The sequence below is a fragment of the Cohnella herbarum genome (assembly GCF_012849095.1).
Classification (GTDB): domain Bacteria; phylum Bacillota; class Bacilli; order Paenibacillales; family Paenibacillaceae; genus Cohnella; species Cohnella herbarum.
Genome location: NZ_CP051681.1, coordinates 57,672 through 114,879, shown reverse-complemented (window position 1 = coordinate 114,879; position 57,208 = coordinate 57,672). Strand labels below are relative to the sequence as shown.

General features: G+C 45.7%; 63 protein-coding genes, 6 pseudogenes and 2 riboswitches (2 of these 71 only partly in view). Of the genes and pseudogenes, 55 read left to right on the top strand and 14 right to left on the bottom strand.

The window, feature by feature from the left end; all coding sequences use genetic code 11:
* Positions 1-598, top strand: the 3' portion of a protein-coding gene (locus HH215_RS35660; protein ID WP_094869230.1) for a VirB6/TrbL-like conjugal transfer protein, CD1112 family. The gene continues 242 nt to the left of window position 1, outside the view; 598 of the gene's 840 nt are visible here — the last part of the coding sequence; its start codon lies off the left edge, out of view; it ends in the stop codon at positions 596-598.
* A gap of 21 nt (positions 599-619) precedes the next feature.
* Here the strand turns inward: HH215_RS35660 and HH215_RS35655 are convergent, their stop codons facing one another.
* Positions 620-955 (bottom strand): helix-turn-helix domain-containing protein, encoded by a 336-nt coding sequence (locus tag HH215_RS35655; protein WP_094869229.1) that lies wholly within the window; start codon positions 953-955, stop codon positions 620-622.
* A gap of 164 nt (positions 956-1,119) precedes the next feature.
* Between HH215_RS35655 and HH215_RS35650 the strand changes: the two genes are divergently transcribed.
* The 8 genes from HH215_RS35650 to HH215_RS35615 all read left to right on the top strand — a co-directional run bounded on the left by HH215_RS35650 (position 1,120) and on the right by HH215_RS35615 (position 8,487).
* A complete protein-coding gene (locus HH215_RS35650) occupies positions 1,120-1,305 on the top strand; it encodes a hypothetical protein (protein WP_094869228.1) in 186 nt (61 codons plus the stop codon).
* 25 nt (positions 1,306-1,330) lie between these two features.
* Positions 1,331-1,660: a hypothetical protein gene (locus HH215_RS35645; RefSeq protein ID WP_094869227.1), complete on the top strand. Its 330-nt coding sequence runs from the start codon at positions 1,331-1,333 to the stop codon at positions 1,658-1,660.
* Positions 1,661-1,684: 24 nt separating this feature from the next.
* Complete coding sequence (locus HH215_RS35640; RefSeq protein WP_101808189.1) at positions 1,685-2,050, top strand: PrgI family protein; 366 nt, start codon at positions 1,685-1,687, stop codon at positions 2,048-2,050.
* Positions 2,043-4,376, top strand: coding sequence for a VirB4-like conjugal transfer ATPase, CD1110 family (locus HH215_RS35635; RefSeq protein ID WP_169284774.1), 2,334 nt, complete (start codon positions 2,043-2,045; stop codon positions 4,374-4,376). Before HH215_RS35640 ends, HH215_RS35635 begins: the two co-directional genes overlap by 8 nt.
* A 144-nt stretch (positions 4,377-4,520) precedes the next feature.
* Positions 4,521-5,270, top strand: a complete 750-nt coding sequence (locus HH215_RS37150) for a C40 family peptidase (protein WP_169284773.1) — start codon at positions 4,521-4,523, stop codon at positions 5,268-5,270.
* A 276-nt stretch (positions 5,271-5,546) separates the two neighbouring features.
* Positions 5,547-6,494 (top strand): prolipoprotein diacylglyceryl transferase, encoded by a 948-nt coding sequence (gene lgt / locus HH215_RS35625; RefSeq protein ID WP_169284772.1) that lies wholly within the window; start codon positions 5,547-5,549, stop codon positions 6,492-6,494.
* 219 nt (positions 6,495-6,713) lie between these two features.
* Positions 6,714-7,400: a response regulator transcription factor gene (locus HH215_RS35620; RefSeq protein ID WP_049868189.1), complete on the top strand. Its 687-nt coding sequence runs from the start codon at positions 6,714-6,716 to the stop codon at positions 7,398-7,400.
* On the top strand, positions 7,387-8,487 hold the full coding sequence (locus tag HH215_RS35615) for a sensor histidine kinase (RefSeq protein ID WP_169284771.1): 1,101 nt from the start codon (positions 7,387-7,389) through the stop codon (positions 8,485-8,487). The genes HH215_RS35620 and HH215_RS35615 overlap by 14 nt, the downstream gene beginning before the upstream one ends.
* Before the next feature lie 37 nt (positions 8,488-8,524).
* Here the strand turns inward: HH215_RS35615 and HH215_RS35610 are convergent, their stop codons facing one another.
* On the bottom strand, positions 8,525-9,958 hold the full coding sequence (locus HH215_RS35610) for a bifunctional metallophosphatase/5'-nucleotidase (protein ID WP_169284770.1): 1,434 nt from the start codon (positions 9,956-9,958) through the stop codon (positions 8,525-8,527).
* A 136-nt stretch (positions 9,959-10,094) separates the two neighbouring features.
* On the opposite strand from HH215_RS35610, the gene HH215_RS35605 reads away from it, so the two are divergent.
* Entirely contained in the window at positions 10,095-10,331 is a 237-nt protein-coding gene (locus HH215_RS35605) for a hypothetical protein (protein ID WP_169284769.1), read from the top strand.
* 18 nt (positions 10,332-10,349) lie between these two features.
* Here HH215_RS35605 and HH215_RS35600 read toward each other — a convergent pair whose 3' ends face one another.
* Entirely contained in the window at positions 10,350-11,111 is a 762-nt protein-coding gene (locus HH215_RS35600) for a C40 family peptidase (RefSeq protein WP_248551621.1), read from the bottom strand.
* A gap of 256 nt (positions 11,112-11,367) precedes the next feature.
* Between HH215_RS35600 and HH215_RS35595 the strand changes: the two genes are divergently transcribed.
* From HH215_RS35595 to HH215_RS35520, 16 genes are all read left to right on the top strand, one after another.
* Positions 11,368-11,967, top strand: a complete 600-nt coding sequence (locus HH215_RS35595; RefSeq protein ID WP_169284768.1) for a hypothetical protein — start codon at positions 11,368-11,370, stop codon at positions 11,965-11,967.
* Complete coding sequence (locus HH215_RS35590) at positions 11,960-12,682, top strand: cytochrome c biogenesis CcdA family protein (protein WP_049868184.1); 723 nt, start codon at positions 11,960-11,962, stop codon at positions 12,680-12,682. Before HH215_RS35595 ends, HH215_RS35590 begins: the two co-directional genes overlap by 8 nt.
* A gap of 18 nt (positions 12,683-12,700) precedes the next feature.
* Positions 12,701-13,258 carry a TlpA family protein disulfide reductase gene (locus tag HH215_RS35585; protein WP_169284767.1) on the top strand — a complete coding sequence of 186 codons (558 nt, stop codon included), beginning with the start codon at positions 12,701-12,703 and terminating at the stop codon, positions 13,256-13,258.
* A 19-nt stretch (positions 13,259-13,277) separates the two neighbouring features.
* The gene (locus HH215_RS35580; protein WP_049868182.1) at positions 13,278-13,937 is read left to right on the top strand and encodes a thioredoxin domain-containing protein; all 660 of its coding nucleotides are present in this window, start codon (positions 13,278-13,280) and stop codon (positions 13,935-13,937) included.
* Positions 13,938-14,092: 155 nt separating this feature from the next.
* Entirely contained in the window at positions 14,093-14,674 is a 582-nt protein-coding gene (locus tag HH215_RS35575; RefSeq protein ID WP_084781446.1) for a sulfurtransferase TusA family protein, read from the top strand.
* A gap of 25 nt (positions 14,675-14,699) precedes the next feature.
* Complete coding sequence (locus HH215_RS35570; protein WP_049868181.1) at positions 14,700-15,095, top strand: DsrE/DsrF/DrsH-like family protein; 396 nt, start codon at positions 14,700-14,702, stop codon at positions 15,093-15,095.
* A 49-nt stretch (positions 15,096-15,144) separates the two neighbouring features.
* On the top strand, positions 15,145-16,266 hold the full coding sequence (locus tag HH215_RS35565; RefSeq protein WP_049869724.1) for an MBL fold metallo-hydrolase: 1,122 nt from the start codon (positions 15,145-15,147) through the stop codon (positions 16,264-16,266).
* A gap of 14 nt (positions 16,267-16,280) precedes the next feature.
* Complete coding sequence (locus HH215_RS35560; protein ID WP_084781444.1) at positions 16,281-16,508, top strand: sulfurtransferase TusA family protein; 228 nt, start codon at positions 16,281-16,283, stop codon at positions 16,506-16,508.
* 307 nt (positions 16,509-16,815) lie between these two features.
* Entirely contained in the window at positions 16,816-17,607 is a 792-nt protein-coding gene (locus tag HH215_RS35555; protein WP_169284766.1) for a sulfite exporter TauE/SafE family protein, read from the top strand.
* A gap of 124 nt (positions 17,608-17,731) precedes the next feature.
* Complete coding sequence (locus tag HH215_RS35550; protein ID WP_372490924.1) at positions 17,732-18,208, top strand: DsrE/DsrF/DrsH-like family protein; 477 nt, start codon at positions 17,732-17,734, stop codon at positions 18,206-18,208.
* A gap of 69 nt (positions 18,209-18,277) precedes the next feature.
* Positions 18,278-18,544, top strand: a complete 267-nt coding sequence (locus tag HH215_RS35545; protein ID WP_049868178.1) for a metal-sensitive transcriptional regulator — start codon at positions 18,278-18,280, stop codon at positions 18,542-18,544.
* Positions 18,545-18,577: 33 nt separating this feature from the next.
* Complete coding sequence (locus HH215_RS35540; RefSeq protein WP_049868177.1) at positions 18,578-18,889, top strand: rhodanese-like domain-containing protein; 312 nt, start codon at positions 18,578-18,580, stop codon at positions 18,887-18,889.
* A gap of 80 nt (positions 18,890-18,969) precedes the next feature.
* Positions 18,970-19,386, top strand: a complete 417-nt coding sequence (locus HH215_RS35535) for a rhodanese-like domain-containing protein (RefSeq protein ID WP_084781442.1) — start codon at positions 18,970-18,972, stop codon at positions 19,384-19,386.
* Positions 19,355-19,753: a rhodanese-like domain-containing protein gene (locus HH215_RS35530; protein WP_310735628.1), complete on the top strand. Its 399-nt coding sequence runs from the start codon at positions 19,355-19,357 to the stop codon at positions 19,751-19,753. The genes HH215_RS35535 and HH215_RS35530 overlap by 32 nt, the downstream gene beginning before the upstream one ends.
* Before the next feature lie 75 nt (positions 19,754-19,828).
* The gene (locus tag HH215_RS35525) at positions 19,829-20,404 is read left to right on the top strand and encodes a class I SAM-dependent methyltransferase (RefSeq protein ID WP_169284765.1); all 576 of its coding nucleotides are present in this window, start codon (positions 19,829-19,831) and stop codon (positions 20,402-20,404) included.
* Positions 20,405-20,424: 20 nt separating this feature from the next.
* On the top strand, positions 20,425-20,808 hold the full coding sequence (locus tag HH215_RS35520; protein ID WP_049868174.1) for a DUF302 domain-containing protein: 384 nt from the start codon (positions 20,425-20,427) through the stop codon (positions 20,806-20,808).
* Positions 20,809-21,675: 867 nt separating this feature from the next.
* On the opposite strand, the gene HH215_RS35515 is transcribed toward HH215_RS35520, so the two are convergent.
* The 4 genes from HH215_RS35515 to HH215_RS35500 all read right to left on the bottom strand — a co-directional run bounded on the left by HH215_RS35515 (position 21,676) and on the right by HH215_RS35500 (position 25,118).
* On the bottom strand, positions 21,676-22,692 hold the full coding sequence (locus tag HH215_RS35515; RefSeq protein ID WP_049868173.1) for a cytochrome d ubiquinol oxidase subunit II: 1,017 nt from the start codon (positions 22,690-22,692) through the stop codon (positions 21,676-21,678).
* A gap of 12 nt (positions 22,693-22,704) precedes the next feature.
* A complete protein-coding gene (locus HH215_RS35510; RefSeq protein WP_248551623.1) occupies positions 22,705-23,382 on the bottom strand; it encodes a cytochrome ubiquinol oxidase subunit I in 678 nt (225 codons plus the stop codon).
* Positions 23,303-23,977, bottom strand: coding sequence for a carbonic anhydrase (locus HH215_RS35505; protein WP_169284763.1), 675 nt, complete (start codon positions 23,975-23,977; stop codon positions 23,303-23,305). Before HH215_RS35505 ends, HH215_RS35510 begins: the two co-directional genes overlap by 80 nt.
* 130 nt (positions 23,978-24,107) lie before the next feature.
* Entirely contained in the window at positions 24,108-25,118 is a 1,011-nt protein-coding gene (locus tag HH215_RS35500; RefSeq protein ID WP_169284805.1) for a ketoacyl-ACP synthase III, read from the bottom strand.
* A gap of 853 nt (positions 25,119-25,971) precedes the next feature.
* On the opposite strand from HH215_RS35500, the gene HH215_RS35495 reads away from it, so the two are divergent.
* The 4 genes from HH215_RS35495 to HH215_RS35480 all read left to right on the top strand — a co-directional run bounded on the left by HH215_RS35495 (position 25,972) and on the right by HH215_RS35480 (position 28,855).
* The gene (locus HH215_RS35495; RefSeq protein WP_036684721.1) at positions 25,972-26,301 is read left to right on the top strand and encodes an ArsR/SmtB family transcription factor; all 330 of its coding nucleotides are present in this window, start codon (positions 25,972-25,974) and stop codon (positions 26,299-26,301) included.
* 175 nt (positions 26,302-26,476) lie between these two features.
* Positions 26,477-28,237, top strand: coding sequence for a SulP family inorganic anion transporter (locus HH215_RS35490; protein WP_169284762.1), 1,761 nt, complete (start codon positions 26,477-26,479; stop codon positions 28,235-28,237).
* 48 nt (positions 28,238-28,285) lie between these two features.
* A complete protein-coding gene (locus HH215_RS35485; protein WP_169284761.1) occupies positions 28,286-28,609 on the top strand; it encodes an ArsR/SmtB family transcription factor in 324 nt (107 codons plus the stop codon).
* A gap of 30 nt (positions 28,610-28,639) precedes the next feature.
* A complete protein-coding gene (locus HH215_RS35480; protein WP_049868164.1) occupies positions 28,640-28,855 on the top strand; it encodes a hypothetical protein in 216 nt (71 codons plus the stop codon).
* A gap of 1,302 nt (positions 28,856-30,157) precedes the next feature.
* Here HH215_RS35480 and HH215_RS35475 read toward each other — a convergent pair.
* From HH215_RS35475 to HH215_RS35465, 3 genes are read right to left on the bottom strand one after another with little or no spacing between them, the layout of a single operon-like run.
* On the bottom strand, positions 30,158-31,495 hold the full coding sequence (locus HH215_RS35475; RefSeq protein ID WP_169284760.1) for an MFS transporter: 1,338 nt from the start codon (positions 31,493-31,495) through the stop codon (positions 30,158-30,160).
* Between the two features lie 30 nt (positions 31,496-31,525).
* The gene (locus HH215_RS35470) at positions 31,526-31,945 is read right to left on the bottom strand and encodes a universal stress protein (RefSeq protein ID WP_169284759.1); all 420 of its coding nucleotides are present in this window, start codon (positions 31,943-31,945) and stop codon (positions 31,526-31,528) included.
* Positions 31,946-31,963: 18 nt separating this feature from the next.
* On the bottom strand, positions 31,964-33,430 hold the full coding sequence (locus HH215_RS35465; RefSeq protein WP_169284758.1) for a SulP family inorganic anion transporter: 1,467 nt from the start codon (positions 33,428-33,430) through the stop codon (positions 31,964-31,966).
* 169 nt (positions 33,431-33,599) lie between these two features.
* On the opposite strand from HH215_RS35465, the gene HH215_RS35460 reads away from it, so the two are divergent.
* The gene (locus HH215_RS35460) at positions 33,600-34,142 is read left to right on the top strand and encodes a recombinase family protein (RefSeq protein ID WP_049868160.1); all 543 of its coding nucleotides are present in this window, start codon (positions 33,600-33,602) and stop codon (positions 34,140-34,142) included.
* Positions 34,143-34,343: 201 nt separating this feature from the next.
* On the opposite strand, the gene HH215_RS35455 is transcribed toward HH215_RS35460, so the two are convergent.
* A complete protein-coding gene (locus HH215_RS35455; RefSeq protein WP_084781435.1) occupies positions 34,344-34,883 on the bottom strand; it encodes a cupin domain-containing protein in 540 nt (179 codons plus the stop codon).
* A 494-nt stretch (positions 34,884-35,377) separates the two neighbouring features.
* Here HH215_RS35455 and merR1 point away from each other — a divergent pair, with 494 nt between their 5' ends.
* The 19 genes and pseudogenes from merR1 to HH215_RS37140 all read left to right on the top strand — a co-directional run.
* Entirely contained in the window at positions 35,378-35,773 is a 396-nt protein-coding gene (gene merR1, locus HH215_RS35445; protein ID WP_169284804.1) for a mercury resistance transcriptional regulator MerR1, read from the top strand.
* 24 nt (positions 35,774-35,797) lie between these two features.
* Positions 35,798-36,250: a putative iron-sulfur cluster-binding metallochaperone gene (locus tag HH215_RS35440; protein WP_169284757.1), complete on the top strand. Its 453-nt coding sequence runs from the start codon at positions 35,798-35,800 to the stop codon at positions 36,248-36,250.
* Positions 36,251-36,444: 194 nt separating this feature from the next.
* Positions 36,445-36,876, top strand: a complete 432-nt coding sequence (locus HH215_RS35435; RefSeq protein WP_049868159.1) for an arsenate reductase ArsC — start codon at positions 36,445-36,447, stop codon at positions 36,874-36,876.
* A gap of 14 nt (positions 36,877-36,890) precedes the next feature.
* Positions 36,891-37,214: an ArsR/SmtB family transcription factor gene (locus tag HH215_RS35430; RefSeq protein WP_049868158.1), complete on the top strand. Its 324-nt coding sequence runs from the start codon at positions 36,891-36,893 to the stop codon at positions 37,212-37,214.
* A gap of 17 nt (positions 37,215-37,231) precedes the next feature.
* Positions 37,232-38,644 (top strand): arsenic transporter, encoded by a 1,413-nt coding sequence (locus HH215_RS35425; protein WP_169284756.1) that lies wholly within the window; start codon positions 37,232-37,234, stop codon positions 38,642-38,644.
* A gap of 29 nt (positions 38,645-38,673) precedes the next feature.
* Positions 38,674-39,099: an arsenate reductase (thioredoxin) gene (gene arsC, locus HH215_RS35420; protein WP_169284755.1), complete on the top strand. Its 426-nt coding sequence runs from the start codon at positions 38,674-38,676 to the stop codon at positions 39,097-39,099.
* Between the two features lie 10 nt (positions 39,100-39,109).
* Positions 39,110-39,580, top strand: a complete 471-nt coding sequence (locus HH215_RS35415) for an ArsI/CadI family heavy metal resistance metalloenzyme (RefSeq protein WP_049869721.1) — start codon at positions 39,110-39,112, stop codon at positions 39,578-39,580.
* Positions 39,581-39,583: 3 nt separating this feature from the next.
* A complete protein-coding gene (locus tag HH215_RS35410; RefSeq protein ID WP_049868156.1) occupies positions 39,584-40,027 on the top strand; it encodes a protein-tyrosine phosphatase family protein in 444 nt (147 codons plus the stop codon).
* Between the two features lie 100 nt (positions 40,028-40,127).
* A complete protein-coding gene (locus HH215_RS35405) occupies positions 40,128-40,577 on the top strand; it encodes a MarR family winged helix-turn-helix transcriptional regulator (RefSeq protein ID WP_169284754.1) in 450 nt (149 codons plus the stop codon).
* A 42-nt stretch (positions 40,578-40,619) separates the two neighbouring features.
* Positions 40,620-40,709: pseudogene (locus tag HH215_RS37145) on the top strand (hypothetical protein); the annotation flags it as partial.
* Positions 40,710-40,714: 5 nt separating this feature from the next.
* Positions 40,715-41,788 carry a flavin-containing monooxygenase gene (locus HH215_RS35400; RefSeq protein ID WP_375140541.1) on the top strand — a complete coding sequence of 358 codons (1,074 nt, stop codon included), beginning with the start codon at positions 40,715-40,717 and terminating at the stop codon, positions 41,786-41,788.
* 141 nt (positions 41,789-41,929) lie between these two features.
* Entirely contained in the window at positions 41,930-42,730 is an 801-nt protein-coding gene (locus HH215_RS35395) for an arsenite methyltransferase (protein WP_169284753.1), read from the top strand.
* 502 nt (positions 42,731-43,232) lie between these two features.
* Positions 43,233-44,624: a group II intron reverse transcriptase/maturase gene (ltrA, locus tag HH215_RS35390; protein ID WP_169284752.1), complete on the top strand. Its 1,392-nt coding sequence runs from the start codon at positions 43,233-43,235 to the stop codon at positions 44,622-44,624.
* A gap of 226 nt (positions 44,625-44,850) precedes the next feature.
* A riboswitch (cyclic di-GMP riboswitch) is annotated at positions 44,851-44,936 on the top strand.
* 85 nt (positions 44,937-45,021) lie between these two features.
* A complete protein-coding gene (locus HH215_RS35385) occupies positions 45,022-45,726 on the top strand; it encodes a response regulator transcription factor (RefSeq protein ID WP_169284751.1) in 705 nt (234 codons plus the stop codon).
* 444 nt (positions 45,727-46,170) lie between these two features.
* Positions 46,171-46,632, top strand: a complete 462-nt coding sequence (locus HH215_RS35380) for a hypothetical protein (RefSeq protein ID WP_021877427.1) — start codon at positions 46,171-46,173, stop codon at positions 46,630-46,632.
* 1,004 nt (positions 46,633-47,636) lie between these two features.
* The gene (locus tag HH215_RS35375) at positions 47,637-48,056 is read left to right on the top strand and encodes a sigma factor-like helix-turn-helix DNA-binding protein (protein ID WP_169284750.1); all 420 of its coding nucleotides are present in this window, start codon (positions 47,637-47,639) and stop codon (positions 48,054-48,056) included.
* A gap of 119 nt (positions 48,057-48,175) precedes the next feature.
* The gene (locus tag HH215_RS35370; protein WP_021877429.1) at positions 48,176-48,583 is read left to right on the top strand and encodes a DUF6075 family protein; all 408 of its coding nucleotides are present in this window, start codon (positions 48,176-48,178) and stop codon (positions 48,581-48,583) included.
* Between the two features lie 28 nt (positions 48,584-48,611).
* Positions 48,612-49,793 carry a hypothetical protein gene (locus HH215_RS35365; protein ID WP_169284749.1) on the top strand — a complete coding sequence of 394 codons (1,182 nt, stop codon included), beginning with the start codon at positions 48,612-48,614 and terminating at the stop codon, positions 49,791-49,793.
* A 413-nt stretch (positions 49,794-50,206) separates the two neighbouring features.
* Positions 50,207-50,620: pseudogene (locus HH215_RS37140) on the top strand (C40 family peptidase); the annotation flags it as partial.
* A gap of 104 nt (positions 50,621-50,724) precedes the next feature.
* Here HH215_RS37140 and HH215_RS35355 read toward each other — a convergent pair.
* Positions 50,725-51,195, bottom strand: a pseudogene (locus HH215_RS35355) (IS66 family transposase); the annotation flags it as partial.
* A gap of 346 nt (positions 51,196-51,541) precedes the next feature.
* On the opposite strand from HH215_RS35355, the pseudogene HH215_RS36650 reads away from it, so the two are divergent.
* A pseudogene (locus HH215_RS36650) lies at positions 51,542-51,764 on the top strand (NlpC/P60 family protein); the annotation flags it as partial.
* 66 nt (positions 51,765-51,830) lie between these two features.
* On the opposite strand, the pseudogene HH215_RS37215 reads toward HH215_RS36650, so the two are convergent.
* Positions 51,831-51,973, bottom strand: a pseudogene (locus tag HH215_RS37215) (IS256 family transposase); the annotation flags it as partial.
* Between the two features lie 228 nt (positions 51,974-52,201).
* On the opposite strand from HH215_RS37215, the gene HH215_RS35350 reads away from it, so the two are divergent.
* Positions 52,202-53,044: an aldo/keto reductase gene (locus HH215_RS35350; RefSeq protein ID WP_248551626.1), complete on the top strand. Its 843-nt coding sequence runs from the start codon at positions 52,202-52,204 to the stop codon at positions 53,042-53,044.
* 519 nt (positions 53,045-53,563) lie between these two features.
* Positions 53,564-53,839: a hypothetical protein gene (locus HH215_RS37135; protein ID WP_260067529.1), complete on the top strand. Its 276-nt coding sequence runs from the start codon at positions 53,564-53,566 to the stop codon at positions 53,837-53,839.
* 104 nt (positions 53,840-53,943) lie between these two features.
* Here HH215_RS37135 and HH215_RS35345 read toward each other — a convergent pair whose 3' ends face one another.
* Complete coding sequence (locus HH215_RS35345; protein WP_169284747.1) at positions 53,944-55,083, bottom strand: zinc-dependent alcohol dehydrogenase; 1,140 nt, start codon at positions 55,081-55,083, stop codon at positions 53,944-53,946.
* 687 nt (positions 55,084-55,770) lie between these two features.
* Here HH215_RS35345 and HH215_RS35340 point away from each other — a divergent pair.
* Positions 55,771-56,148, top strand: a pseudogene (locus HH215_RS35340) (IS4 family transposase); the annotation flags it as partial.
* 183 nt (positions 56,149-56,331) lie between these two features.
* Positions 56,332-56,418, top strand: a riboswitch (cyclic di-GMP riboswitch).
* A gap of 147 nt (positions 56,419-56,565) precedes the next feature.
* Positions 56,566-57,208 carry the start of an EAL domain-containing protein gene (locus HH215_RS35335; protein WP_169284746.1) on the top strand. Its footprint extends 788 nt past the window's final position, so only the first 643 of its 1,431 coding nucleotides appear in the window; its start codon is at positions 56,566-56,568; its stop codon lies off the right edge, out of view.

Genomic DNA, 57,208 nt, shown 5'->3' with positions numbered 1-57,208 from the left:
GGAGATGGCCGTCAAGCTGTTTATCCGCTTTGTGCTCGCCAAGGCGGTCGTAACCTATGGGCTGGAGTTGATGATGGCTCTCTTTACTATTGTACAGGGGATCATCTCAACGATGATGGGACGCTCCGGGTTCGGAACGTCAGAGGCTATGGCCTTGCCGGATACGGTAGCGCAAGCGATTGAAGACGTTGGCTTCTGGCAAAGCATTCCACTGTGGATCGTCACCATTCTCGGCAGTTTGTTCATTACGGTACTATCCTTTGTGATGATCCTTTCGGTGTACGGGCGCTTTTTCCGTATCTATTTGTATACGGCAATAGCCCCCGTTCCGCTGTCCGCATTTGCGGGGGAGCCAAGCCAAAATATCGGCAAGTCGTTCCTGAAAGGGTACGCGGCAGCGTGTCTGGAAGGCGCGATTATTGTACTGGCTTGTATCATCTATTCCGCTTTTGCCACCGCTCCCCCAGCCGTCGATGCTAGTGCGGGCGCGGTTACGATGGTGTGGACGTATATTGGGGAACTCATTTTCAACATGCTCGTTCTTGTCGGTACGGTAAAAATGGCAGATCGCATCGTGCGCGAAATGATGGGACTGTAACCACCTTGTGAATGATGGGAGTTATCGGATTGCTGTCAGAAAAAGCTTCAATAGCGCCAAAGCATCCTTACGCTGCTTTTCTGTGCATTGATTGAGCGCAGCCATAATCAATGCTGTTTCATCGTAAGGTGTGGAGCTCTCCTCTTGACCCAGAAGCAATTCATTAGGAGAAAGCTTGAGCAAATTGCAAATGCTGAACATCGTTTCAATGGACATCCCGGCTTTACCTCGTTCAATATCGGCGCAAAATCTTGGGACCCGTCCAATTCGTTCAGCCAGCTGTTCACGAGAAATTTCCAAAGCCTCTCGTTGCTTCCGAATGCGTTGCCCCACCTTCTTTTTATCGTAACCAATCATCAAGCGTCACCTCTTTAAAGGGGATGAGTTTATAACTCCCATTATGGAGAAGCACACAATTGACATAAATGAGATTAAAACTTACCATCGAAGTAGTCTTCTAACATACACCGTATTTCATTCAAAAATGTCGGCTCTCACAATAAAAACGGGAGGATGGATAAATGAACGAATTGTTAAGAAAGCTGGAAGAGGAGCGGCGAAAGCTGAATACGCTTGGTGAACAGTTAATAAAGCAATCCATTTCTTTATCCGGCCATCAAGCATTTCAAGAGCAAAGTCAGAAGGTCGATCAGCTAGTAGCCTGCTATCATCACATGAAAGCCAAGCAGAAGCAGCAGGTAAGGTAAAAGAGTTGTGGGGGGGAAGCAGGTAATGGAAATTCCACCGTGGTTTCGAACAGCTATTCAAGGTCGATTGGACTACGTTTCTGCACGATTCGAGCATCATCCTGATCTCAAGCGTGTTCGTGCTGAAGAAAAGAAGGCTTTTCAAGTCTTGTTTGTTGGTATGGATATTGGTCGTATGCCTGAATTTGAAGCTTGGGAGGACAGACATCATTTTAAACAATCGATTATCAATGAGTGGTTATATTTGCAAGGGATGAAGGATGGCTTTCAGCTTGCTGTGGAACTATTGAGCAATCCTGTGCCATTTGATGACGACACACTGTTCAAACCTGAATGCAACGAGCCTGAGGCGTAGACTGCTCATCCGGGAGGGATAAAAGTGGAAGTGAAAATCAACCGGGAAATCCGGGATTATACGGAAAGCTTGTTCTTCGGACTGTCCTTGCGGCAGTTCTTTTTTTCTGTTCTGGCGGTCGCTGCGGCGATTGGACTGTATTTCGGGCTGCGCAGTCATTTTGGACTGGAAACGCTCAGTTGGATGTGCATATTGGGGGCAGCTCCCTGCGCCGCGCTCGGGTTTATCCGCTATCACGGTATGACGGCGGAGCAACTATTGTGGGCGTATGTGAAGTCGGAGTTTCTGATGCCAAGACGGCTTGTCTTCCGCTCGACCAACATATACTACGAAGCGCTGAAAGGAAGCCTGCACAAGCGTGAGCAAGAAAGGATGAAGCGCAATGATTAAGACGCTCAGGCGGACCATGAAGCAGGACAAGGAGCGGTCTGTCATTCCCAAAAGCGTACAACAAGCGATCCCGATCCGCGCCATCTGGCCGGACGGGATTTTTGCTGTCGGCAACAAGTTCTCGAAGTCGTTCCGTTTCGCGGACATAAATTACGCTGTCGCATCGAGAGAGGACAAGGAGACGATGTTCCTTTCCTACTCCGAATTGCTTAATTCGTTTGACAGCGGCGCAACGACGAAGATTACGATTCACAATCGGCGGCTGAATCAGGCAGATGTAGAACGTTCCATTCTTATTCCGCTCCAGCACGACGGGCTGGATGTGTATCGGCAGGAGTACAACGACATGTTGCTTGGTAAAGCGACTGATGGCAACACAAATGGGACGATTCAAGAGAAATACATCACCATCTCCGTGGTTAAAAAGAATGTGGATGAAGCTCGCCATTACTTCGCGCGGGTCGGCACGGAGTTGACGGCGCATTTCTCTCGTCTCGGCTCGAAATGTACCGAGCTTGATGCGACTGACCGCCTGCGCATTCTGCATGACTTCTTCCGGATTGGCGAGGAAGCCGATTTTCGCTTCGACATGCAGGAGATGATGCGAAAGGGTCACGATTTCAAGGATTACATTTGCCCGGACACCTTCGAGTTTGCCAAAGATCATTTTCGGATGGGCGAATACTACGGTCGGGTCATCTTTCTGCGTGATTACGCCAGCTACATCAAGGACAGCATGGTAGCTGAACTGTGCGACTTGAACCGCAACTTGCTTCTATCGCTCGATGTGATCCCGATTCCGACCGACGAAGCTGTCCGCGAAGTGGAGAATCGACTGCTCGGTGTGGAAACGAACATTACGAATTGGCAACGGCGGCAAAATCGCAACAACAACTTTTCTGCTGTCATCCCTTACGACATGGAGCAGCAGCGCAAAGAAAGCAAGGAATTTCTTAGCGACCTGACCACACGCGACCAGCGGATGATGTTCGGACTACTTACGATGGTGCATGTCGCGGACAGCAAAGAACAACTCGATAGCGATACGGAGACATTGCTCACTACGGCCCGCAAGCATTTGTGCCAGTTTTCTACGCTCTCCTATCAGCAAATGGACGGTTTGAATACGGTGCTACCGTATGGGCTGCGAAAGGTTCATGCTTTGCGGACGCTCACGACTGAAAGTACGGCTGTCTTTATCCCGTTTCGAGCGCAGGAGATCGTGCATCCGGACGGCATTTATTACGGGCAAAACATCATCAGCAAAAATATGGTCGTCGCCAATCGAAAGCAACTGCTGAATGGAAACAGCTTTATCCTTGGCGTATCCGGTTCCGGTAAAAGCTTTGCCGCAAAACGGGAAATCGTCAACCAGATATTGGCGAGCGATGACGACATTATCCTGATTGACCCGGAGCGGGAGTATTCCGCTCTGGTAAATGCGCTGGGTGGCGAGACGATTCACATTTCTGCTACTTCGTCGAACCATATCAATGCGATGGATATGAACCGGGATTATGGCGACGGAGCCAATCCGATCATTCTTAAATCGGAATTCGTCCTGTCGTTGTGCGAGCAGTTGATCGGAGGACATCAGCTTGGAGCCAAGGAGAAGTCGCTCATCGATCGCTGTACCGCCGCTGTGTACCGCAAGTATTTGCGGAGCAACTATAAGGGACAGCCGCCGACATTGCAGGATTTTCGCGCGGAGCTGCTCAAGCAAGCAGAACCGGAGGCTCAGGACATCGCGCTGGCTATTGAATTATTTACTTCCGGCAGTCTGAATACGTTCGCCCAATCGACCAACGTCAACGTCCACAATCGGCTGATTTGCTACGATATTCTCGACTTGGGCAAGCAGCTTCTTCCCATCGGCATGCTGGTCGTACTCGACAACATCTTGAATCGGATTACGCAAAATCGCGCCAGAGGCAAGAATACGTTTATCTTTATTGATGAAATCTACCTTTTGTTTCAGCACGAATACAGCGCCAACTTCCTGTTCACGCTCTGGAAGCGTGTCCGAAAGTATGGCGCTTTTTGCACAGGGATTACGCAAAATGTGGACGATCTACTGCAAAGCCATACAGCCCGCACCATGCTCGCAAACAGTGAATTCATCGTCATGCTGAATCAGGCCAGCACCGACCGGATGGAGCTTGCCGAGTTGCTCAACATTTCGGATCTGCAACTGTCTTACATTACGAATGTTGACGCCGGGAATGGACTGATGAAGGTCGGCAGTTCCCTTGTACCGTTTAACGATAAGTTCCCGCGGCACACGAAACTGTATAACTTGATGACGACGAAGCCCGGCGAGCGGTAATAATCATTATGATCGTCGCGGCGCTGCTTTCCTCACCGTTCGGCATTTTTGTGGCTGACGAAAATACAGGACCCGACACAAAAAAATGATTCAAATCTTAGAGGAAATGGACGCCCAGTTTGCCGCTCGCATAGAGTGTTTACAATGGATCAACAGAGAGAGGAGTTGCTGCAGGCTGTTTTTTGGGATATGAATCAGATCGACTCGCAGCTCGAAACACTAGAGCATACAAGAACCGTTGCCGTTGAACAGAGTGATGGAAGTGTGGAGGAACAGTCGGTAACAGAATACGAGCACGTCCTGCAACTGTCGATTTCTACCCGAACAGCAGAGCAGCAAGCGACGCTCTATGGTTTTTCCACGGAACAGGTCGATTTGACGAATGAACTTCTATCGGTTGAATTTCGTCCCATGATGATGGCCATTCTTGGGAAGAACGGTGATACCGGATTAACGTCCGAACAGTCTGCGGCGGTTATATCCGATTTGCCCGCTGGTGTGCTTGGAAGCCAGGCTGTCGAACTGGCATTGACTCGGTTGGGCGATCCATACAGCCAGCTAAAAGCAGGAAAAGATAACTATACCGATTGTAGTTATCTAGTACAGTGGGTATATCGGCAATTAGGCGTTGAGGTGCCCCGAACGGCGGCAGAACAGGCGCGCTTTATCGCGGAAAACGAACTTTCCCTTACCTCCAATGAGCTAATAGCGGGTGATTTGATTTTCTGGAGCTATGAGGCGAACGGGAGATTTATGAATATTACACATGTTGGCATTTATGCCGGCGAAGGCAAGGTTATCGATGCCTCCTCCAGCCGGTTACAAGTTGTTTATCGCAATGTATTTGACGCCGAATTTCAAGTGATGTATGGGAGACCATATTATCAATCCTAATACGGGGATCGATACAAGAAAGCCGCTGTGCGTGCTGCAAAGATGCACACGGCTTTTTTATGTACAGTAAGAGACTTCCTTGTCACAGATTCGGCAAGTGTCTATATCATGTGTTATAATTCTTAAGAGGTAAGGCTTAAAAAACTTCCTTCCACTGTAAAATATTCACGAAAGAAATTAGGCTTGAGCCAAGAAGAACAAAATCCTATAAAGAAGCACGAGACTCGCACAACACATTTCAGTATAGGAGAAATAAAGATAGGAGAATGATCTCTCATGTTAGACCCGATAGCATTTTCGATAGGCCAGTTTTCTGTTCACTGGTATGGAATCATTATTGGATTGGGTGCTTTACTTGGTTTGATACTGATTTCTCATGAGGGAAAGCGATTTGGCATAAAGTCCGACTTTTTTATGGATCTGGTCTTGTATGGTCTTCCCTCTGCATTAATCGGAGCACGAATCTACTATGTAGCCTTTGAATGGGAAAATTATAAGAACAATCCCTTGGAAATGATTAACATATGGCATGGGGGTATTGCCATATATGGAGCTTTGATCGCTGCCATTGCGGCTGCTGTCATTTACACACGTAAAAAAGGCTATAATTTCTGGCGTATCGCAGATATATGCGCCCCAGGTTTAATCGTCGGTCAAATGATTGGACGTTGGGGAAACTTCATGAATCAAGAGGCTCACGGCGGTTCAGTATCAGAAAGTTTTCTGAGAAACACACTTCATCTTCCGAACTTTATAGTCAACCAGATGTATATCAACGGTCAATATTACCATCCGACATTTTTGTATGAGTCTGTCTGGAGCTTTGCAGGGCTCTTATTCCTTCTTTGGCTGCGCAGACGGCCGTTTTTGCGAGCTGGCGAGTTGTTTATGAGTTACTTCATTTGGTATTCGCTTGGACGTTTTTACATTGAAGGGGTTCGCACGGATAGCTTGGTTTTTGCCGGACCGGAATGGCTTGCCTCATTCCTTAAGACGACTTGGTCGCCAATGAGCTCGTTTGGTTGGGGGATGATGGAAGCAGGAAAGAACATTCGCATATCTCAGCTAATAGCAGTGCTGATAATTATAGCAGCAGTTGTATTCATCATAATTCGTCGAAATTGGTTCAAAGATAAGGTTAGATATTCCGATCCCATTGTTCCACAAAAGTCCATGAAGCATGCACCATTGACGATTGAAGGGAAACCAACGCCAGAAGGTTGACGTCAAGCATATAAACAAACCGGAACCATGGCAACTTTAGTTGCAAGGTTCCGGTTTGTTTTCTTTTAATTTCCGTGAACAAGGATCTATAGACTCACCGTAGAGCTATGATTACGACCCTGTCAGAAACCGATATCCAAATTGTAGTTCTGGAATGAACTTTAACGTTTCTTTAAACTATCCTTATAAAATGAAAACCTACTCTAGGGAGGGGAACGCATGCTGGGAAAAAACATATTGATCATCGAAGATGATCCGAAAATAAGAAAGCTGCTTAAACTATATCTGGAAAGAGAAGGGTACGAAGTATTAGAGGCTGAAAATGGAGAAGAAGGAAAGGAGGCTTTTCAAAAGCATGATCCTTGTTTCGTCATTACAGACCTGATGATGCCGAAGCTAAGCGGTGAAGAATTATGCACGTGGATTCGCTGCGAACTCAAAAGTGATATTCCCATTATTATGTTGACGGCCAAAATTACGGAATCAGAGCGGATTGAAGGACTTCAAATGGGTGCTGATGATTATGTAACAAAGCCTTTCAGCCCTCAAGAAGTGGTCACACGGGTGAATACTGTACTTCGACGAACATCAAATCGATGCAGCAAAATTAGTTTTAAAGGATTGACAATAAAACCTTTGCGTGGAGAAGTCAAATATAACGGGAACATTGTCCCTCTTACTCAGCATGAGTTTAAACTGTTGTACTTTTTTATGAGACATCCCAATCAAATCTTATCGCGTGAGCAAATTTTATGCGAGCTTTATCCGAACGAAGAGAAAAATGTGATCGACCGCACGGTAGATGTTCATGTGGGAAAGCTAAGGGAAAAGATCGAGACATCGAGCGATGTCCCGTGTTTTTTTGAAACGATCCGTGGAATGGGGTATCGCTTTGTCGCAAATTAAGCAGTTTAGTACATGGAAGCAGCATATAACTTGGAAATTAATTGCGGTTAACGTTCTGGTCATGCTCATTGTCATCTGGCTAGTAGGTGTTTCAGTCAAGGATTTTGCTTGTGTTCTTGTAGAAAAGTATCGACTTGTCGGTGAAGATAAGAACATTTTCTTTAACAGAACCATGCATTTTTATCTGATTCGGGCAAGTTTGCTAGCAATCGTTGTTGCCGCGCTCATCCATTTTGTGTTTATCAAGAAAATACTTTCTCCTTTAAAACGTTTGACCCAATTGACACGGCAGCTAATGGACGGATCATACCCAGAGCCCATTAAAGTATCGTCAGTGGATGAAATTGGCCAATTGACTCAGTATTTTAACGATTTGACTCAGACTTTAAAGCAGACTGAAGAAAATCGCAAAAGGATGCTAAGCAACATATCTCACGATTTACGAACACCTCTTAGCAATCTAAACGGCTACCTGGAGGCATTAAGCAGCGGTGTGATTGTCGGGGATAAAGACTTGTATCTGTCACTGCTGGAAGAGTCTCAGCATATTACCCGGCTTGTGGAGCAGTTGCATCAGCTTTCTGTATGGGAGGATCGACAAGCTGCAAGCATGACTTACAGCAATATACAAATCGATGACCTGATTACTCGGTGCACGCAGTCTTTTCAATGGGAACTTCAAAGCAACAATATGGAGTTGGAAGTATCTGTTTCACAAGACGTTGTCATCGGTGACGAAGGCGGATTAAGACAGGTGTTAAACAATCTGATACAGAATGCGATAAGCTATAATACGGGACGGATGATTTGGGTGATCGGGGTTATCGAACCTCTTCAGTATCGAATCACCGTCAGTAATGTTGGCGAGCCAATACCTGAAGAGGTGCGCGGATTTGTATTTGAACGTTTTTTTCAAGCGGATCCATCGAGACATCGCGGAGAGAAAGCAAAAGGAAGCGGGCTTGGTTTGGCTATTGTAAAAGAAATTGTGAAGAAGCATGGAGGCAGAGTGGGACTGGAGTCGGAGAATAATAAACATTCGTTTTGGGTAACACTGCCTCGCAACTCGAAAAAAAATTTGAAATAACAAAACAGACCGGCATGGATTGCACCGGTTTGTTTTGCTATATGCAAAAAATTTTGGGTGTATCACTGATTTCAATTTTCTTGTAAGACTTAAAATACTGTGTAATCACATCGTGAGCATGGATCCCTAGCTTCTTCTTAAGTGGATCATAGTGGTATAGAATTTGTTCACCTGCGCTCACAATTCGATAGGTGGTTCCTAGCTTCAATGGTTTTCCTTGGATAAGAAAATGTTCAATTCGATGGCCAGGCGGATTATAAGGTTTGTAAGCCATTGTGATGCCGCTTGCCCGCATGACATATCCCCCTTTTTGGTGGAAAGGATCAGGGGAGAAGACCTGTTCCAGATTAGATTCAAAAGCCTCCAGAATCTGTTTGCCATCCAGTTCTACGGTGAAAAGCTCTGGATTTGTCGGAATGATTTGATATAAGTCCCGCAAGGTTACGAGACCTGGCAGAATAGGGGCTCCGTATCTCCAACCATGTGATAAAGCAATATCGGCTTCGACAGAATGGAGATAAGCATCGGTAATTAGTCGATCCATTGGCGTTTCATTGAGGAACATGCGATGCAGCGGTGTCTGTAGTTCCCCAATGATCTCACTTAAATGCGTTTCATGCCTTTCGTTAATTTCAACAATTAATTTGGAGATTTCCGGATCTTCTTCGAATTCATGTGCAAATAGCGGAATAAGACGATGTTGAACCTTCGTTATCATGCCGGATTCAAAATTCAGTTCAAACTGCCCAAGAAACGAAGAACTGGCTCCGGATTGAATAATCCATGTTCCATTTTGTCTAATGGGATGGGTAAGTCGATCATGACTGTGACCGCTTAAAATAATATCGATTCCTTCGATATTGGAAGCGGCTTTCACGTCCAGGGGCAGTCCCATATGGCTCAATACGATTACGAGATCACACTTATCTTCCACCCGTAATTTTCGTATGTTCCGGCTCATCTCAGCTAGATCAAGTGAGAAAGACAATCCCTCGGAAAAAGCAGGTGGCATCGTTTGATCTACAAATGAGTAGGTCCATCCCGTCATACCTATACGAATTCCGCCCATTTCTTTAATCCACTGCGTCTTAAGCGGGGCGGCAGCGGATGAAGATTTCATATTCATTGCCAGGGCCGGAAAAGAAACCTGATCCAAGAGAGCAAACAACTGTGATGGGCCATACGCATAATCCCAATTTCCTGGAACGAATGCGTCAAGCGGCATCATTTTCAATAATGGGATAATGGCTTCTCCTTTGGACAATACAAGAGGAGCTGTGCCATGAAACAAATCGCCTCCGTCGACAAAAAGGACATGGGGACGTCTTTTTTTTAGTTCTGTTACATATCGATGTATGCGCGAAAACCCTCCACATGTCATATACGAAGGTTGTGTATCATGCCAAAAAAATTCAGGATGGGCATCCAAACAACCATGCGTATCGTTTTGCTGAATTATGGTAAGTTCCATCTTCTCTCCTCTTCTCTGCAAGTGATTCATACCTACATAGTAGTATAGGCAAACCAATCATTGCCAAACCTAGCTTTATTAAAACTTAACACCCCTCCGATAGTATTGAAGCACGGTGCTTAGGAGGTCGTTTAAGATGAATGAAGGATATCGGACTTTGATCTGTGAAATATTGATATTGACCTATTTGGATATATCCCCCAGACCAAAGAAAGGAGGGAAGAATTTTCAAAACCGACAAGAAGCGCTTGCTTTTTTGAATACGGCTTGGTTTGAAGTGCTATGTGCAGGTATAGAACTGGAACCTGAAATCGTGAGAAGGAAGATGCTTCAAATTTCCAATTCTGATAGTTTGAAAAGGAAGGGACAATAGCATCCCTTCCTTACACATCTATTTTATAGCGCTTCCGCCAAATACAAATCGGTACTCCCAATGCTTCCCTTCAATTTGATCGATTCGAACCCCGCCCGATTTCTCGGAATACGTATGCAGAATTTTCCCATTTCCTAGATAGATTCCATTATGGGTAATTCGCTGCGAGGATTTATTGATTCCGGAGTAGTCACTACTTTTACTCCCCTCGTAGGACATAAAGAACATAATATCTCCAGGATGCAGCTCCCTCCAGTTTGTCGTAGTAGCTCCAATTTTCTTTACATAAGCAGCCTGGGTTCTTGAATTCCCTGGAAGAATAACTCCGGCTCCATCTTTAAAGGCTTGTCTGACGAAATCAGAACAATCGAACGTTTGGGTATTGGAACGGCTTGAACCGAATACATAAGGCGTTCCCAAGTACTTCATACCCGCGTCAATAATGCTCTTGGGCGTCCCAGATACCGGTTCAGCAGGCTTGTCCGTAACGGAACCATTCGTTTTTATGAACTGACTTTGAGTGGTTACGTACCCAGTTTGACCACGCAGGTCCTTGATTTTAAACCAATACTGATTTACTTGTTCCAATATATCGACATGTTCACCGGCTTTTAGATAACGAATGCGGTCACCGCTTAGGGAAGGCTTCTCACGAAAGTTAACACTTTTTTCGATGATTCCTTCTTGACCCGCGGCCGAAACCGTAGGTTGTCCCGCTATAATTGAGCCACAAATTAGAGCAGAAGCGAGTAAAGACAAGGTCATTTTTTTCTTCAGCATTGTAATACCTCCTGTAGTTTTGTAATTTACCGTAGCGAAAAGGATGCGCTAACGGTTTAAGCAAAGCCTATCACAGGAGGTTAGTTGGACTTGGAGGTAATTTCCCCCAATGGAGAGCTTTATCATTTCTTTAAAGAAGAAGATTAGGCTTTACGTGAGAAGGAGGTGAAGAGAATTGCAAAATATACAGATCGGATCTTTCGTTCTAAATGGGCAACTGATTCTTTATCTGAGTTATGGAGCGGGAGGCTGGTTGATGCTGCAGTATCGGCTTAGAGGCAGCTTGGAGCGTCGGATATACTTGTCCGATGCAGCGAATGCATTCTGGCTGTGGTTGCTCGTTTGGAAAGGAAGCTTTCTGATCTTTTATCCCATAGATGTGATCACACAACCCATGTCTTTACTTTATTTTGATGGTGGGGAACGCGGAAGATGGATAGCAAGTCTGGTTACGGCTTCCTATATCTGGTACAGAAATTCGAAACAAAATTTAAGCGTCAAAATGTGGATCGATATGGGGATTTGGTTTACTTTATCGGGCTGGTTGGTCTATCACTTGTTGTTGCTTATTACAGGCGAGGAGTCTTCCTTGTATCATACAGCAAACGCTGGAATGACTGTTCTTCTCCTGATCTCATTATTGGTTTCTCAAAAAGGATCCGATTCGGGAAGTGGATTAAACCATGCCGTTTGGTTTTCGATCGGAAATGTGTTGCTTTCGTTTCTGGTTGCCGATCGTCCGGTATGGTTGTTGTCCTTCAGTAAACAGCAGATCATTTTTCTATTGGCTGCCGCGTGTTTAACAGGATGGTCCTGGTTGGATGAAAAGCAACAGAAAGGAGGTCCTCATGGATAATCTTACAATCCTGGTAGCCTTTGCAGCGGGGATGCTTTCTTTTTTATCCCCTTGCGTATTTCCGCTTATCCCCGCTTATATTTCCCATTTAACAGGCTCTACCTTTCAAGATGGCAAACTTGTCGTGAATCGGTGGAATCTGAGCCTTCAGGCGTTTAGTTTTATCGTGGGGTTTAGTCTGATTTTTATTACGATGGGTGCGTCTGCAAGCTTCATTGGACGCTTCTTCGCGCAAGAACGCGAGCTGGTACAAAGAATAAGCGGTCTGTTGATTGTTGTGTTTGGTCTGCAAATGGCCGGATTTCTAAATTTTCGTCTGCTGATGTCCGGTAGAACGTGGCAAACCAAACCAACTGCGAGCCGCGGCATAATCCGTTCGCTTCTTACTGGTGTGGCGTTTGGAGCAGGTTGGAGTCCATGCGTTGGGTTGGCGTTATCGTCTATTTTGCTTCTGGCCGGATCTACGGAGACACTGTGGAACGGAATAGGGATGCTGGCCGTGTATTCGTTTGGGTTGGGAGTTCCTTTTCTATTGATTTCGTGGTTGTTGACGTATTCGATGAGCATGATGAAAAAAATGAATCGATGGATGCCTCTTCTGTCGAAAATTAACGGTTGGCTTCTTATTGGAATGGGACTGCTGCTATTTACCGGCCAATTGCAAAAGATCAGTGCTTGGCTTTCTCAATATACATTTTGGGACATTACATTCTAACAAGGGGGATCAATAGAGATGAAGAAAAGTGTGATTGCCATCATTGCCCTCGTTATGCTTGTTGCTTATGGGGCTTATGATTATTATGAAAAAAAATCGTCTGAAGGGACTTCTGTCAGGGAATCCGCAGGCCAGAATATTAAAGTGGGCATTCAAAAGGGACAACAGGCGCCGGATTTTACCTTGAATGATTTGCAAGGCAATCCTGTCAAGCTATCCGATTATAAAGGAAAAACAGTACTTATTAATTTCTGGGCAACCTGGTGTCCGCCTTGCAGAGTAGAGATGCCCCATATGCAGCGGTTTTATGAAGACTATAACCAACAAGACGTCGTCATTTTAGGGGCTAATTTAACACCGACGGAGGAGAAAACGGACAAAGTTATGTCATTTGTTAAAGACTATGGCTTGACATTTCCTATCTTATTAGATTCGGAAGGAACGATCATGCAGACGTATCAGGTCGTCGCGTATCCAACTACGTATCTGTTAGACTCCAGCGGAGTTATTCGCGAGAAATATCAAGGAGCTATCAATTATGACACCATGAAAGAAGCTGTTTCCAAAATCAAATAATGGAAAAGAGGTGTTCAACATGAATTTGCCCGTTAAAAAAATGATGTTGTTTACGTTGTCGGCGTGCCCATTAGGCAGATCTATGAACAATGTGCTTCGCGAAGTTCAAATATGTCAGGATGAACTTTCTTATGAAGTCGTACATGTGGATGTTCATCCCGACCTCGCGAACCATTACCGGATCAAGACAAATCCGACTACGCTTCTTGTAGACGCAAGCAACCAAGAGTTATATCGGTTCGAGGGCTTCAAAGAGACAGAGGAAACGCTCCGAATCATCGGACAAGTCAATAACAAATCGTTGCGGTCATCAGACGATCTTCCTGAGAACCAGGAAATTACAGAAACCTATGTTATTTATTTATATCAGAACGGTATGGCAGTGCCAGTCGAGACTTTCTATGTGAATAAAACGTCCATTAAGGCACCTCGAATTACAGCTATTGGGCAACTGTTAAATACTCGTATTGATAAATATGATAACCCGTTTCCGCCGTCTTCTGCTCTGGAAGGGGTGCATTTTGAACAAGGGATTGGCGAGGTGACGATTCTAGTTCATCCTTCGGAAGCAGAATTGGATCAGGAAAAGATGAAGATTGTATTGGAACATACCTTAGCGCCATATGGGATCAAGAGTGTAAATATAAAGTGGATAGTCAGCGGGGACTCACAGTCATAACCCTGAAGTTAACTATTCTCCCCTGTTGACAATGCCTTTCTTTAGGATGTAATATACCTATAGGGGTATGAGTAATTATATTATGTGAATCCGTAGGGTAAACTCGTACAGGATATGTAAGCCCCGGCAAAACACCAATATAGGAGGGTTACGATTTGACTGCACATTCAGAAATCAAAGCAGATCAGACGCTCGATTGCAAAGGTTTGGCCTGTCCCATGCCTATCGTCAAAACCAAGAAAGCGATGGATCAGTTGCATTCCGGGCAGGTCATCGAGGTTCAGGCAACCGATAAAGGTTCACTGGCGGACATTCAGGGCTGGGCCAAGAATACCGGCCATCACTATTTGGGCACGATTCAGAATGGCGATGTGCTTAAGCACTTTATCCGTAAATCGAGCGCGGATGAGATCAAGGAAGAGAAAAAATATCCTCACACCGTGACCAATGATGAGCTGGAGAAAAAGCTGGGCAGCGTAACCGTTCTCGATGTTCGCGAGCCTGCCGAATATGCGTTTAACCGGATTCCTGGCGCCGTCTCCATTCCGCTTGGGGAACTGGAAGAGCGCCTAGGCGAGCTGAATACCGAAGATGATATTCATGTTGTATGCCGTACCGGCACGCGCAGTGATCTGGCTTGCCAGTTGCTGTCCGAGAAGGGTTTCAAGAACGTAAAAAACGTGGAGCCCGGCATGTCTGGGTGGTCCGGACCGATAGAAAAGAACTTTCAAATCTAATCATGGACCAAGGAGGTCGTTTAAAATGAGCACGAAAGTAGCGATTATCGCAAGCAATGGTGGAATGTTCGATGCCTATAAGGTTTTCAACATCGCGACGGCATCTGCAGCAACCGACGCGGAGGTAGCCATCTTTTTCACCTTCGAAGGACTGAACCTGATTCACAAGCAGGTCCATCACCAGCTTCCGCTGCCGGCAGGCAAAGAATATTTTGCGGAAGGCTTCAAGAACGCCAACATTCCTTCCATCCCGGAACTGGTGAATATGGCGCAGGAAATGGGCGTGAAAATCATCGCCTGCCAAATGACGATGGACGTCATGAACTTAAAGAAAGAGGATTTCATTGAAGGAATCGAAGTCGGCGGCGCCGTCACATTCCTGGATTTCGCGAAGGACGCAAACGTGTCCTTGACGTTCTAATTCATCAAAGGGGGAATCAACATTGACTACTGCAACCGGACTCCGCCCGATGACAGCGGGAGAACTGACGAAAATCGTTCTGAACAAAAAAGAACTCTTCATTCTCGACGTGCGCAATCAAAGTGACTTCGACGATTGGAAAGTGGAAGGAGAGAGCGTCGAGATAATCAACATTCCGTATTTTGATTTGCTTGACGGCGTGGATCCAGTGCTAGACCAAATTCCAAGCGACAAACCTTTGCTTGTGGTATGCGCCAAGGAAGGTTCGTCCAAATTCGTGGCAGAACAATTGGTTGGAGCAGGAAGAACTAACGTCTCTTATCTGGAAGGCGGCATGAAATCTTGGAGCGAGCATTTGGAGCCGGTGAAAATCGGAGATTTGAAAGACGGGGGCTCCCTGTACCAGTTCGTGCGGATCGGAAAAGGCTGTCTTTCCTACATGGTCATTTCCAGCGGTGAAGCAGCTGTAATCGATACGCTCCGAATGACGGATGTATTCGAACGCTTCGCTGAGGAACAGGGAGCGGCCATTAAACATACGCTGGACACGCACTTGCACGCGGACCACATTTCCGGCGGGCGCAAATTGGCGGAGCAAACAGGTGCAACGTACTGGCTGCCGCCCAAGGACGCGACAGAAGTAACGTTCCAATATGAGAAACTGGAAGAAGGTCGTGAGATCTCGGTAGGGAATATCAAGATCAAAATTCAACCTATATACTCGCCGGGTCACACCATCGGAAGCACGTCGTTTATCGTGGATGATCAATATCTGCTTACGGGCGACATCCTGTTCATCGAATCGATCGGCCGCCCGGACTTGGCCGGCAAAGCAGAGGACTGGGTCGGCGATCTTCGCAACACCTTGTACAACCGTTACAAAGGCTTGGCTCAGGATTTGATCGTACTGCCTGCCCACTTCGGCAAAGTGACGGAGCTTGGAGATGGCGGCCGCGTCATGGCCCGATTGTCAGATCTCTACCGCGACAATCCGGGCTTGAACATTAAAGACGAGGAGACGTTCCGGCGGACGGTAACCGTGAATTTGCCGCCTCAACCGAACGCCTATCAGGAGATTCGACAAACGAATATGGGTAAGATTACACCGAACGAAGACGAGCAACGCGAGATGGAAATTGGTCCGAACCGCTGTGCGGTTCATGATAAATAAAGGAGGACATCAAAGTGAATACAGATATCACGGTAGATACGAAAGGTATGGCCTGCCCGATGCCGATCGTTAAGGCGAAGAAAGCCTTGGATAGTCTGCAACAAGGTCAAGTTATGGAGGTCCTGTCTACAGACAAAGGCTCCGTCAATGATTTTCAAGCCTGGGTTAAACAGACGAAACACGAACTCATTCAGCACGTCGAAGAAGACGGCGTTTATAAATTTTACGTTCGCAAAGTATAAAAAAAGCGGGACCCGGAAGGGCCCGGAAGGGCCCGCTTATTTCGCCTCGTCATATACGATAGTGATGCCAAGGGAACAGTAACTTTCTTCGGTATAATGGCCATGGGGGCAAGTTTTCGTGCTGCAAGCCATATCGATTTTCGCTTGCAGTCTTTGATTGCACACCGGGCATTTATCTTCGAAAAAGCTTTTTAAATGTTGAAGCAATCGGATCACCTTATTTCTGATAAGTTTACTTGGTTTTAATTATAACCTGTATTCAACTTGATGTCACGCATTAGAGAAAACTTTACGACAGGAGGGTGTCATGGATTTCTTACTGCTCATTGTCATGGTGCTCATCGGTCTGGTCGGCTCTTTCTTTTCAGGGTTGCTTGGTATTGGTGGCGCAATTATTAATTATCCCCTCCTACTGTATATTCCATCCCTTTTCGGTGCGGCACACTTTACAGCCCACGAAGTTTCCTCCATCAGCATGTTTCAGGTCTTTTTCGCTTCACTTGCTGGTGTTATCGCGTTCCGGAAAAAAAGCAAAAAGGGCGGAACGGGCGTCGTCAATAAACAGTTGGTCCTTTATATGGGGTGCAGCATCCTCGTCGGCAGCCTGGTCGGCGGCTTTGTTTCGGGTATGTTGAACGGAGATGTCATCAACCTGATTTACGGCATCCTTGCGGTACTGGCGGTCGTGCTAATGCTAATACCCAACAGGGGGACACAACAAGATACGGATGACCTCCGTTTCAACAAAATCATCGCCATTACTGCGGCATTTGTAGTAGGTATCGTTTCTGGAATCGTAGGGGCCGGCGGAGCGTTTATCTTAATTCCCATTATGCTCACCGTGCTCAAAATTCCCACGCGCACAACGATTGCATCCTCGCTCGCGATCGTTTTTATTTCGGCCGTTGGAGGCGTCATCGGAAAAATCACGGGCGGGGATATCCCTCTGTGGGCGACGGTATATACCGTCATCGGCAGTTTGATCGGAGCACCGATCGGCACGATGATCAGTTCGAAAATCAATGTAAAGGTACTTCGATATGGTTTGGTCGTCCTGATCGCACTTACGGCCATTAAAGTGTGGTCGTCCATTTTGTGAATGCATTAATCGTATCTGCAAACATTTGCCGCGGCAGAAGGGTTGCATTCTTTATTATTGTCCGTTAATATACCTATAGGGGTATGAGTAAATATTATGAGAGAGAAGGTATGTGACGTTGGAATTGGAAAAAGATAAAACGACAATCGTGCTCTTCAGCGGCGATTTGGATAAAGCAATCGCGGCGTTTATTATTGCGAATGGAGCGGCGGCTTATGATCACGAGGTGACAATCTTCTTCACGTTCTGGGGATTAAACGCGCTTCGCCGGGACGAACCGATAAAGACAAACAAAGGCCTTCTTGAAAAAGCTTTCGGATGGATGATGCCGCGCGGCGCGAAGAAGCTGGGTTTGTCAAAAATGAACTTCGGCGGCCTCGGGCCCCAGATGATCAAGCATGTGATGAAAAAGCACAAAGCATTGTCGTTGCCCGAGCTGGTTGAACTGGCTCAAGAACAAGGCGTTAAGTTAGTCGCTTGTACGATGACGATGGACTTGCTCGGTCTGAAACAGGAAGAATTGATCGATGGTCTGGAGTATGCAGGAGTAGCCGCATATCTGGGTGACGCCGCGAACGGAAAGGTAAACTTATTCATTTGAACAAGCGTATATGAACTTATAATTTTTTCCTTTATACTATACCCATACTCGTATAAGGAGTTGTTGGACATGAACTACGAATACACGGACGAAATCAAAACCCGGCTGCGCAGAATCGAAGGACAAGTCCGCGGGGTGCTGCGTTTGATGGAGGAAGGAAAGAGCTGCAAAGAAGTTGTGGCACAGTTGTCCGCCGTTCGCAACGCATCGGACAAGGCTATCGCGCAGATCGTTGCAGAAAATTTGCAGCAATGCATCATGGCGGAACATGCTGCCGGTAACGATACAGGAAAGATGGTCAAAGAAGCTGTGGAGCTTCTGGTTAAGAGCCGCTAATACAACAACTAACAATCTGAGGGAGTGAAAAACATGGCATTCAAAATTCCGAAAGCAACAACGCCGCAAGAAGTGGCCGCAAGGTTAAAGAATGGCGAGAAGCTGAACCTGCTTGATGTCCGGGAGCCCGACGAATGGGCATCCGGCCATGTCGCAGGCGCCAAGCACATTCCACTTGGACAGCTCACCGAGCGGCTAAAAGAACTTGATCCGTCGAAAGAGACGATCGTCATCTGCCGTAGCGGCAATCGCAGCGGTCTTGCGTGTGAATTGCTAAGCGAGAAGGGCTTCGACGTCGTAAATATGACCGGCGGATTGAACGCCTGGACAGAAAAGCTTGTATGAGGTTTTGCCTCTCTAATAACCATGGTCTGCGGCAGCTGTGTCATTATTCAGCTGTCGCAGTACTGTAGAAAGGACTTCATATGATAACACTCTTGTATATTCTTGCCGGAGCCGTGATCCTGTGGGTCCTGCGCGGCTTTTGGCCCGTTCCTTCTTTCCAATATGTGCCCTGTCATGAATTGGAGAAAGCACGAAATCAGTCAAGTGTGAAAATACTCGATGTCAGGGATGCATCGGACTATCTGCATGGGCATGTTCCCGGCTCGATCAATATATCGCTCGGACGTCTGCCTTATGTGTGGCATAAAGAGCTCTCTAACGACGACTCCGTCATTATTTTGTCCTCAAGTTGCTATCAGAGTAATAAAGCAGCCCGCATCCTGCATAAGCGCGGCTTCCGGCAGCTGTGTGCCGCGCAGGGGGATTTTTTTCAGCCGACAGGCAAACAAGTGAATACGAAAGGATGTGGAATCTTTGGACACAGGTACAATCATTAATATCGGAATCCTTGTGCTAGTCGTGTGGTTTGCATATTCGCGCTTTAAACCGGCCAAAGGACTCCGAAACCTTAACGCAGAGGAATTTAAGAGCCATATGGGCAAACCCGGCAAACCGCTGGTGATCGATGTCCGAGAACCGAATGAATATAAAGGCGGATATATTGCCGATGCGAAGAATATTCCTCTTTCGCAATTGTCCCGAAGGCTTTCCGAGATTCCCCAGGATCGTGACGTGCTGCTCTATTGCCGCAGCGGTATGCGTAGTAAAAGTGCGGCAAAAATATTGTTGAAGAACGGCCATAAGGAGATCGCCCATCTGCAAGGTGGCATCGGGGCTTGGAAAGGTAAACTGGCAAGCAAGTAAACGAGTGGTGAGCGTGGTTTAGGGCAAGGATAAAAACGGTTAAAGTATTTTAGTGAATGAATGGAGGACAATCCCATGCACGAGCGTCGCTTTAATCCTGAAAATATGGCTAAACTCGACAGTCCCGAACGTAAGGCTGTTCTTCCCCCGGAATCTTTGCTAGAGAAGCTGGCCCTGAATGAGAACGAGTCAGCAACTATTCTGGATCTTGGAGCTGGCACGGGGTATTTTTCCATCCCTGTTTCAGAGCGAACAAGTGGGACCATACTTGCCTTGGATATCGAGCCCATGATGCTGGAGGTTATTCGCAGCAAGACGAAACAGAAGCAGATAAAAAATATTCAGACCATCGAAGGCCGGCTTGAGCAGATTCCTCTGGAGGAAGAGTCGGTGGATCGTGTCATCGCGTCCCTGGTCCTGCATGAAGCGGAGCCGCTTCAACAGGCTTTGTCTGAGATTCACCGGGTCCTTCGCAGAGGCGGCCGGTGTGCATGCCTAGAGTGGGAAAAGCAGGAGACGGATCAAGGGCCGCCGCTGCACCATCGAATAGGCTCCGAGGAGTTGACACACTCGTTTGAGCAAGCCGGTTTTACCATACTGGAAACGGATCACCCCACCGGCGCACATTACGTTCTGGTCGTACAGAAATGATGTAAAGGGAGTTGTAAACGATGTTCCATTATACAGTTGAAACTACCAAAACACCTGAGCAGGCGGTTGAAGCACTGACGGAAAATTTGAAGGCGGAGAAGTTCGGCGTCCTATGGCAACTGGATATGAAGGCGAAGCTGAACGAGAAAGGCGTCGAATTCGACATGCCGTATCAGATTCTCGAGGTCTGCAACCCAGTGGAGGCCAGGCGGGTTTTGTCCGAAAATGCGTTGGTCGGATACTTCCTTCCCTGCAAACTGGCTGTGTATGTGGAGAATGAAAGGACCAAGATCGGCATGCCGAAGCCAACGGCTCTCATTGGACTTGTGGAGAATGAGGCCTTGATGAACATTGCTTCCGACATCGAGAAGCGTTTGACTGCTTGTGTTGATAAGAGCATCTGAGCCACATCCATACAACTGCTACTGAACGCTTGAGTTAGATGAACAGAAAAGGCTGGGACGGCGGGCCTTCGCCTTGTTGGATCGGTATACGTCTTCGAAGTGAAAGCTGCCGTTAGCCAATTACAAAGCGCTAAACGGGGTAAAGTAAGTATGAATGAACTTCAAAGCAGGAAGGCTAGTCTGGTCAATTGATTGAAAAATGAGCTTCCCCGATCGACGGAGGAAGCTCATTTTTCTCTACACACAATGGATACGGGCAGGGGGGCAGCAAGTCACTGCCTTCGAGCTCCATTGTAAACAGCTCAGGGTTGGTGGGAATGATGCAATACAAATCCTTAATTGTCAGCTTCCATGGCAGCATAGGAGTGCTGTATCCAGTACGGGCACCAGCCGATGCTCGAAGGTGATGAGTCGACCCGATTCGATCGATTCGGCCGACGAATGAAACGCTGGCCCTGATTGAATAATGAAGGCCTGTTCTTGCGAATTGGCCGCTTGATTCAGTCATGGCTGTGCGCACTGAGCAAAATATAGATGCTTGAAACCAGGGAAGCCAGCTTGATGTCTAGCGGCAGTCCCATATGACTATGGATGACAATCAAAGCGAAATTTCTTGCTTATAAAGGAGTATTTCGATGGTTACAGGGAAAACCCGGTGCTCTTGTCTTTAAGATGAGAGTGGCATCGCTGAGCGGACGTATCGCCCCATGACGTGCAGGGAACTGAGCTCTATGCACAATGCACAAAAAAAGTGCCAAACCTATATATTTGCCGGTTAAAATAAATATCGAACCGACGATAAGAAAAGCAAAAAGGCAATTCCAAAACATAACCACATGAGCCATTTGTCTTGTCGATCAAAAAGATTCATCTTATTTTCCCCTTTACATAGTCTGCATTGAATAAAAACAAGCGTAACAGCAATATCAATGCCGGTATCAACAACAGCAGCCCCGCCGTGAATGCTGCAACCAGTGCACGCCCCATCACTGGATTGGTCACGCCGCCGGTTAATGTCAAGATGGGATAGAGAAGATACGGGAGATGTGACTGTCCGTAACCGAAAAAGGCAAAGGCGAACTGGGCCATAACCAAGATAAACGCCCATCCATATCGATGCCTGCGCCAGATGAACCACACCGCAATCGCAAAACAAATAAAAGACAAGCCAAACATCCACCACACATCCAATGTGTTTAGGAAATGGTCTCGGTTATGATTTCGCAACGCCATAAACGTAAATAAGCTGGAGATGATGGTCGGAATGCCTCCCCAGAGTGCAAACCGGCGAAGCCATTCCAGCGCCTTTCGATCTTCAGCACGCGCCGCGTAATAAGTAAGGAAAGAAGAACTTATAAATAGAACGCTTGAAATGGCTAGCAGAACCACCGCCCAGGAATAGGTACTAAAAAACAACTCCTCCATCAACAAGTGGACGGAGTGGCCTTCAAAAGACAAAAAACCTCCTTCCGATATGGTGAAAACTGTTGACAGCGCAGCCGGAATCAGTAATCCCGTGGATCCGTAAGCAAGTAAGTAAAGATTGTTTTTTCTTGCCCCGTAATTCGTAAATGCGTAGAAGGATCCTCGGACCGCAAGCAAGATTAGCGCAATACTTCCGGGGATTAACAAAGCGGTACCATAGTAGTAAGCAGTGTCCGGAAAAAAACCGACAATACCTACGAAGAAAAAGACCAGAAACACATTCGTTACTTCCCAGACGGGAGACAAATATCGGGAAATCAGCGGCCCAATAACGGACTCGATTCCGATGACTCTGCCGTAATAAGCATAAAAACCAGCGCCGAAATCAATCGAAGCAACGATCAAATACCCGTACAAAAACACCCAAAGCACCGTAATTCCAAGCTGCTCCAACGACATCTCCATGCTCCTCTACAAAATAATACGCCTTTCCTCTAGTTCCATTTCCGCAGGCTTGTTTCGGAACAATCGACCAAGGACGAATAAGCAAATGACGCCGAGAAGCGCATACAGTGCGGCAAAAAGCCAAAACGTAACACCAACGTTGGGATTTGTTGTGACCGCATCTGAAACTTTCATATATCCTCTGATAATCCAGGGTTGTCTTCCCACCTCGGCATAAAACCATCCCAGTTCAATGGCAAGAAGGGATAATGGCCCTCCTGCAACAATCCCGGTCAGGAGCCATCGATTATAGGCATTCCAGCGCTTTATTTTGTTGATAGTCAGGAACAGAACAGGAATAGCAAGTAAATAAAAGCCGATGCCGACCATCGAATCGAACAAATAATGGACATATAGCGGCGGCCATTCCGATCTTGGAAAATCGTTCAACCCCACTACGGTTCCATTCGGATCGCCTGTGGCGAGAAAGCTGAGCCCCCATGGGATTTCAATTGCACCGGTTACTTCCAACGTGTCCGGGTTCAAATGACCTCCTACAATCAAAGAAACCCGATTTCCGGTTTCGAAATGCCATTCAGCGGCAGCCAACTTTTCGGGCTGTACCTTAGCCAGAAATTTGGCGGACCCATCTCCGATCCAAATGGTCGCGACAGCCAGAATGAGACCTGAATGCCGGGTATTCAAGTAGTTCATCCTCAACCATTTTGACATTTTCAATTACAGCCCGGTCAATTATGTCTTTTTCGGATATGCCAGCGGATATCGCCTTTTCAGCAGCCGGTTCAATCTTATTAACAATGGATTGTAAATAAGCTGGATGCCTCCTTCTTTGTAATGCCTCAATAACCGCGCCGCAGTTCTCATGCCCTAAAACTAACACAATCGGAACGTGTAAATGATCCACTGCATATTGGACACTTCCTATGACATCATCATTCACGATATTTCCAGCAACGCGAATCACAAAGAGATCCCCCAGTGATTGATCGAACACAATTTCCGGTGCTACTCGTGAATCGGAGCAGCTTATGATGACAGCGACCGGTTTTTGTTCGGAGATAAGCTGCCTCCGATTTCGAATGACATGTTTTTCTGCTAAATGCCCCGTAACAAATCGTTGATTTCCTTCTTCCAACAGACGAATCGCTTGCACAGGATTCATTTCCTGCTTTATCTTTTCGCTGAAAGCAGGCTGGTTCAATGAACGACATCCTGTGCTGGACAGCAAACACATCCATACAACCAAACAGAGCAGGCTGCGGGACTTCTTTAATGACACAACAAGGGCCTCCAATAAATATTTGAATTTTTGAATATTTAACTTATCTGTTCCCTCCCTTCGCAAGATTTATTCCCACTAAAACAAAGAGGCACCTTCATAAGGTGCCACCGCTACATATAATCGTTATTTATAATGGAAGAGGTTCGTTAACGACAGGATCAAGCTGTAACCTTACGAGGACGCCCGCATGCACGAGCCCAGCCCCAAACCCATACAGTAAGGCTTTATCTCCCGCACGGATTTTCCCACTCCGAATCCCTAAATCGAGTGAAAGGGGGATCGTTGAAGACGATGTATTACCGAAGTGAGTTAGACTATGCAACGTACGTTCTATAGGGAACTCCAGTTTCTCACAAAGCGGCTCAATCAGTCGCAAATTCGCGCTATGGGGAATAAACCAGTCCACATCGTTTATTGTCTGACTGCTTTTGTTCATCAATTGATGAATCGAATTGGGTATTGTTCGCATCACCCAACGGAATACTTCCCTTCCGTTTTGGACAATGCAATTGTTGTCGCACAACTTTTGCTCGCCGAGTCTATTGGCAAGCCCTGTCCGATAAATATGGACCCCACCTGTGCCATCGGAGCCAACATGATGACTGACGAATCCCTCAAACTGGTCATCTCTTTCCACGAGAACGGCACCGGCGGCATCGCCAAACAAGACGCAGGTTGTACGATCCGAATAATCTGTAATTTTGGACAGCGTTTCACCGGCAATGACCAGAACCTTCCTATGCAATCCAGAAGCAATCAAGCCATGAGCCATGATAAGTCCATAAGTAAATCCAGCACAAGCGGCACTAATATCAATCGCACCAGCGTTTTGAATTTGAAAATGGGCTTCAATTAAGCAGGATACTGTAGGAAAAGGAAAATCTGGTGTAGTGGTGCAAACAATAATAAAATCCACATCCTCGATTGTCTTGTTATACCGAGAGACGAGATTCCTGACTGCACTTATACAGAGATCGCTGGTAAATTCGTCTCGCTCAGCAATACGTCGTTCATGAATGCCTGTCCGCTGTACGATCCATTCATGACTGGTATCCACCATCTTTTCCAAATCATCATTTGTCAGTTTTCGTTGGGGTACATACGTTCCAATGGCTGTAATACGCGAATGAAACACCAATATTCCCACCCTTCATCCTTATTGAAATTGCTACGAAATCGGAAATTTTTGTCGATATTCATGAAGTTCTTTTTGAAAACGGTGGAAAGAACTGGATAACATTTTTATATTCCGTTTTATTTTGGTTTTCCTTTTCCGATTATGCTGACACTCGTGGAGTTGATCAATCTGTTTATCGATTTTTTCCCGTAGGGTTAGGATAAACCCGATCGCAATGTGAGATTTAGCCAGTTCATGAAGATCAGTAGCAAGAGCCTCACTCAAATTGCGAAGATCCGGAAGGTATAACGACTTTGTCACATAAAAGACCTCTGGCGTAAAGTCCTCACGGTAATCTTGTCCCGGGACTTGCTCCCAAAAGTCATTCCATTCTCGTAGTAGACCAGTTTCATACAAAAAGAACTTTAAAAACCCGCATAACCATGCCGTACAACTTGCATTTCGTTTTTGGCATCCAATACCTTTGACAAGATGTCGACACCCTTGACAACAGGAACCTCCATTGGCGATACAAACGTTACAAATGGAATTGGACCCAATCTCATGTAACGCATGAATCCCCATTGTTATGACGGTTTGTCTGCTTACCTGCATGAAAGGTGTAGTCAATTCGTGAGAGGATGACGAATCTTGATGTGATGAGTTATTACTCGTAGAGTCCGGCATTCGTACCCACTCCTTATGTTCTTTTAATCAAATAATCAGATATTTGAATATAATGTGTATTATATAGGAGTTGCAACCAAATCACAATCCATGCTCCGGTATGCCCTTCTTTCCAGAATGTTTTTGGGTGAAGTTGTGTTATGATATTCATATATTCAAAAGTATAGTGATTAAGGAGGCGTTAGCCATGAATCAAAATATCCAACAGTTTAAAGCCGATTTTTTTAAGGCGCTGGCGCATCCCATGCGGATTCGTATCCTGGAGGTTCTGAGTGAAGGAGATAAAAACGTAAATGAGATACAGAGTATTTTAGGATCAGAAGGTTCAGCCGTTTCTCAGCAGTTGGCAGTATTGCGAAATAAAAATGTGGTGACGGGCTTAAAAGATGGTACTTCTGTCATTTATTCGTTACGTGACCCGTTGATTAAAGACCTGCTCGCAGTCACAAAGCAGATCTTCGATAATCATCTCGTTGATGCCATTTCATTACTTGAGGTCATTCGAAATGAATCTTAAACTGAAAAACAAGGGTATCCATGAGCAACATCAAGGATCACCTTGTTTTTTCGTTTTGCAGCCGGAAACATGCGAAGCGACACGAGATTATTACGATTGACATTATTCGATGACAGGAGTAACATTTCATATATATTCAAATAATCAAATATATGAAGAATAGAAGGTAGTTCAGATGAAATGGATGGGAAGATTTGAAGGATACCATGCAGCCGCATTCCGCAAGGATCTCATTTCAGGCCTCATTGTTGGCATTATCGCCATTCCATTAGGGATGGCGTTTGCTATTGCGGCTGGTGTAAAACCGGAATATGGCATTTATACCACCATCGTTGCCGGTATCTGTATTTCCTTGTTCGGAGGTTCTAAATTTCAAATTGGCGGACCGACCGGTGCATTTATTCCGATCCTTTTCGCAATTGTCATGGAATATGGATACGAAAATTTATTGCTTGCGGGATTTTTGGCGGGAATTATTCTCGTTCTCATGGGGCTATTTAAACTCGGTGCATTGATAAAATTTATTCCTCGCCCTGTAACCATCGGATTTACCGCTGGAATTGCCGTCATAATCTTCAGCGGACAAATTGCCAACTTTTTAGGTTTGAGCGGTATCGAGAAGCATGAGAATTTTCTACCAAATATGAAGGAAATTGTAATGCATCTCACAACTACAAATCTCTACAGTGTTATCACAGCGGTGGTTTGCTTGGCTGTCATCCTCCTAACGCCGAAGTTTCTACCGAAGGTCCCTGGTTCCTTGGTAGGGCTCGTCGTATCCACTATAGTGGCGACCGTATTCTTTAAAGGGGAAGTTGCAACGATTGGATCGTCATTTGGAGCTATTCCAAGCACCCTACCCCATTTTCATTTCCCTGATCTAACCTGGGATCGCATTGAAAACTTGATTCGCCCCGCCTTTATTATTGCCATGTTGGGCGGCATCGAATCTTTATTATCGGCGGTTGTTGCCGACGGCATGACCGGCAGTCGTCATAACAGCAATCGTGAGCTGATTGGGCAAGGTGTCGCCAATATGGTAACCCCTCTCTTTGGAGGCATTCCAGCGACAGGAGCCATTGCACGAACAGCAACCAATATCAAAAACGGTGCGGTCTCACCTCTGTCGGGTATTATACATGGCATTGTTGTATTGCTGGTGCTCATTTTGTTTGCACCTTATGCATCGGAGATCCCACTTGCTAGTATGGCACCGATTCTGATGCTGGTTGCTTGGAACATGAGCGAACGAAAAGAATTCGCTCACGTCTTAAAAACCAAAACGAGCGATTCCGTTGTCCTTCTCATTACCTTTTTGCTTACGGTCTTTACAAATTTAACGACTGCCGTTGAAGTCGGATTAATCTTGGCCGTAATTCTGTTTGTGAAACGAATGAGTGATGGCTTACTGGTTTCCAAGGTATTGCCTGACCCAACAGCTAAACATGAAAAAGTGAAAGCCCACATGGTAACCGAAGGCCACGATTGTCCACAAATCGGGATCTATACCATCGAAGGCCCTCTCTTTTTCGGCGCCGCGAACATGTTTGAAAAGTCCATTATGGATACGATTCATCTTAGGCCGAAAGTATTGCTGCTGCGCATGGGAAAAGTACCTTTTATGGATACGACAGGTGAATCGAATCTGTCCAGTTTGGTGAAACATTTCGAGAAGTTTGGCGGGATTATTCTTGTATCCGGAATTCAAGCTCAGCCTTTGGATGTATTGAAGAGAACAGGGTTGTATACGCTGATTGGGGCTGAACATTTTTTTGGACATACCGGTGAGGCACTTAACTTCGCGCTATTGCAACTGGATTTGAATAAATGTCTAGGTTGTAAACATTTCGCTTTCCGTGAATGCGCGGCGTTATCAAACAAGGAGTCTCAAAAAGAAGTAATCACCAGCTTGAAGCCAGATCCATCAAGGACCTAACCTATTCTCACTCGGAGTCGCCCCAAAGACGAAATGAGGTGAATGGGAATGCAACTTGCACTTCAGCAGTACAGAGTAGATGTTTTTAAGGTCATGGCTCATCCGCTGCGATTGCAGATTTTGGAGTTATTATGTGAAGGACCGAAAGGTGTCAATGAGCTTCAAACGCGTTTACAAAGTCAAGGTTCTGCGGTTTCCCAACATTTAGGTATTTTAAAAGCGAAGCATCTCGTAATAGGAATGAAGGTTGGAACTCGCGTCGTCTATTCGGTGCAAGATCCTCTTATATGTGATCTGCTCTTCATGACCAAAAACATGTTTAACAACCAATTAATGAGCGTGATTGACATACTTGATATCAGGACTCATTGAACAGCAAGGGTCAGATCGGAAGTGTATGAAATGAGTCAAATTCATATTCAGCAAAAGGGAGAGGGGTTCTCGATCATTCTTTTGAAGCAAACGACCGGCATTCGTCAAGAATTTGGATACTGTACGGGTTATTGCGAGAGCGTCGTATTTGCTTTGGAAAAGGCGAAACAACTACACATTCCAGAACAAAACATTTTATATCAGGGGAGAAAAATTGGTTTTTTTGCTTATAGAGATCCTCTTTAAGATGAAACAAGGAGCTGCTTGATATGGTTACCCGTTCGTTTCGACTACAGGAGTATATGGAAGTTTCGACCTTGCTTGAAACAACCTTTCGGCTATCTTCTTGGAAAAAACGATAACGGTTTTCGCTAAACAACTTAAGCGAGAGGAGAAGATTATGAACGATTTAAAAAATAAAGTTTTTTGTTTGACTTGTCAGAAGGTCACGTGTATCTCAAAGGCTATTCATGTTCTTTCGACAACAACGGTTTCTGGACAATATCGGAAATCAAAAGGTTGCCATGATTGTCGGGCGGATAATAGAAAAGTGTTCCAACAATCGTATCTTCTATTTAAGCAAACAAGCTTGTGATGTCTTTTTGATCTTCAACTTTATTATTACCTTTATTGCACTGGGAATTATAGTGTATTTATTTATCAAGTCGTAGTCAAACCGATGGTATTAATCTGGAGGTGTCAGTATGTTGCTTGTTTATATCGCGGTTATTGGAGTAGCCGCCTTTATTATATGGATTACCATATGGGCAACTAGTAAAGCGTATTCTAAAAAATGGGATCGACCAGATGAATAGTTAGCTATTCATGTGAAGGATGTAATGTAAGCGGTTGGGTGTGATTGCCTTGTCCAGTAGCATAAGGAGTTCGAATGACTACCCTGAGAAAAGTGGTGGGACGCTGACCTTCGAATCATTTATTCAATATAGAAAGGAGGTCGATTTTGAGCTCCAATGGATTTGGAATTTTGATGGTTAGTGTTGTTTATTTTGGTTTAATCATCTGTTCTTTTGTTATCTTGAAGACAAACAAGACTCATTCTAAGAAGCGAAAAGAAGAGGAACATTCTGATAAATGAAAGTTTTGTATCTATATTAATTATGAACTCCGATCGCGCGATTTACGAATTATGCGTATTGCGTTCACTTAAACAACAGGTAGTTGAGTTTGGTCCGGGTTCCACCGTCCGGGCAACTTTATCTCACGTAAGGAAAGCGCCGATACAATGTTGACACTTGCCCCAGTATGGCACTTATAGGCATAACCCCGTGAATATTTTCTTTAAGTTTCCGAATCTGTTTTTTGGTATTAGAACTTAGAGTTCTATTTTAATTTTACCGGTAAATAATAAGGGGAATAAGCATTAATTGAACACCATTGTTCCGGTTCTGACCATTTTAGGAACCAACGATTACGTTTTACATTAAATACATGTAAACAAAGTGGAAGCCCTTATTTAACAAGGGATTCCACTTTTGGAGTTTGGATAACTGACACTTCGCTGGTACTACCCCTAGAAATAAGAAGGGCTTATATCTTTCCTTCGGGTACAGTGTCCGCGGTACGATCTTTGATAAAAAATGTAGTAAGTAGGGCAATCATACTTCCGATCAATCCGTACAAAAATATGTGATGGATTCCGCTCATAAAATCTTCTGATCTCGTCAGAATTGCCCCCATGATCGTTACGCCTATTGCTGTTCCTATGTTACGAGCAAACATCATAAATGAAGTTGAAATTCCTTTTTCATGCGGTTCAACAAGCTGCTGGGCGCCGATAACGCCTGTTGTCGATAATAAACCGAAAGCGAAACCTTGAATCATCAAAACAAAAAATACATACCAAAATCCATTTCCATCGTGCAAAAAAGCGAGGAAGACTCCGGAAGTAGCGAGCAGAATACTTCCAATAATAAACAGACGGCGATAGCCAAATTTCAAAATCCACTTTCCCGCCGGAACAGATGCAGAAAGCCAACCAAGGGCAGTTCCTAGTAATGCGATGCCACTTTGGAAAACGGAGAGTTTGGTTATGTCCTGTAGAAACAACGGGATATAGCTTGCGGTTCCAAATAAGGCCGCCCAACCAAGGAAACCGTTAATGTTCATCCAGCGAATCGTTTTATCTTTAACAATGGAAAGGGGAACGAGTGGTGATGCTTGCTTTTTTTCAAAGAAGTAAAAGGCGATAATGAATATTGCGCCAACACTGACATAGAGGATTTGATTGCTATCTACGACAGTTGCCAGAAGCAACACACTGACTCCAATCGTAAACAAAAGTGCGCCGATATAATCGATACGTGCTTTTTTGGGAGTATACTCCTCTTTATATGGTAATAAAGTGAGCAACGCTAGAATGCAAATCGGGATATTTATAAAGAAAATCCATCTCCATGTCATATACTCCACGAAAAATGCGCCTAATAGCGGTGCGATGACTGCAGACAGTCCCCACATTGACGTCCCCAAGGCTTGAATTTTTCCGCGCTGTTGAATGGAAAATAGATCGCCTGCAATAATAGCTGGAAAAGGCATCATGAAGCCAGCACCGATACCTTGAATTCCACGGAAAATAACAAGCTGTACCATCGTTTGCGACACACCGCACAGTATAGAACCGATTAAAAATAAAATAATTCCAAAAGCAAAGACTCGTTTCCGGCCGAACAAGTCTGATAATCGGCCTGCAACTGGAGCGAGCACGGTGCTTGCGATCATATAAGAGGCAAACGGCCAAGCAAAAAATTCAAACCCGCCAAGACTCTTTGCTATGATTGGCATTGTTGTATTCATAATCGTGGTATCCATTGATGCTACGAATAGGGCGAGTACAATACTTATCAATATTGTTGTTCTGCTTTTCAATCAAACTCCCTCCCAACATCTTGGGATCAATTATTTTACAACAATAACTGGACACAGTACTCTCTTAACCACTTTATGACTTACGCTGCCCAAGACAAATTCCTGTAAGGCATTTAGCCCGCGGCTTCCAATAATGACCAAGTCCACTTTCTCATTGTTTGCATATTCCACAATAGCTGGACCAGGATCGCCAGTAATAATCTTTGTTTCATGATTGACATTTTTAGCAGAAAGTTGTTCTGCAATAGGAAGCAACTTTTGATGTCGTTTCAACTCTATTTCCTCATGATTTTGAGAATGCAAGACTTCACTTTTAATTTTGGATAAGTCCGCCACAAATAGGATTTCAACGGTGGAATCTGGAATCAAGGATGCAATTTTCGCAGCCTCCTGGGCTGCCCGAATCGAGTTTTTTGACCCATCAGCAGCGAGTAAAATACGTTGATACATATTCATCTCTCCCCTTCATTAGTGTGCTTTTAATTGAGCATTTGCATCTTGGTATACGGCTAACTTATCTATAATTTTTTTGCTAGATGCATTTAGTCCTTTAATTGTGACATGATTATTGTTTTCACGATATTTGATGACTACTTTATCTACTGCGCCTACGCCAGAGTCGTCCCAAATGTGTGCATGAGAGAAATCAATCACAATATTTATATCATCAGCGATATTAAAGTCAAAGGCTTTTATGAAGCCTTCCACAGAGGCAAAGAACAATTGACCCGTTACATCAAATATGATTTCTTTGCTGGTCTGCCGTCTTCTAACCTCTAGTTTTGAAATTTTGGCCACAAAGAAGATAGCGCTAAGAATAACACCGGCTATAACGCCTTTGGAGAGGTCATGAGTCGCCACAACGATAATGACCGTAGTCAACATTACAAGAGCATCCGTCTTTGGAGCTTTACGCAGATACGAAAATGATGTCCAATCAAATGTGCCAATCGATACCATAATCATAATCCCAACCAAAACAGGCATCGGTATTTGTACAACCAATCCGCCTAATACAAGAATCAGAAATATTAAGAACAGACCTGCAACTAACGTGGACAACCTGCCGCGGCCCCCTGATTTGACGTTGATTACAGATTGACCGATCATGGCACATCCAGCCATACCGCCAAAGAAACCTGTAATAATATTTGCGATACCCTGTCCTCTGGATTCTCTGTTCTTGTTGCTTTCTGTTCCTGTCATATCATCAACGATAGAGGATGTAAGCAACGATTCCAGTAATCCGACAATGGCTAAAGCGACAGAGTAAGGAAAGATGATTTGAAGTGTTTCAAAATTAAATGGAATGTCCGGGATAAAGAAAGAAGGCAGGGTTTGAGTGATTCTTCCTAAATCCCCAACCGTTCCTAAATCTAAATGTCCCCAGATGGCAACCGATGTAAGGATGATAATAGCGATTAATGGGGCTGGTATGGCTTTGAAAAAACGAGGCAATACATATACAATAATCAAAGTAATAGCAACAAACACATAAGTCAGAGTTGATATGCCAACAAAATGAGGGACCTGCGCCATAAATATCAGGATTGCGAGTGCGTTAACAAAACCGATCATGACGGCTCTAGGAATAAATTTCATTAGCTTTGCAATCTTGAATAATCCAAAAATAAGTTGTATGATCCCGGTGAGTATAGTGGCGGCTAATAAATATTGTAATCCGTAATCTTTAACTAGAGGTACCATCAGCAAAGCCATCGCGCCAGTAGCGGCGGAAATCATACCTGGACGACCGCCTACAAAGGCTATAATGACTGCGATACAAAAAGAGGCATATAAACCAACCATAGGATCGACACCGGCAATAATGGAAAAGGCAATCGCTTCTGGAATGAGAGCCAAAGCGACAACAATTCCAGCAAGTATGTCGCCCCTTATGTTTGAAAACCACTCTCTTTTTATTCTTTCAACCACGTTTACTTCCACTCCTTATTTATTTTTAGTGTGACTTTTAACTCTCATAAAAGTCAGGTTCCGTATTAGGCTCATTCATTTTATCACCAAAAGGACCAAAATGGAACCTTTTAGGTCCCTTTTTTGTGGTATGCTTTCAAAAGGGCTTCTGCAGTAAGGAGGGCACGTTATGTTAATTGGTTATATGAGACCCTATCAAGATGATTTAAATTGTAAAATCCAAATAGAGACTTTGAAAGAACTGAATTGTGACCAATTCTTCACTGAGGAGCATTCATCCCCTAAAAAAAGAGTAATGTTAATAAAAATGATGAATGAACTTCAACCAGGGGATACAGTTGTTGTTGCAAGGCTATTTTCATTTGCGGATTCTACCCGGCATCTAGCAGAGCTATTAAATCAATTAAATGAAAAAAGGTCATATCTCTATACTGTTGGCGAAGGGATAAATACGAATCAATCATCAGGATACTCATTTCATGACAGCGTAAATTATTTATTGAATTTTCAAAGTGATGTCATTAGTGAGAATACTAAAAAGGGATTGTATGAGGCGAAACAAAAAGGAATGAGTCCTGGCCGTCCGCGAAAGCCTGATGAGAATGTGAAACGAGCCATTCATATGTATCAGAGTCAAAAGTATAGTCTTGCACAGATAAAGGAAGAGACGGGAATTAGTAAAACTACACTATATCGCTATTTGGAGAGTTGATCTAGTCCAATATAGACTGCCTTAGGGGGAGTACCAGCGAAGCTGATACCACCCGGCCTTCTTGGAAATTTATGAGTCATATTCAACAAACTATTTTGTTCCATACTTTTGGACTTCGTGACAGTGACGCTGGTAATACCCCAATTAACCCGGCCTGGGTTCCGGACCGGGACGAAATAAAGTTGGAATAATTGGATTTAACTAACCTTCAGCAGACAGTGCAATTGCTTTTGTTTCATGAACTGTACCATATGGATGCTCAGGAGGCGCATAGATAACGTAAACTTTAAGGGGGGTATTGCCTGTGTTGGTTACATTGTGCCATTTTCCAGCAGGTATCATAATTGCATAGTCATCATAGGCCATTACTTGAAAATCCAATTTGTCCTTCCTATCACCCATTTGAACAAGTCCCTGACCTTCTTCAATACGTATGAATTGATCAGTTGTCGGATGGACTTCTAAACCGATATCATCGCCAACATTAATACTCATCAGAGTCACTTGAAAATGTTTTCCTGTCCATAAAGCGGTACGGTAAGTTTTGTTTTGCTTTGCTGCCTGGTCAATATTCACTACAAGTGGACTTTGTCCATAATCTCTTAATTTCATTTTTCCGTAGGGATTACTATCAGTATTATACCAATTGTAATAGTGAGGATTATAATCCCGATAGTTGTTATTCCAGCTGTTATGCATCGGATTATGCCATTGATAGTGATGGCATGATTTATGGAACATACTCATTCTCCTCTTATGATTCAGTGTTTACTTTTTTATCATATGCAACTGCCTATATAAAGGAGTGCAAAACCTGCAGTAATGGGCAAGAGCCTAAATAATCACAAGACAAATACAAACTATTTACAAATGGTCCTAGATGCCCAACTCCTGGAACTTGACGAACTGTCGTTCCGGTTTTTGATCTTTAGCCGACACACGGCCATATCCCAGCTTCATGTGTACTTTCTCCCCCATATTAGTTCCACCCGCAAAGTCAATGTAATAAAATATAATTGAAAGTGCTTACGTCCTTGAAGCGAAAGGCGAAGCGTATATATGGTAACGCCAACATTTCGGAAATTCTGTACGCTAAGGACTTCCCAAAAAGCGATGTAAAAAAATGTGGGTGCACAAACATTCTCGGTAATGAATTCTTTTTAATTAAAGAGGAAGAATATCTATTTGACCCTGTACTTAAGTACAGGGTTTATACTACGTGTGAGGTGAAGCAAATGCAGTTTCGTATCGGAGAACTTGCTGATAAATGTAACGTTAACAAAGAAACTATCCGGTATTATGAACGAATCGGTTTAATTGCAGAACCTTCTCGTACCGATTCAGGCTACCGAATATATCCAGAACAAACAGCCGATCGTATAACATTTATTAAACGCATGCAGGAATTGGGATTCGTATTAAATGAAATTGACAAATTGTTAGGTGTTGTTGATCGGGATGAAGTAAAGTGCCGCGATATGTATGATTTCACTGTTCAAAAGATAGAGGACATCCAGCGTAAAATTGAAGACCTCCGAAGAATTGAACGGATGTTGGTAGACCTTAAAGAAAGATGCCCCGAAAACAAAGATATTTATGAATGCCCCATTATTAAAACAGTGATGAATTAAAGACTGCACAAGGAGTGATACAAAATGCATAGCTGTTGTCAAACTTCCACTGATAATCCAACAAAATCAATTCAATGCCCTGTTTGTTACCAAAAGGGCAAAACTATTCAATTGATTACGCTCAAGGCATTGCTTCAACCAACCGCGTTAGAAACAATATACCCTGAATTAACTTACACTTTTTGCGCGAATTCATCTTGCGAAGTTGTCTATTTTAGTGATGAGCAGACATTTGGCAAAGATATGCTCAAAGTTTCGGTGTTCCAAAAAGACGCTGCATTGGAAGTACCCGTTTGTTACTGCTTCGGATGGACAAGAGAACGCTTAATACAAGCCGTTCAGGAAAATCAGAATCCAATTGATCATATAAGAGAACAAATTCAAGCTGGTCGCTGTGGGTGTGAGGTTAATAACCCACAAGGAGCCTGCTGTTTGGGCAATGTCACGTCATTCATCCGGAGCCTTGACAAGATCTAATTTCTTGTCAATCTTACGAAATCTATATCGTTTCACCCGGTGAAAATTAATCGAAAACATCGCAGTTCCTTCCCCGGCGGCTGCTTTTTTCTTTTTCAACGTTAATACTGCGATAACAATTGGCATGTAAAATCATATTTGAAATAAGCAAATAATTATATGGCTATTTACAAGGGGTAGGGGAGTGTGGGAGAATGAAACGGGATGTTACGCGGATTTATTTCCTTTGCGGGCAAAATCGGTGCCGAAGTCAGATGGCCGAAGCCTTTGCTAAGTTTTATGGCGGGGATCATGTGGTGGTGGAGAGTGCCGGATTAGAACCATCGAAAGAAGTGCATCCTTACACCGTTGAAGCTATGCGCGAGGTAGGCATCGATCTTTCCCAGCATGTTTGCAAAAAAATCGATATGAAATTTTTTCTAGCGTCGAATGCCATCGTCAAGTTGTGCGAACAAATTGTAGAACGCTGTCCTATCGTACCGTTTAAGATCATGAACGTCGAGTGGAACATCCCCGACCCGTTGGCTGTAGACGGCGGCAACCTGGAAGACGTGAAGAGAGCGCGTGACGAGATTCGGGAGAAAGTAATCGGGTTGTTAAAAGGGATGGACATTCCCGTCGCTTAAAAGGAGTGAAGCAGTTGAGCAAACTAGAAGAAGTAGCGGATGCCTTGAAGCTATTGGGGGACCGGAACAGACTCACTATCGTAGCCTTGTTGCAGGTGAAGGAACTGTGCGTGTGCGAGATCGTGGACATTTTGAAAACGAGCCAGCCCAATATCAGTCAGCATATGCGCAAGCTGCGGGACGGGGGCCTGGTCAAAGAGTCTCGCAGGGGACAGTGGGTTTATTATTCGCTCTGCCTGGAAGACAAGCCTTATATTTTGGATATTCTAAAAGAAATTCCTTCGCAAGCGGCGCTGATTGAGCCTGCCGTTTGCGAAACCAATGATTGCTGTACGTAGTTCAGGAGGAAGCATAAATGGTTTATGTGGCGATTTTCATTTTCTTGGTAACGTTGCTTTTTGTCATTTGGCAACCGAAAGGATTAAATATCGGCTGGTCGGCAAGTGCCGGAGCGATCTTTGCTTTGCTCTTTGGTGTGGTCAGCTTCGCGGACGTCGGCACCGTAACCGGTATCGTGTGGAACGCTACCTTGGCGTTTGTGGCCATTATTTTAATCTCACTGGTGCTGGATGAAATCGGATTTTTTGAGTGGGCTGCATTGCATATGGCGCGGCTGGCCCGCGGAAACGGCCTGCTCATGTTTGTATTTATCATCCTGCTGGGATCGGCGGTTGCCGCCCTGTTTGCCAATGATGGCGGGGCCTTGATTATTACCCCGATTGTACTCGCCATGGTCCGGGCACTTAAGTTTGATGAAAAGATGATCCTGCCGTTTATTATGGCCAGTGGGTTCATTGCGGATACGGCATCTTTACCGCTTGTCGTCAGCAACTTGGTTAACATCGTATCTGCGGATTATTTCAACATCGGTTTTGCGGAATACGCGAGCCGCATGATTGTTCCGAATTTCTTTTCCGTCATTGCGAGCCTCATTGTGTTGTATCTGTATTTCCGGAAGAGTATCCCGAACACTTACAATCTTAAGCAACTGAAAAAGCCGAAGGAAGCCATCAAGGATATGCGGCTGTTTAAGTTATCTTGGGTCATTTTAGCCGCGCTGCTCGTTGCGTATTTCATTAGCGAATTTTTCTCGATCCCTGTATCCATTATTGCCGGGGTTGCAGCGATTGCCTTTTTGTTCGCGGCGAGAAAAAGCCCTGCGATTCATACCTGGAAACTGGTCAAAGGCGCTCCCTGGGCTGTCGTCATCTTCTCTATCGGCATGTATGTGGTCGTTTATGGCTTGCGCAATGCCGGACTTACGGATGCACTAGGCAGCGTCATTCAAGCGGTCGCAGACCAAGGGTTATTTGTGGCTACCGTAGGTATGGGCTTTATTGCAGCCATCCTGTCGTCCATTATGAACAACATGCCCACGGTCATGATCGATGCGCTGGCCATCCAAGGTACGCAAACCGATGGGTTCATTCGTGAGGCGCTGATCTATGCGAATGTGATCGGTTCGGACTTAGGGCCGAAAATTACGCCAATCGGCTCCTTGGCCACGCTGCTTTGGCTGCATGTCCTATCCACGAAAAACGTGAAAATTAGATGGGGCTATTATTTTAAAGTCGGTATCCTGTTAACCATTCCCACGTTGTTCATTACGCTCACCGGTCTTTATGTATGGCTTTATGTTCTCCAGACGCTACAGGTGAATGTATGGTTATGTATCGCGGTGATCGTGATCGTCCTAGTGGTAGTTGCAATGATCATGAAGACTTTTATGAGAAGTAAACAAGCGAAAAGAGTTCATCAAGGCGATTAATGAATTGAAATCAAAGGAGATTGTTCACCATGGAGAAAAAACAGTTAATTTATTTTTTGTGCACCGGAAATTCTTGCAGAAGCCAAATCGCAGACGGGTTTTTAAACGCGCTAGGCAGCGATAAATATGAAGTTAAAAGTGCAGGTCTTGAAGCACACGGACTGAATCCGCGTGCGGTGCAAGTCATGCAAGAAGCTGGCGTAGATATTAGCAAAAACACCTCCGATGTGATCGATCCGGATATTTTGAATCACGCCGATTATGTTATTACCCTGTGCGGCCACGCCGACGAGCATTGCCCTGTGATCTCCAACAAGAATGTAACGAAATGGCATTGGGGTTTTGATGATCCGGCAAAAGCAACCGGAACGGAAGACGAAATTATGAACCAGTTCCGCACCGTTCGCGATTCGATTAAGAGCCGGATTGAACAATTTGTCAAAGAAGGGAAATGAGGTGGCGACGATGATCAAACGAATGCATGTTGCTTTAAACTGCACGGAGCTGAACAAGTCTCTTGAGTTCTATCGCGCTTTTTTTGGAGCCGAACCGAGTAAGGTTAAAGATAACTACGCCAAATTCGAGTTAGAAGAACCGGCGCTTCATTTTTCGCTCAATGTACGTCCCTTCGAACAAAAGGGTGTACTGAACCACTTGGGATTTCAAGTGAATAATACGGAAGAAGTGCTGGCCATGGGGGAGAGGCTTCGTCAAAGCGGACTGCTACTGATTGACGAGATGAATACCACATGCTGCTATGCGGTGCAGGATAAAGTTTGGGTATATGATCCGGACGGCAACGCTTGGGAGATTTTCTACACAAAAGAAGATTCCGAATTCGAATCCGCCGGAGAAGCCAGGGATTTGTCCCTGTGCTGCGCGCCGCCAGCGGCCCCGGTTCCGATTGAGTTTGGATCGTTTAAAAAAGGAGTATAGTCCATGGCGTCTGAAAAAACCTACCATGCTTTGATTCCTGATAAAATTTTTATGGGCGCGGCAGCCGATGTTGAATCGATGGTAAAAAATGAAGGTATCGACGTGATCGTGGATCTGCGCGGCGAAGCGACGGATTGCGCCTATCCAGCGGCGAGTGCGGAATGGATTCAAATTCCGTTAGCAGATCATGCTGCTATGCCGCAAGAAAAAGCCTTCGAGCAAGCGATCCAGGCCGTCATCGAAGCTTATCACCAAAACAAGAAAGTTGCTTTTCATTGTGGCGGTGGAAAGGGACGGACCGGTACGGTAGCCGCTGGCACCTTACTTGCCTTGGGATTAAGCGACACGCTTGACGAAGCCGAGGCCAAGGCGAAGAGCATTCGCAACATCATTGATATTAAACCCTCCCAGAGAGAATCGTTGCACAAATTATATCCCGGCAAATAAGCAATCAGGAGACCACTCAGCCGAGTGGTTTTCTATTGCGATTATTTTATTTGCAATTTGCAAATAAATATTGTATAACTAAGTCATGAGGTGAACCACAGTGGAAAATGTTCGCGAACTATTTCAGATCATGACACGCCGTTTTGGGTTTCTCAATAAAAATTGCTGCTCCGCCGGTGGATGCGATATATCTTTGGTGCAAAGCCATATTCTTTACGAGATCGATCGTCAGCATCAACCGTCCATTCAGCAGGTAGCCGAGGCGTTAGGGACCGATATTACGACCTTTAGCCGACAAGTCCAATCGTTAATTAAAATGAATTTGGTCAAAAAATCGCCCGATCCGGACGACCGCAGGGTGTATGTGCTTTCGCTCACGACAGAAGGGAAGTACGTGGCCACGACGATTGACCAGCAAATGAACGCTTATTTAGCTGAAGTTTTCTCTCACATGAACGATTTTGAAAAAGAAACGGTCATTCGCTCCATTAAGCTTTTGAATGAAGCGATGTCAAAATCCAGCCTTTGCTGTTCCACCCCCATCGGGTGATTTCTTTTCTCTAATACTTGCAAATTGCAAATAAATCGGAGGATGTTGGGTATGAATGAGGTATTGGATACGATTGTCATTGGAGGGGGGCAGGCGGGTCTGGCTTCCGGCTATCATCTTCAGAAGAAAGGACTTCGATTTCTGATTTTGGACGCGGGCGACGAGGCGGGGGCTCGTGGCCGCGTTATTACGATAGTCTCAAACTGTTCTCTCCAGCACGTTTCTCGTCGATGCCAGGCATGAAGTTCCCCGGCGATCCGAATGGCTATCCCAAGCGTGATGAAGTCATTCGTTATTTACAGGATTATCGGGCAAAATTTCAATTGCCGGTTCGGACCAATCAGCGCGTAGCATCGGTCGAAAGGGATGGAGAAGGGTTTAGGGTCCGTACGATAGCAGGGGATACGTTTCGGGCGCGCACCATCATTAATGCGGCCGGCTCATTTCACAATCCCTATACGCCAGTTTTGCCGGGGCAGGAGGCGTTTCAAGGCCGCACACTTCATTCCTCCGAATACCGGAATCCGGAGCCATTTCGCAATCAACGCGTAGTGGTGGTCGGGCGTGGCAATTCTGCCGTACAGATCGGTGTTGAGCTGGCCGAGGTGAGCAAGACGTCTTTAGCGGTACTCCGGCCGGTCCAATTCATGAAATCGAGGCTGTTGGGTCAGGATGTGCATTTTTGGATCAAACTGATTGGATTTGACACCTTTCCATTTTGGCGGTTCGGGAAAACTGCGCCGAGTTCAAGTGCGGTGAACGATTCGGGCGGGTACAAAGAAAAAGTAGCGGCAGGAAAACCGGATCAACAACCGATGTTTACGTCCTTTTATGAGGAGGGCGTCATTTGGCCGAACGGGACAAAAGAACCGGTGGATACGGTGATCTTTGCGACAGGCTACCGGCCGCATCTTCCCTACCTTCAAGCGATTGGCGCGCTGGATGCGGAAGGGAGGCCGTTACATCAAGCAGGCATAAGCGACGTTCCGGGGCTTTATTATGTGGGGCTGGAAGGGCAGCGTTCCTTTGGTTCTGCTACCTTAAGGGGGGGGGGCCGGACGCGCAGTTTGTTGTTAAAAAGCTTTTGCATCATCTTAAACACTGAATACTTACATTTTTTGATAAAAGGATGGGACCGACTTGAACCTCAATTGGTTTGCTGCGGAAATACTTATGAAACAACGCCAAGGGGAAATCGAACGATCTGCTAGAGAAGCGTGGAAATGGTCAGACGCTATGCCAAAGCAATCGGCCCGATTCTTTAACCGACGGCCAATCATTCGTGCAACACCAACGGCCTGCTGCGCTGCGAGCTGCTGTTGATTGTATAAAAAAACTAGGAGTGATCTTTCATGAATCAAGTGAGTAATGATCAAATTCGTCAAAACGTTCGGAATCGGTATAAAGAAATCGCCTTACAGGACGTAGGGGCAGGGTCCTGTTGTACGCCAGCGCCAGCCAATGATTGCTGTAGTTCGGCCGCGGATGTTTCCGCTAAAATGGGCTACTCGTCAGAAGAACTGACAGCCGTTCCGGATGGGGCGAACCTGGGCCTCGGCTGTGGCAATCCGCAAGCCATTGCCGCTTTGCAACCGGGAGAAGTCGTGCTGGACCTGGGCAGCGGCGGCGGGTTTGATTGCTTTCTTGCCTCCCGTCAGGTTGGTGCTTCCGGCCGCGTCATTGGTGTAGATATGACACCGGAAATGGTCAGCCGCGCCCGCGAAAATGCCAGTAAAAGCGGATTTACCAATACGGAATTTCGGCTGGGCGAGATCGAGCATCTGCCGGTTCAGGACCATTCGGTTGACGTAATTATTTCAAACTGTGTCATTAATCTGTCCCCATCGAAGCAGCAGGTTTTTGACGAGGCGTTCCGTGTGCTGCGTAACGGCGGCAGACTGGCCATATCGGATGTCGTGGCAACAGCCGATTTTCCGGATGAAATCAAGCAGGATATCGACCGTATCTATTCAGGGTGCATTTCAGGAGCTTCCTCCATCGGTGAACTGGAGGCCATGCTTGCGCAAAGCGGTTTTACCCAAATTGAGATCGAGCCTAACGACGAATCCCGGACGTTCATCAAGGATTGGATTCCTGGCGCAAATGTCGAACAATACCTGGTGTCCGCCGCGATACGTGCCGTCAAGCCTTGAGCCATGACGGGCCGAACTGTTGCAGCTCGAGTTGAGTTGAACATGTTCGGCATAATAATAAGGCGCTGCCGGTAAACTGGCAGCGCCTTCGCCTTGTACGCCCAGCATGGGCGTCATCTCTAGGGTGAAAGTCCCGAATGGGGGCTGGCAAGCGCCTACCATTAGCCAAGGGCAAGGGTGTCCGCCGCGAGGCGGAATCTGAAGGAAGCCGGAGGCAAAAGCACGGCTCGAGGTACACGAATCCAATTTGAGGCGGTTGCAGCCGGATGAGTCACCATACCATGACGAAATCCTAAGCTGCCAAAGGCTGTAGCCGTAAACTTGGGCGAGTACGGGCGGAAAGATGGCGTTCTTATCTGGGGAGGCCTGCGGGATACGCGAAGTAACTTCGTAACCGCGGCTGAAAAGCCGCGCTGAACCCGCAGGAGTCAGCAGAAGCCATAGTACGCGTGTTGTTGCAACAACACACGGAAGGGCTGAACTTAAAGGAGAGAAGAAACCGATGCGTTCGCGCGAAGAGCAACGACAGCAGAATATCCCGCAAGGGAGCTCGCGGCAAAGAGAAACGGTGAAACCGCCAGGGTATGCCGGAGCGCCGAGTTCTTCGTCGGCACAAATCGACCATACTTCTCGCGAAGGACAATACGACTTGCTGGAGCGGATGCTCGAAGAGAGCAATCTTCGAGACGCCTATAAGCGTGTGAAACAAAACGGAGGAGCGCCTGGCATAGACCAAGTGACGGTAGCAGAGCTACAAGCGCACTTGTGGGAACGCTGGGAAACCGTAAAGTGGGAACTCCAAGCGGGTACGTATAGACCGATGCCAGTCAAACGGGTGGAAATCCCCAAACCCGGAGGCGGGGTGCGGCTGTTAGGTATCCCAACCGTGATGGATCGCTTTATTCAGCAAGCCCTCATGCAAGTGATGACGCCGATCTTCGATCTGCAATTCTCGCCGAACAGTTTCGGATTCCGTCCAAGGAAACGAGCACATGACGCAGTGAAACAGGCGCGGACCTACATCCAAGAAGGATGTCGCTGGGTCGTGGACATGGACTTGGAGAAGTTCTTTGACCGCGTAAATCACGACATCCTCATGGCAAGAGTAGCTAGGAAAGTTTCGGACAAGCGAGTCCTGAAGCTTATTCGAGCTTATCTAAACGCGGGAGTCATGGTCGACGGGATGAGGCAAGAGACGCTGGAAGGAACGCCGCAAGGCGGACCGCTCAGCCCGCTCTTAGCAAACATTCTGTTAGACGATTTGGACAAAGAACTGACGGGAAGAGGACTGAAGTTTGTGCGCTATGCGGACGATTGCAACATCTTCGTCGGAAGCAAACGCGCAGGCGAGCGCGTGATGGAATCGGTTGTCCGTTTTGTGGAGGGGAAGCTTAGACTAAAAGTGAATCGGGACAAAAGCGCAGTAGACCGCCCTTGGAAGCGCAAATTCCTTGGATTCAGTTTTCTGACCAACAAAAGCGCGACAATTCGAATCGCACCGAAGAAAGTGGAACAACTGAAAGAGCGCGTAAGAGGGATAACCTCGCGAACGCGGGGTATCTCAATGGAAAGCCGGTTGAAAGAACTAAACCGCTATCTGATGGGATGGATTGGCTACTTCCGCTTGGCATCCGCGAAGATGCACTGCGAACGCCTAGACGAATGGATTCGGCGTAGGTTGCGGATGTGTCTATGGAAACAATGGAAGCTACCCAAAACCCGACTTCGAAATTTACGCGCCTTAGGTGTGCCTGAATGGGCGGCAAGGATGATGGCAAACTCCCGGCGAGGATGCTGGGAGATGTCCCGAAATATAAATAACGCCCTTAACCGTTACTATTGGAACGACCAAGGGCTGTTAAGTCTAACTTCTCGATATCTTGAAATTCGTTAACCTTTAGGAACCGCCGTATGCGGACCCGCATGTACGGTGGTGTGAGAGGTCAGGGGCTTGCCGCCCCTATCTACTCGATTGCTTAGCGTATATTTTCGTTAAAATGTTGGCAAGAAGAGGGTTGCGCTATGTTCGAACATACGTTACTAAGGTGTGACACCAAGCAAACTTTTTGGCATCTATTGAAATATGGTAAAATAAATCAATACAAATATGTCGAATAGACTAGGAAAAAAGGCAAACCTGATCGAAAGACAGGGACGCAAAGCCACGGGTCTTCTGCACTAGTGCAATGATCGCCGGGTTACCCTCTCAAACCACACCAAGATGACAAGTAGGCACGCCAGTGAGAGGGCGTGTCTTTTTGTCATTTGAAAATAAAAAGAGGTGATCGATTATGAACAAACAAACAAGCTTTTCTGTAGAGATAAAAGATATGATCCGTAGGAACAGGAGTATCAAAGTATTACTGGCGGATGGTGACCTAGCTTGGCAACAGCGACTCGCTATGTTGCTTGAATCCGAGCCAGATATTTATTTATCTAACATCGTTTCGACAAAAGAGGAAGCGATTCGAGCGAGTGTACAATTAGACGTAGACGTAATGATCTTGGAAATGATTTTGAATTCGCCCAAACGAGACGGGCTGGACGCCGCAGCCGAGATTCTCAGAAATAAAGAGTTACCGATTATTGTCCTTTCTTCGATACATGATCCGGAAGTCATGGTCGATGCGGTTGTTGCCGGAGCGGTCAATTATATTACAAAGTCCAACTATATGGACATACCGGTTGCGATCAGAGAAGCTCACCGACGTCAGTCCTCTCTCCATGCGGATGTCGCGACGATAATCCGTAATGAGATCGAGCTTATAAAGCGAAAAGAATTGCATTGCATGCTCACACCTACGGAAAAAGAAATTTTGCAGCTCATAGGCTTGGGCTATCGACAGACAATTATCAGAGAATTACTTGGCATTACTTCGAACACCCTAAAATCGCACGTTCGTCATATCACTCGTAAATTCGACACCCGATCCATTCGAGAAGCTGCTGAGAAGGCGAAACGAAGAGGTCTGTATGATCAGCACTATGCTACGTGATTTAATGGGACTGAAATTGAAACAAGCTTTGGGAAAATTCGGGGATTTTCGACAAAATCATCATGGCAGAGGGTGACAAAAAGATCACCCTCCCCATTCGAACTAATAATAGGTAAAATGAAGGGGTGATCTAAGGAAAAATAGGAATATTATCCCTTACCAAAGGAGGTGGAGAGAAAAAAGATGAATGCTGGAGATTGTTGTCGTGAATCGGAGTCTGAAGTAAATCAAAATGGGACAGGCTCTCGTAAAATGAAGAGGATGGTGCCTTTAACTTACGTAATTATGCGGCTGTCCCCAATATAACAATGAAGGGATGATCGTCATGTATCAATTAGAAACGGAGCGTGAATTATGTTTATTAACATGGATTGATTTGCACTTCATTCAGCAGTTTTGCGGAAGGAGAGTTGTAGTATTTCTTGGAATTGGGGAGGGTGTCTGATGAATCTTACTCAACAGTCCATCCCCTATGAAAAAGTGGAAGCATGGCTTATGTCCTATAGTGATTGGAAAGCAAGGTTGGAATATGCGCAGGCAGAGCTTAAGCATATTCCGGGATTAACGAGGGCTCTGCATGAATGGGTGAATCATGGCAATGGAAGAAAACAAGAACCATTGTTGCGTACGGTCATTCATCGGATAGAGATCACTGAACATGAAATCCCGTTGCTATTATCGAGAATCGGATTGATCGATTACGCTTTCTCGGCTCTCACCACAGAGGAAATTTTGTTCGTTCGTCTACGATATTTGGATAAACTGGCGCTTTCGGTCATTATAGATCGCATTGCACTTTCCCGCCGCGCGTTCTTTTATCATCGGAAGCGAATTCTGCATAAAGTATATCGAAAAATCAAAGATCGGGCGGTCCTGTTGGAACTGGATTCCTTTGGAGAAGACTGATCATATCATTACTTCAGAAGATGCACATACGCATCTTCTATTTTTATGGTTCGTGAATTGAAGAATATCCCCGTTTTCAAACAGGCTCTAGGGTCTACCCCCATTTTTAGCAGTCAGTTCAATCTCTCCGAGTACGATTAACTCCTCACCAAGAGAAGAGATGCCGTGAATCTTTCTTGCACCGAACATGCACCGAACGCTGCACTAGATTTGCTCTTATTTTGCACGAATTATGCACCCAATATGCACGATTTTCCTGATACGATGATAGTATAGCAAGCTTAAGGGCAGCCTACAAGATCATCGGCTGTCCTTTATGTTTGTGAAGCGAGGATTGACGAAACGGGCATAACTTGTTCCATGCATGGTTTCGTCATGTTCCCCATTAATTCGTACAATAATACCGATGAAAGGAGGGCGATGATGCGGTTCCTATTAATCTGTAATTTAGAAATAGGTAGACATGCCATCCTGAACTGGATACATCTGTATTCATTCTATGCGCATTACTTTGCATTCCAGCCATTGAGCGCCGCTTCATTTTTTGCTGTGATCAGCAAAAAGAAGCGAAACGCTCTTTTTTATTTTCTGATTGAAACCCAAAAGAAGGTAGCTATTACAGTGACGAGTGCTGAAGGCATGTGATACGGGACAATCAAAAAGGAGCGTTTGAACTAAAACGTAGGACAACACCATCATAAAACAGACTGGTTATTCCTCTCGCAATGGTGTTGCCATGTGAGGAGGGAAATTGATATTATGTGCCCCACGTTGCATGCAATGTCAAACCACGATCCTTTTATGTGTTTTTACTATTCGTACGGCTCATAACGCCTCAACGATGGATATTACTATCAGACTTGGCTGCAAATCAGCATTGGATTGCTGAGCGGCAAGGTCTTTTTTATTTATGTAACACAATCAACAATCGTTTTAAAGGGAGCGTTGGCTGTCGCTCTCCCCTCCATTTTGGTTTGCTCACAAACCAAAATGGAGGGACGAATATGAAAAGGATTAATTTGCGGGATATGTATCCCTTTATCAAAACGGATGTATGGATCGACCTAGATGATGAAGTGGCACAAGAAATCCGCCGTTTCGACTTAAACGAAAGTGCATACAAATTGCGCACCTATCGTCATCGCGCTTATTACTCGCTTGATCGGAACGACGGTATAGAACAAGATATTCTTTTCCTTTCGATTTCCCCGGAGGAATATTACGAGCGTAAGCTTTCCAATGAGCAGCTTTATGCGGCTATGTGTCGATTGCCGGAAAAATCGTTCAGACGAATTTATGCTCATTTCTTCTTAGGCATGAGCAAAGTAGCGATTGCCCAAGCTGAACAAGTTGATGAACGGGCAGTACGAAAATCTATTGAACGCGGCTTAAAACAAATGGCGCAGTTTCTCAATAAAATGTGATTGCGGTAGGTCAAAGGGTCCGATTTGCTTGCCAAAATGAACAGATAGTTAGAGAGCTTTATGTAGGCGGCGGCTGGGTATTACCAGCCGCTCATTTTCCATGAGAGGGGCAGGTAACAATGAATCCGATTCGATTTCGAGATGCTGAACACGAAAGTTTCTACTATCGGATGCTGGATGAAAGGAAATGCAGCGACGGCTATCATCGGGCACTTTTCTACACATTAGGTATTTCCCGCGATACTCGGAGTCATATCCGCGATTTGTTTGATTTTTCTAATGGGGGCATTAAGCCCGGAGGTCTCGCAGCCTCGTGGCAAACCGGTAGTTCTATCCGCGTGTGTAGGCTTGCTTTTAATCTGTGGAATGGCTGGACGGAAAAAGGTGGGGAACGCTACTCTACTCCCCACGAATTATTCGATTGCAGCTACGCTCCCTATTTTTTTGAAGCGATTCAACTTCGTTATCCGGACTATTGCCGAAGCCAGGAGAAGAATTTCAAGCGGCTGAACGAACAAGTTCGCTGAATGGCAACAAGCTAGGGGAGTGGAATAGATGAAGGATATTAAAACGAGGACTGTTGTGAAAGATATTAAACGTTTGGACAGACTGCCAAACTTGATGGATCGTGTAAAACATTCGAGCGCACGCACAAAACAACACAAAGACAATGACAAGACGATTTCACAATCTCCAAATGAATATGCGCAGCACCATTCTGCATCGGCCATAGATAAAACGGTACGTTTTCAAATTGGAATGAGCGTGGTTGCTAGCAAAAGATTGATAAGGTTCATTCAAAAAAGGCGGGCAAAGTCAGAAGGGGATACAATATCGATACAGAACCCCGCTGCTATAATTACTAAGCCTTCAGGTACACGTCAATTGCGACTTGCCCGTAGGTTGCATCTCCGCAAGCCGGTAGATGGGAAATATCACTTGTCAGCTAACCATCAATCAAAAAAACAACGCTTTATACGGAGCCGGGTCAATGCCCGGCTTTTGCATCCTCTTCGCAAAAATAGCTTTACTAACCGAATTCTAAATCGGGAAGGTAGAGATCAAGAACCGGCCGGGAAAAAAGGAGCATTTGCCGCCGCGGCATCTCATTCAGCAAATGTACGCGTGAATCGTCCAAAAGCGCTAACGTCAGTAAGCATGAGGAAGCGGCATTTCAGGCCACCGTCATCCCGAATCCCCTTCGCTATATCCAAGCAAGCAAGCCATACGATCAAACGTAAAGAAAGGAAATTTAAGACATTATCGCCATTTATAAAAACGGGACAACGGCTAGGACAGGCTAAAAGCCCCTCTGATTATCAAGCGGAAGGAAAAATGAATAGTGCCAGGACAGCGCAGCGGACTGCACAGATGGCGATGACTGCCCGCCGCTCTATTCAAAGGGCACAAGCTGCGGCGCGATTAAATCTTCGGATCATTAAAATGGTAGTAAAAGCAGCCGCTTTGCTTGTCAAAGGGGTAGCCGCGCTTTTGGGGATTAGTAGCACCGTTATTGTATTGCTGTGCATTGTTATGGCTATAGCAGCTGTCATTTCCTCTCCGTTCAGCATCTTTGTTTCCGGTGAAAACACGGATGCCGATGTAAAGCCGCTTTCCCGAATCGTTCAAGAGCTGGACATTGAGTATGCCGACCGACTGGCAGAAATACAGCAGTCCGCTGGCCGTGTAGACCGGGTGGAGTTTCATTACCCGGTAGCGCGGACAACACGCGAATAGATAATTGGATGGATATTATAACCGTTTTTGCCGTGAAGACTGTCATGGATTCAGAAAACGGAATGGATGTAGCAACACTTGATGCAACAAGGATTGGGATCATCCAATCGGTGTTTTGGGACATGAATCAACTGGAATCCCGTATCGAAACGATCGAACATACGGAAAGTGTTACGGTAGAGCATGAAGATGGGACTACCAGCGAAGAGACGACTACCAGCTATGAACACATTTTGCATATTACTGTTTCGAGCAAAACTGCGGAGCAACAGGCTGAATCTTATCACTTTACAAATGAACAGATGGACATCATGAAGGAAATGATGTCTGGAGAGTTTCGGCCACTCATGTTTGCGATGCTGGGTAAAGAAACGGATATTGGCTTGACGCCGGGGCAGCTAGCGGATATTGGGCAGCATTTGCCCGAGGGAGAAATAGGCAGTGAAGTCGTCAAATTGGCGCTAACTCGTTTAGGTGATCCGTACAGTCAACCGAAGGCCGGACAGGATGACTTTACAGATTGTAGCTATCTCGTTCAGTGGGTTTATCGACAGCTAAGCATTAACCTGCCAAGAACCGCAGCAGAACAAGCAAGATTTTGCGTAGAAAATGGCCTGACAGTAAGCGCGGCAGACCTGGTTCCTGGCGATCTAATATTTTGGAGCTACGAGCATAATGGTAGGTTTATGGATATTACCCACGTTGGAATTTATGCGGGGGATGGCAAAGTTGTAGATGCTTCCTCAAGCCGGGGACAAGTAGTGTACCGCAATCTGTTCGATTCGGACAAGCAAGTGTTGTTTGGAAGACCTGCGGTTCAAGTGTGAGGTACAGGTGAGCGTCAAATAGCCCCAACCTACCAGTCAGATGGGAGCGAGTGTATGATGGATAGAGATTACGTGAGACGGAAGGAGTCCGGTAGTGACGGCGACTACGGCATATAAGGCTCCAGTGCATGCGGGTCTTTCAGATCTGCAAGCTTCGGCAGTTGCTCGAACAGGTACATCAGGTACTTGAACGGATGCAGGCCATTTTCTTTCGCCGTCTCGATCACGCTGTAAATGGCAGCACTGGCCGTAGCTCCCAGCGGGGTATTCGCAAACAACCAATTTTTTCGCCCGATCACAAAGGGCTTGATCGAACGCTAACTGCGGTTATTGTCGATTTCAAGACGCCCGTCATTCAGAAACGCCGTCAGTTTCTCCCATTGATTCAAGCTGTAAGCTATTGCTTGGCCGACCAAGCTCTTCGGCATCGTTCGGCATTTTTGCTGGCGCAGCCATGCAAAGTAAGCATGTAGCATGGGCTGGCTTCGCTCGGCCCGTGCGAGGTGGTGATCTTCCGCTGTAGCTTCCTGCAGATCTCGTTCAATCACAAAGAGCTGGTTGCAATACGCCAATCCCTAGGCTGCGACGGTTTCCGGGTTGCCTTTGGCCTCCGGCGCCGCTTTCATTTAATGATGCCTCCAATTTTGAACTTACAGCGAAAAAAATTTTGATGCTTTATTTTCATTAGAAACAAGCAAGAGTCTTGAGCAAATAGAATCTTTCTGTGAGATAAGTATTGATACTTTATCAGGTCAAAAAAATATGAATCGTACACTAAAATAAGACTTAATAATATCAAGGATTTGTTAAAAATGATTTGAAAGACAAAGGTAAGAAAGGTGCCCGGAACATTGGAAGTCAAGGCGGGTTAGAACAGTTTGAATGGCACTTAAGTAGGATTATCCCAGTTCATGCTAACGCGTGGATAACGGACTTTCCCTTGCCTCTGATGAGCTAATGGCAGGAGATTTGATTTTCTGGAACTACGACCGAAAGGGAGGTTTATGAATATTTCGCATGTCGGCATTTATGCCGGCGAGGGCAAAGTTATCGATGCCTCCTCCAGACGGTTACAGGTTGTTTATCGAATGTATTTGACGCCGATCTTCAAGTAATGTACGGCAGGCCGTATTTTCAAAATTGAGGCATTTCGTTCATTTTTGTGAGACTTCTTGTGCAGTGACGTATATTAAGAAACACATCTCAGCCCGTAGTAGCCATTGCGACTATTGTGCTCGCCGCCGGGCTCTTCCTCCATGTAGTGTTTGATTTCTGCACGGATGGATTCCAAGTTTTCTTTCACGAACGAGGTGATAGCATTATCAAATAGATTGGCAAGCAAGTTTAGGGTATAGTAGTCCTCGAGTAGGATCCTTTCTTGGTGGCGTCGTAACCCCGAGGATATCCTACTTTTTTGTTGTCTTTTAAGTCTCCAAATCATGGTAGACAAACAATTGTACGTCATATTAGCAACTTAGAATGTATGGGAGACCACTGCAAAAACATCGCCCAATATATTCGCTATGGAGAATAGGACGGTGCGCTGCAGGAAAAATTAAAAAAAAATAAGGGGGTGGGCGCGTGGTAACCCTAACTGATGGGACAACTTTGCCCAGAATCGGTCAAGGTACGTGGTATATGGGGGATGAGCCGTCCATGAAAAATGAAGAGCTTCGCACGTTAAGACGCGGTGTGGAGCTTGGATTGAACCTGATCGATTCGGCTGAAATGTATGGTGATGGCAGATCCGAGTCCTTGGTTGGAGAAGCGATCGAAGGGATCCGAGATCAAGTGTTTCTGGTATCCAAAGTGTACCCGCACAACGCTGGTCTGAATCGCATCGTCGGCAGCTGCGAACAAAGCTTGAAGCGGTTAAAGACGGACCGTCTCGACCTTTATCTTCTTCACTGGAGAGGAAGTATTCCTCTAAGCGAAACGGTAGAAGCGATGGAGCAGTTGGTCGAAGCGGGGAAAATTTTGCGATGGGGTGTCTCTAACCTGGACACGGACGATATGAAAGAACTGTTCGACGCGGCGCGAGGGACGAATTGCATGGTCGATCAGGTACTGTATCATCTCGGTTCCCGCGGTGTAGAATACGACCTGCTTCCTTGGTTGAGAGAGCGAAAAATCCCGATAATGGCCTATAGTCCGCTTGCCCAGGCGGGCACTTTACGAAGAGGGTTGGTTGAGCATCCAGCGGTTAAGGAAATTGCCGATCGACATGGCGTGAAGCCACTTCAGATTCTCTTGGCTTGGTGCATTAGAAGCGGTGACGTAATTGCCATTCCTAAGGCGTCAACAGCAGCGCATGTCGAAGAGAATGCGGAGGCGGAACGTATTAAGCTTACCGAGGAAGACTTGGGGATGTTGGATGAGGCGTTCTTCAAACCCACTAGAAAGGTTCGGCTCGACATTATTTAAGAAAGCCTTCACATGAAAGTTTCCGCAGGTTAGACTTGTTGGATTCCCGAATTTAAAACCGCTGCTTTTCCGTCAGTTTCGACAACTGTAGCACATCTCTCCATGTTCTCTTTTACGAATTTTTCCTTCTGTTGATTGCCCCCGTGGGCAAGCTTGCCAATAGCGAATAATCCTCAAGGAACGATGCTTTCGCATGTTCGCTTACCTCAAGATCGAACAAGGTATCTCTCACACCCATCATTATGGAGCCGAATTGATTCCACCTCTGTTAGCCAGCTCCTCAGAAACAGAAAAGTCCCGACATAAGATTGAATGTTCGGGACTTTTCGTGATATTTTTCTATTTACCAACTCTAATGTCACTGGACACAGATAAACTGGGAGAAGACGCAGATGATGAAAATTACTTGGAAGTCGCCAAAGTGTTGATTCACGCAGCGGAGCTACGGGCAAGGGAGTTCGGGATCGCGGAGGTGATAGCCATGTAGACGATGACGGGAATTTTGTTGCTTCTCATCGGATGGACACCATTCCTGGCTGGCCTATGTCCGACATCACCCATAATAAGGCATGGACGGCGGTCGCGCTAAAGATGCCTGCGGCGAGCGTTGCTCTTTTGGCGGTCCTGAACGGGGAACTTTACGGGTTCATTACGACCAACCAACGGACGCGTGGTCGTGTTCGGAGGGGGATTCCGTTGTCATTCGAAGGGAAAATCGTCAGGGCGGTCGGTGCAAGAGTCGCGGATCGGGTCTCCAGGGAGCTTGCTGTAAACCTGGCGGTTTTAGGCCTATAATGAAACTTGGTCCTGCTAATATTGAAGAAGAATCGGCTAAACACATGGGGCTGTCCCTCAGGGTACAATACCCCGTGGCACAGCCTCTTTTCTCATGTCATCATTTAAGGCTTCAGTACGAATTTAATGCATTCGTCCGCATGATTGTAAAAGGTGTTATACGCGTTATGCGCCTGATCGAGCGGCACTTTATGCGTGATGATCTCCGTCGGATCGAACTCGCCTGCCATAATTTTTTGATACAGCATCGGCATGTAATGGATCACGGGCGCCTGTCCCATGGTTAGCTTCACGTTTCGTTCCCAAATGTTTCCGAACATGAACTGGTAGTATTTAGAACCGTATACTCCCGTAATCTGAATCGTGCCGAATTTCCGCACCGCATTCATCGCGATGTTGATCGGGCTAAGTGTTCCGCCAACCAGCTTGGCCTTTTGCTCTTCCTCCTCCAATGGCGTCTTCTTGCCGTCCATTCCGACGCAATCGATGACGACATCCGCGCCCCCGCCCGTTATTTCTTTTATATGCAGCCCCATGTCTTTGAAATCTTCAAAGTTGAAGGTTTCGACGTTATTCATTTTTTTGGCATGGTTCAGCCGGTACGGGAGATTGTCGATCGCGATGACCCGTTTGGCCCCTTTCATCCAAGCGAATATTTGCGCCATCAAGCCGACGGGGCCGCAGCCGAGCACCACAACCGTATCCCCCTGCTTCACGCCGCCGTTGTCCACGCTCCAATAGGCCGTCGGCAGCACGTCGGACAGGAACAGGAGCTTCTCATCCTCCAATTCGCATGACTCCGGAATAACGAAGGGCATGAAATTGCCGTATGGCACGTAAAGCAATTCGGCTTGTCCGCCCCAATAATTCCCATACCGTTCGGTAAACCCAAAGTAAGCTCCCGTATCCACTTGGGGATTGGGGTTGGAGTTGTCGCATTGGCTCTCCATTTCATGCTGGCAGTAATGACAGCTGCCGCACGAGATATTGAACGGGAGCACGACCCGGTCCCCTTTCTTGACCTTTGTCACCTCAGGGCCTACTTCTTCGACGATGCCCATCGGTTCATGGCCGATCACGTATCCGGTTTGGGCTTGAATCGCCCCCTGGTATATATGGAGATCAGAACCGCATATGGCGGTCGAGGTGATCCTGACGATAATCCCGTCTTTTTTCTGAATCGTCGGATCCGCGACCTGCGTCACTTGCATGTTCTTCATGCCATGGAATGTTACAGCCTTCATAATCGCCCTCCTGTTATGACATGCCTTGAATTTGCATGCATGCTTCTATTATGAAATTGGAGAGAGGATTATACATTCGATATACGGTAAATTCGACAGTCGCGGAGCGCCTAAGAACAAGAAAGGAGACGGAGGACGGAAAGATTCACGTGAAAGTAAATTCAACACTAAGGGTATTTGTAAGGTTATCAAAGAACAAAACCTCACTAAATAAATCCTTGTGCTCACAGTTAATAAAACTATCTAAATACCCTTTGTTAACAACTTGACCACACTACCTCTTTATTCTGGATTATCGCGCATTGCTTGTACTAAATCTAATGTCCATTCATTACTAACAGCAAGCAATGAAGAATGTGCAGGTACGGTGCACGGCCTTCCCGTCGGAACTTTGGTCCTGTAGCAAATTCACGCGCGACTATATAAAATTGTCTTCCCAAATCCTCAAAGACATTCTCGCGAACCAGATCAAAACTTACTTCGAAGCTGCACCTAGTTCTTCTATGGCTTTAACAATACTTGTAGGTTACCAACCCAAATTTCGCAGAGCGAAATTCGTCTTGAAGTCATGTCGTTGCAGGCTTCCAAGGCGATCAGATACTGGGCTTGTTAATAGAAAAACACCGCTTCGTTTGCTAAGTGAAAGTTTTGAGCAATCACTTTAACCGAAGAGGTGGTGTCTACCTAATGATATCCCATCCATCCGAATTGATTCAAATGCCTAACGAACTAAAGCCAGCGTTCCAAGAATTGAAAGTCATGCAGCATTTGCAACAAGCTGGATTCCGTAAACGTTTTGGCTTTAGCTGCGCCCGGCTGTTCCAACTCGTCTTCGTTTTGTTATTTCATCAGAAAAACTGGTTTCGCCTGCTTGAAAGCCGCAAGGACGATTCGAAGGCCGGCAAAGCTGCGGTTTATTGCTTTCTCAATCATGCCGGCTTTGCATGGCGTCGTTTTCTGACTTCGCTTAGCGTGGCCACCATGAAAAAGGTGGAAAAGGTGGATGCGCTGACTTCTGCGGATCGGGATACCGTCTTCATCGTCGACGATTTGATGTTCGAAAAGTTAACCTATGTGCTAATGTTGTCGCGAGGGATAGCACGGTAATCCCGTGCTAAAGCGCTTCATTTGTCCGAAAGCTCATTGGAAACCCTAATCAACTTGGTATCTTCGCAAAGTCAATATTCATGGACAAAGAGAATATTGCAGAAGATTGTCGAACCATGGCATAATGTGGTTGAAGATTAACAATTGAAATGGCAAACCCATTGAAAGATGGGGACGCAAAGCCATGGGCCTAATACGCATGTTCGTTATGGTTGCCAGGTTGCCGTGTGTTGCGTTTTTTTCGTTGTCTCTAGTCTGTTTGTTGGGGATTAGAGTGGCGAGAACAGCGATAGTCCCCCGTAATTCGATAAATTCATCCTCGATACCACAGGTACTTTGTCGTCTCATCAACAACACGAGTAGGGGGAGGTAACAATGGGGATTCAACAATTAGAGAAAGATTTAAGAGAAGCACTGGAACGTCAAGAGTTCCAACTGTACTATCAGCCAAAATTGGATTTGGCTTCGGGGAAAATCACAGGCGTTGAAGCATTGATCCGATGGGAGCATCCAGAACAAGGACTTCTTACTCCAACACAGTTTATTCCACTCGCAGAAGAGACTAATCTGATTTCCCCCATCGGTGAATGGGTGTTGCGAACCGCTTGTACTCAGAGCAAGGCATGGCAGGATGCAGGTGCCCCAACACTTATAATGGCAGTCAACCTCTCTGTACGTCAATTTTATCAACCTGATTTTGTGGAAAGTGTGGAAAATATTTTGCATGAGACAGGGCTTGTTCCATCGTATCTGGAGCTTGAAATTACGGAATACATGACGATGGAAATTGTCCGAATTGTTCCAATTCTAAGACAATTAAAAAATCTCGGTATAAAAATCAGTTTGGATGACTTCGGGATAGGGTATAGTTCCCTGTATAACTTCAAAGAATTGCCGATTGACATTATAAAAATTGATCAATGTTTTGTGAATAACTGCCTGGTGAACATGAAGGATGCAACGATTGTCAAGGCAATTATTGCTCTGGGGCATGAATTAAATGTGGAGGTCGTTGCTG

Excerpts from the sequence above, each read along its gene's own strand:
- HH215_RS35370 (WP_021877429.1), top strand. The coding sequence starts at position 48,176 with ATGAATCCGATTCGATTTCGAGATGCTGAACACGAAAGTTTCTACTAT.
- HH215_RS37150 (WP_169284773.1), top strand. The coding sequence starts at position 4,521 with ATGGATCAACAGAGAGAGGAGTTGCTGCAGGCTGTTTTTTGGGATATG.
- HH215_RS35635 (WP_169284774.1), top strand. The coding sequence starts at position 2,043 with ATGATTAAGACGCTCAGGCGGACCATGAAGCAGGACAAGGAGCGGTCT.
- HH215_RS35520 (WP_049868174.1), top strand. The coding sequence starts at position 20,425 with ATGTTCCATTATACAGTTGAAACTACCAAAACACCTGAGCAGGCGGTT.
- HH215_RS35570 (WP_049868181.1), top strand. The coding sequence starts at position 14,700 with ATGAGCACGAAAGTAGCGATTATCGCAAGCAATGGTGGAATGTTCGAT.
- HH215_RS35455 (WP_084781435.1), bottom strand. The coding sequence starts at position 34,883 with ATGTTCCATAAATCATGCCATCACTATCAATGGCATAATCCGATGCAT.
- HH215_RS35620 (WP_049868189.1), top strand. The coding sequence starts at position 6,714 with ATGCTGGGAAAAAACATATTGATCATCGAAGATGATCCGAAAATAAGA.
- HH215_RS35495 (WP_036684721.1), top strand. The coding sequence starts at position 25,972 with ATGAATCAAAATATCCAACAGTTTAAAGCCGATTTTTTTAAGGCGCTG.
- HH215_RS35610 (WP_169284770.1), bottom strand. The coding sequence starts at position 9,958 with ATGGAACTTACCATAATTCAGCAAAACGATACGCATGGTTGTTTGGAT.
- HH215_RS35345 (WP_169284747.1), bottom strand. The coding sequence starts at position 55,083 with ATGAAGGCTGTAACATTCCATGGCATGAAGAACATGCAAGTGACGCAG.
- HH215_RS35540 (WP_049868177.1), top strand. The coding sequence starts at position 18,578 with ATGGCATTCAAAATTCCGAAAGCAACAACGCCGCAAGAAGTGGCCGCA.
- HH215_RS35585 (WP_169284767.1), top strand. The coding sequence starts at position 12,701 with ATGAAGAAAAGTGTGATTGCCATCATTGCCCTCGTTATGCTTGTTGCT.
- HH215_RS35385 (WP_169284751.1), top strand. The coding sequence starts at position 45,022 with ATGAACAAACAAACAAGCTTTTCTGTAGAGATAAAAGATATGATCCGT.
- HH215_RS35375 (WP_169284750.1), top strand. The coding sequence starts at position 47,637 with ATGAAAAGGATTAATTTGCGGGATATGTATCCCTTTATCAAAACGGAT.
- HH215_RS35545 (WP_049868178.1), top strand. The coding sequence starts at position 18,278 with ATGAACTACGAATACACGGACGAAATCAAAACCCGGCTGCGCAGAATC.
- HH215_RS35565 (WP_049869724.1), top strand. The coding sequence starts at position 15,145 with ATGACAGCGGGAGAACTGACGAAAATCGTTCTGAACAAAAAAGAACTC.
- HH215_RS35535 (WP_084781442.1), top strand. The coding sequence starts at position 18,970 with ATGATAACACTCTTGTATATTCTTGCCGGAGCCGTGATCCTGTGGGTC.
- HH215_RS35655 (WP_094869229.1), bottom strand. The coding sequence starts at position 955 with ATGATTGGTTACGATAAAAAGAAGGTGGGGCAACGCATTCGGAAGCAA.
- HH215_RS35605 (WP_169284769.1), top strand. The coding sequence starts at position 10,095 with ATGAATGAAGGATATCGGACTTTGATCTGTGAAATATTGATATTGACC.
- HH215_RS35485 (WP_169284761.1), top strand. The coding sequence starts at position 28,286 with ATGCAACTTGCACTTCAGCAGTACAGAGTAGATGTTTTTAAGGTCATG.
- ltrA (WP_169284752.1), top strand. The coding sequence starts at position 43,233 with ATGCGTTCGCGCGAAGAGCAACGACAGCAGAATATCCCGCAAGGGAGC.
- merR1 (WP_169284804.1), top strand. The coding sequence starts at position 35,378 with ATGCAGTTTCGTATCGGAGAACTTGCTGATAAATGTAACGTTAACAAA.
- HH215_RS35365 (WP_169284749.1), top strand. The coding sequence starts at position 48,612 with ATGAAGGATATTAAAACGAGGACTGTTGTGAAAGATATTAAACGTTTG.
- HH215_RS35460 (WP_049868160.1), top strand. The coding sequence starts at position 33,600 with ATGTTAATTGGTTATATGAGACCCTATCAAGATGATTTAAATTGTAAA.
- HH215_RS35395 (WP_169284753.1), top strand. The coding sequence starts at position 41,930 with ATGAATCAAGTGAGTAATGATCAAATTCGTCAAAACGTTCGGAATCGG.
- HH215_RS35580 (WP_049868182.1), top strand. The coding sequence starts at position 13,278 with ATGAATTTGCCCGTTAAAAAAATGATGTTGTTTACGTTGTCGGCGTGC.
- HH215_RS35410 (WP_049868156.1), top strand. The coding sequence starts at position 39,584 with ATGGCGTCTGAAAAAACCTACCATGCTTTGATTCCTGATAAAATTTTT.
- HH215_RS35525 (WP_169284765.1), top strand. The coding sequence starts at position 19,829 with ATGCACGAGCGTCGCTTTAATCCTGAAAATATGGCTAAACTCGACAGT.
- arsC (WP_169284755.1), top strand. The coding sequence starts at position 38,674 with ATGGAGAAAAAACAGTTAATTTATTTTTTGTGCACCGGAAATTCTTGC.
- HH215_RS35650 (WP_094869228.1), top strand. The coding sequence starts at position 1,120 with ATGAACGAATTGTTAAGAAAGCTGGAAGAGGAGCGGCGAAAGCTGAAT.
- HH215_RS35600 (WP_248551621.1), bottom strand. The coding sequence starts at position 11,111 with ATGCTGAAGAAAAAAATGACCTTGTCTTTACTCGCTTCTGCTCTAATT.
- lgt (WP_169284772.1), top strand. The coding sequence starts at position 5,547 with ATGTTAGACCCGATAGCATTTTCGATAGGCCAGTTTTCTGTTCACTGG.
- HH215_RS35435 (WP_049868159.1), top strand. The coding sequence starts at position 36,445 with ATGAAACGGGATGTTACGCGGATTTATTTCCTTTGCGGGCAAAATCGG.
- HH215_RS35590 (WP_049868184.1), top strand. The coding sequence starts at position 11,960 with ATGGATAATCTTACAATCCTGGTAGCCTTTGCAGCGGGGATGCTTTCT.
- HH215_RS35480 (WP_049868164.1), top strand. The coding sequence starts at position 28,640 with ATGAGTCAAATTCATATTCAGCAAAAGGGAGAGGGGTTCTCGATCATT.
- HH215_RS35595 (WP_169284768.1), top strand. The coding sequence starts at position 11,368 with ATGCTGCAGTATCGGCTTAGAGGCAGCTTGGAGCGTCGGATATACTTG.
- HH215_RS35555 (WP_169284766.1), top strand. The coding sequence starts at position 16,816 with ATGGATTTCTTACTGCTCATTGTCATGGTGCTCATCGGTCTGGTCGGC.
- HH215_RS35515 (WP_049868173.1), bottom strand. The coding sequence starts at position 22,692 with ATGTCGTTGGAGCAGCTTGGAATTACGGTGCTTTGGGTGTTTTTGTAC.
- HH215_RS35470 (WP_169284759.1), bottom strand. The coding sequence starts at position 31,945 with ATGTATCAACGTATTTTACTCGCTGCTGATGGGTCAAAAAACTCGATT.
- HH215_RS35490 (WP_169284762.1), top strand. The coding sequence starts at position 26,477 with ATGAAATGGATGGGAAGATTTGAAGGATACCATGCAGCCGCATTCCGC.
- HH215_RS35645 (WP_094869227.1), top strand. The coding sequence starts at position 1,331 with ATGGAAATTCCACCGTGGTTTCGAACAGCTATTCAAGGTCGATTGGAC.
- HH215_RS35380 (WP_021877427.1), top strand. The coding sequence starts at position 46,171 with ATGAATCTTACTCAACAGTCCATCCCCTATGAAAAAGTGGAAGCATGG.
- HH215_RS35425 (WP_169284756.1), top strand. The coding sequence starts at position 37,232 with ATGGTTTATGTGGCGATTTTCATTTTCTTGGTAACGTTGCTTTTTGTC.
- HH215_RS37135 (WP_260067529.1), top strand. The coding sequence starts at position 53,564 with ATGGACACCATTCCTGGCTGGCCTATGTCCGACATCACCCATAATAAG.
- HH215_RS35415 (WP_049869721.1), top strand. The coding sequence starts at position 39,110 with ATGATCAAACGAATGCATGTTGCTTTAAACTGCACGGAGCTGAACAAG.
- HH215_RS35440 (WP_169284757.1), top strand. The coding sequence starts at position 35,798 with ATGCATAGCTGTTGTCAAACTTCCACTGATAATCCAACAAAATCAATT.